A 49552-nucleotide genomic window follows, 5' to 3' on the forward strand; every position below is an offset into this window, starting at 1 on the left:
ACTGTTGCAACAAAAGCGCTACCGTGTCTTTCAGGGCGAACAAGATAACTTATATGCCCGTAAAGGTATTGCCGGACGAATCGGTCCAATTATCGTTCACATTGGTATTGTCATCATTTTAGCTGGGGCAATTTGGGGAGCCATGACAGGTTTTGTCGCTCAAGAAATGGTTCCTAGTGGTGAAAGCTTTCAAATACGTAACATCATTGATGCTGGTCCACTAGCAGCACCTCAAATTCCCAAAGATTTATCTTTAAAAGTCAACCGCTTTTGGATCGATTACACTCCTACTGGTAGTATCGACCAATTTTATTCCGATATATCTGCACTCGATCGCCAGGGACAAGAAGTCAAACGCAAGACTATATTTGTCAACGAACCTTTTCGCTACCGAGGCGTAACTTTTTATCAAACTGATTGGGGGATTGCGGCAATTCGAATTCGATTTAATAATAGTCCAACCTTGCAGTTACCAATGGCAGCTTTAAATACCAACGGTAACGGTCGTTTGTGGGGAACTTGGATTCCCACGAAAACAGACTTGAGTGAGGGAGTTTCTCTGCTAGCAAAAGATTTACAGGGAACGCTATTGATTTATGATGCCAAAGGTCAGTTAGTTGATACTCTGCGGGCGGGAATGGCTACCACTGTCAACGGTGTGACGCTGAGAATTGTCGATGTGGTTGGCAGTACGGGCTTGCAGATTAAAGCTGACCCTGGAATCCCCATTGTCTATGCAGGTTTTGGCTTGCTGATGCTGGGAGTTGTGATGAGTTATGTTTCCCACTCACAAATCTGGGCTTTAGAAAAGGACGGTCACTTTTACGTTGGCGGCAGAACCAATCGAGCGCAGGTGGCTTTTGAACGAGAAATGCTAGAGATTCTAGACCAACTAAACACTCCAGCTCACAAAACATCTGCTATTTGATAGATTGTGGTTATGTAAATTAAACTTTAGTTTAATGATGAATTCTAATGAATACTCATGAGTGATGAAGAACAGAAGAGAATCAAGCAGATAGAACTGAAATATAAAAAAATGGATGCGATCTCGCGAGTCCTCGCCGCGATCGCTACCAGTGCTTCTGCTGTAGCTGCCTTCTTAGCCTTACAAAACTACACGGCGCGTCCGCCTCAATCTGTCGTCCCTTCAGCACCAACAGCATCACCTCAATCTCCCTTAGCACCAACTCGATCGGCAGCACCGCAAGCGCGCCCAGCTACAGCGCCAGTTCAAACATCGAAACCGCAAGCGCGTCCAGCTACAGCGCCAGCCCAATCTTCTCAACCGCAAGCGCCTAACCCAGCTGCTAATTCTGCGCCTTCTCAAGTACGAGTAGTTACTCCGCAAGTGCCAAAGATTCCTGATGTCGTCTCTTCACCAGTAAAAATAGTTGTTCCACAAATGCCGAAAATTCCTGATGCTATTTCTCCACCGATACAAATAGTTACTCCACAATCGCCCGCAAAACCTACTACGCCTGCAAATCCGCCTCAAAGCAATGATGACGATGGAGACGACTAGCAGGCTATGGTTGTAGATATAGAGACGCAAAATAGCGCGTCTCTACAGATTTATGTCTTTACAGGCTAGATTAGGAACACTCTAGAGACTCGCGGGTGTCAACTCCAGTGACGGGATTAACTCCACTAGCGTACTCGCACAACTGCACGACTTGTTCTCGATCTAGCACGGCTTCGCTGAAATCTGCACCCGTCACTTTTGCTCCCTTAAAATTCGATCGCAACATCATGGCTGATGTCAAAATCGCATCGCTCAGGTCTGCTGCTGATAAATCGCTGAGATAGGCAATACCATAGCTGAAGTCAACGCCGTGCAAGTTAGCTTTGCGCAAAATCGCACTATTAAAAACCGCCCCTCGCAAATCAGCGCTACTAAAATTAGCCTCTGCAAGCTTAGTATTATTAAACTCTGCTCTTACTAAATTTTGACCGGAATAATCTTTAGTCTGAACTTGCACGTCATCGTAGGCTCGGATGGCTGCGGAACTAGCAGCTTGAGCAGGTAAAGGCAAGGTGACAAAGACAAATAAGGCGATCGCTATTCCCAGAAAATACCGAAATCCACGCATGGCAAGCTGAATGAATCAGTTACAGAACTGCATCAAAAGTAACATTATTTAACTTTATTTTCTCGATTCTGCGGAAAGATTTTTAGTAAGAAGCGTATTAGAAAGCTTTGCTACACTCAAAATGCTTCTGGAGTTTGGCGGTGGTGTACCTCAATAACTGTGTGTACGTTACCACGGGGGGCAAAATCACCTTTAATATGCGCTTCTAAAGGATCGCAAGCTGCCACAAAGTCATCGAGAATCTGATTGACGCTCTCTTCGTGAGAAATGTAGCGATCGCGATAGCTATTAATATAAAGTTTAATGGCTTTTAGCTCCACTACCCGCTCGTCAGGGACGTATGTAATGTGAATCGTGGCAAAATCAGGATAGCCAGAAAAAGGACACTTACAGGTAAATTCCGGTAGAGTGATGTGAATCTCGTACCGTCGTCCAATGCGCGGGTTGGGAAATGTAATTAGCTTACCTTCAGTAATCTGGCGTTCGCCGTACTTGATTTCCTCTACTGACATTTCTTCTGCTGACTGTGATGTGAGATCGGGGGAAGGGTTCAAGATTGATTCAAATTTTGGGTTCTTTGTAATATAATATTACACTTAAAACTCAAACTCTTCTGCTTCCCAATCCGGGCAATTGCTATCGTCCCAACCGTAGGGATGCATGGCACAGACCATGAGATTGCCACCATAAACTTGCCCGTGGTAATGCTGGCAACCCATACAAGCGGGATGTTGTTGTGGAGTAGGTTCGACTGAATAAGGAAAAGAGATTTCCGAATCGTCCATCAAGTCATCCAGATGCCAATATGAATCGAGATCCACATCATCATTTAAATCGGCTAGATATTGCTCGACCTCGGTAACGATCGTATTGTGTAGATGCTCGGAAAATTCTCCAGATAGCTCAAACAGAGTTTCCACAGTTGTCGTCACTTCCAGAAACAACCGTTCTACTTCGTCCACTGCCGTTTCGATTAATTCCAAGAAATCTTTTTGCCACTTTTCCATAGTCTTATGGGGGCGATCCACTCTAGTTGCAGTCTCAATCTTGATGTTTGAATAAAATTGGATAGCACTTACTGTCCAATCTATTTCGCAATCTATTTACTTATAGATCTAAAAATTCTATTTTGAACGGTTATTCAAGGCGATCGCAGTCGAATCGAAACAAATATTAATCAATCAATGACTGACAAACTCACGGGTAATATATTCCAATTTGACTACTCCCGTTGCAGCCGCTTGAGTTCGTCTTGCAGTTTTTGTACTTGCTCCCGTAACTGGTCTACATTACCTTCGCTAGTAGTTTGAGTCGTTGAGGTTGTGGGTTTTTCTTCATCATCGGACAGAATTTCAATCCGACGCGGTTCGCTAGAAGCTTTGCTACCATCTACTTCAGTTGGTGGCTGTTGAGCTTGCCTCATCAAGTCATCCACATACCGCTTTGCTTCATCAGCGGTCATCTCACCCTTCGCTACTAGCTCATCTGCCAGTTTTTGAGCTTGCGATCGCAGTTCTGCTAGCTTACCTGTCGCCCTCTCGCTGGCATAAGAAGCTAATCCAACGCCGAGATAAAACGCTTTTTGCACGATATCCCCTAAACCAGGCATGGCTGCAATTGCTCCCATAAACTAGGCGACTCGGAGACCACGCCTATCACAAGCATCCCGTATTGCTGCTACCTTCCGGTTCTGACAAGGTTTGGGCGTTGAGATCGCGTAGATCCGAGTCTTTTTCATCATAGCAGTTTTTTTCAGTTGTCAGTTATCAGTTAATAGGGAGTAGGGAGTAGGGAGCAGGGAGCAGTGACCGATGACCGATGACCGATGACCCTTCATCATTCAATGACAATTCGCCATTCATATAGTTCGTATTTGACGCAACCAGATTTTACGAGTGGGTCTTGTGCCACAATTGCTTCAGCCTCAGTCATGGAGTTTGCCTGAAACAGCATCATTCCGCCACCCAAACACCCCCAATAACCAGTTTTGGCTTGGTGTCCTCGGTCGATTAAATCGCGAACGTAAGCTTTATGGGCGGCTACGTGTTGGTCAAAAATAGTTTTGTCAACTATGCCTTTTTCAATCTTGACAAACCAAGGCATTCACGCTCATCCTCTAAACTTCTAAACTTAAATATGAATATGTAACATTTAGTATTTTCAACTGCGATCGCCAAAATTTTTACTTTACATAACTTTAAAGTGCATTTTAAACGACCTTGAATACCGAAACTAGTTTATTCTTTGTTGCCCTGCTGCCACCACTAGATATTCAAGACTATGCCACTCAGATTAAACAATATTTTGCCACGCAGTATCACAGCCGCGCCGCGCTGAAATCTCCACCCCACATAACTTTGCAACCGCCATTTAGGTGGTTAAATACTGACGTACCTTCTTTAGAAGAGTGCTTGCGGGACTATGGCAGCGATCGCGCCTCAATTCCAATTACGCTCAATGGTTTTGCAGCGTTCCCTCCGCGCGTAATATATATAGACGTGGTGCGATCGGCTGAATTACTGACCTTACAAGCCGATTTGATGGCACAATTAGCAGCAAAATTAGGAATTGTCGATCGCGTATCCAAAACTCGTCCCTTTGCACCCCACATGACGGTGGGGTTTAAAGACTTAACCAGACAAAACTTTCGCTTAGCATGGCAAGAATTTCAGCCGCGACAACTCTACTTTGAGTTTACGGCTAGCTGTTTAACGCTACTGCGACACGACGGCAAAAAGTGGCAGATTCAATCGGAATTTAGGTTTGGTGGTAATGAGTAATTGATAGTTGTCAGTTATCAGTTGACAGTTAACTACTCACTACTCACTACTCCCTGCTCCCTGCTCCCTGCTCCCTCAAAAAATGAGACAATAACAAGGGCAGCGCTCAATGTCAAACATGGCAACCAAACCGAAAATTATTGTCCTCGATGACGATCCTACAGGCTCTCAAACCGTCCACAGTTGCTTGTTGCTAACGCGGTGGGATGTCGATACTTTGCGGCTGGGGTTGCAAGATGACGCACCAATTTTCTTCGTGCTGACAAATACGCGATCGCTACCTCCTGATAAAGCTGCAACTGTGACTAAGGAAGTCTGCCACAATTTAAAACTAGCTTTGGCAGCGGAGGAAATTGCAGATTTTCTCATCGTCAGTCGTTCTGATTCTACATTACGGGGACATTACCCGATTGAAACCGATGCGATCGCTGAAGAACTGGGACCTTTTGACGCGCATTTTCTAGTTCCAGCTTTCTTTGAAGGCGGACGAGTCACCCGCGATAGCGTGCATTACTTAATTGTGGATGGCGTTCCCACTCCAGTTCATGAAACCGAATTTGCTCGCGATTCTGTCTTTGGTTATACATACAGTTATTTACCCGACTATGTGGAAGAGAAAACCAAAGGACGCATTCCCGCACTTTCAGTAGAAAGGTTTTTACTCTCAGAGATTCGCAGTGGTACAGATATTACGAATAATTTCTCCACTTTAGAAAGGTTAATGCAGCTCCAGGGAAATCGATGCGTTGTCGTTGATGCAGAGACGCAAGACGATCTCAATCGCTTTGCTACCAACGTCCTCAACGCCGCCAGCCAGGGAAAGCGCTTTTTGTTTCGCAGTGCAGCTAGCTTATTGACGGCTTTAGCAGCTCTACCAACTCAACCGGTTCCTGCTGAAGCGATGTCTCGATATGTACGGGGTGGAAAGCCAGGTGCAGTCATCGTTGGTTCTCATGTCAAGAAGACAACTCAACAGTTAGAAAGGTTGCTGCAAGAACCGGATATTGTCGGTATTGAAGTCGATGTAGCTCATTTGTTAGAAGATTCAACACCCCAAAAACACCAATTACGCGATCGCACTTTAGAAAAGATTAATTCCGTTCACAACTCTGGAAAAACTCCAGTTGTTTATACTAGCCGTAAAGAATTAGTCTTTCCAGACATGCAAACTCGCCTGCAATTTGGCGCAGATGTTTCAGCTCTGTTGATGGATATCGTCAAGGGTTTACCGTCAGATATTGGGTTTTTAATTAGCAAGGGTGGAATCACTTCCAACGATGTTTTAAGTGACGGACTCGCCCTGACTTCTGCCCGATTATTGGGGCAAATTTTAGCTGGTTGCTCAATGGTACGCACACCAGTCGATCATCCACAATTTCCTAATCTACCTGTAGTTTTATTTCCTGGGAATGTTGGCAATACCGATGCGTTAGCCACAATTTATCGCCGTCTGGTAACGGTAACTTAAAAGAACGAGGCATTACATCTCAGCGCCAGATTTAGCGACAGTGAAGCGAATTATTCTTTCTCTAGCAGCATTAACTTTTATCGCAGCTGCAATAGCCCTATTGAACGGCTCGATTTTACCAAGAAAGCCTGACGAGGTATCGCGATGTCCGCGCGAAGCCTTGACGAGATCTGATACCAAGAGCGATCGCATACATCCCGAAAAAGTTGTCGTCAGACCCTGGAAAGGTCGGCATCAAGTCTATGCTATTTTTGTACTCCCTGATGACTATGAGATAGACAATGCTGTTGTCGTAAGTATTGACGGAGAGATGACTTACTGTGCTAGCAAACCTGCCAGAGTGAAAGGAGATGAATTTCAAGGAGTCTATGCTAAGCCCGGAGAAGATATATTTGTGGCACGCTTTAGAACTCGAACCGCTAGTTGGCTGATTGCCCAAGGCAAAGTAGAATCACTAAAACAACCGCGCAACTGGAGCTTGAGGAAATAGAAATCACCTGTTCCCTGCTCCCTACTCCCCGATCTACAAATAAAAAGCACCCCTCAACTCTGAAAGGCGCTCTTTACATTTATGGAGAGACACGAGCGATCGCATCTCGGCTATTAGCTATTGAATTAACCGTTGATAACAGGAGCGGTTAAAGCAACTGGAGTAGCTTCACCACTAGCCAAATCGAGTGGGAAGTTGTGAGCGTTCCGCTCGTGCATAACTTCCATACCCAGGTTAGCGCGGTTGAGTACGTCAGCCCAGGTGTTGACTACGCGACCTTGGGAATCAAGAACAGATTGGTTGAAGTTGAAGCCGTTGAGGTTGAACGCCATGGTGCTGATCCCTAATGCGGTGAACCAGATACCGACGACGGGCCAAGCACCTAAGAAGAAGTGCAAGGAACGGCTGTTATTGAAGGAAGCGTATTGGAAGATCAGACGACCGAAGTAGCCGTGTGCGGCAACGATGTTGTAGGTTTCTCCTTCTTGACCGAATTTGTAACCGTAGTTTTGAGATTCGGTTTCGGTAGTTTCGCGTACCAGAGAAGAGGTAACGAGAGAACCGTGCATTGCACAGAATAGAGAACCACCAAATACCGCGGCTACACCTAACTGGTGGAAGGGGTGCATCAGGATGTTGTGTTCGGCTTGGAACACCAACATAAAGTTGAAGGTTCCAGAGATCCCTAAAGGCATACCATCAGAGAAGGAGCCTTGTCCGATTGGGTAAATTAGGAACACGGAGGTAGCAGCAGCCAAAGGAGCGCTGTAAGCTACGCAGATCCAAGGACGCATACCCAAGCGGTAGGACAACTCCCACTGACGACCCATGTAAGCAAAAATGCCGATGAGGAAGTGGAAGACTACCAATTGGTAAGGACCACCGTTGTAGAGCCACTCATCTAAAGAAGCAGCTTCCCAAATCGGGTAGAAGTGCAAACCGATCGCGTTAGAAGAAGGCACAACAGCACCGGAGATGATGTTGTTGCCATAGATCAATGAACCTGCAACGGGTTCGCGGATACCATCGATGTCTACCGGAGGAGCAGCCACGAAAGCGATGATGAAACAGATGGTAGCGGATAGCAACGTAGGAATCATCAATACACCGAACCAACCTACGTAAAGGCGGTTTTCAGTGCTAGTGACCCAGTTGCAGAACCGATCCCACGGGCTGGAGCTGCGCTCGCGCTGTAATGTGGTTGTCATGGTTCTATAATTGCTGGTTTGAACTGTTAATGAACTGATAATTAAATTCTAGGCAGTATGTTTACCACCTGTATTGAAGATTAACGTTAGGAATTGATTTTTGTAAAGGGTTTTTTAGTTTAATTTTTGTTTTTTCGGCAACGAAAGAGCGAGAACGGCAAATTACAGTAATAACTACAATTTTTGTAAATTTTTATTTAATCGACGGAAGAATTTTTAACTCTTCTTTATATCAAGTTCTACGGAATGATTGTATCTAAATGTAAAAATGAGTATAAACAATTTAATTAAGAAATGTTAAACAACAAATTGGTGGTTGGTTGTTAGTTGTTGGCTAACTGATAACTGATAACTGACAACTTTGTAGAGACGCTACATGTAACGTCTCTACACTGACAACTGACAACTGACAACTGATAACTGATTATGACTGGTATTATCACTTATAGCCCTGCTTATACCTTAGTTCCGACTTACGAATGCTTTAATCGCTGTAGTTACTGCAACTTTCGTACCGATCCCGGTCAAAGTCCTTGGATGACATTAGAATCAGCAGCAAAGATTCTGAAGGGACTGCAAAAGCAAGGCGTATGCGAGATCTTGATTTTAAGCGGTGAAGTCCATCCGCGATCGCCCCATCGAAATGCTTGGTTTGAAAGAATTTACCAATTGTGCCAACTTGCTTTAGAACTGGGTTTTTTACCCCATACCAATGCTGGACCTCTCAGTTTTGCGGAAATGGAACGCCTTAAAACCGTCAATGTTTCAATGGGGTTGATGTTGGAACAATTGACACCAGAGTTATTACAAACAGTACATCGACATGCACCGAGTAAAATTCCCCAATTGAGATTGCAACAATTAGAATGGGCGGGAAAATTACAGATTCCGTTTACGACTGGGTTATTACTAGGAATAGGAGAAACCGAAACAGATTGGTGGGATACATTAGAGGCGATCGCCACACTACAGCGACGCTGGGGACATATACAAGAAGTCATATTGCAGCCTCACAGTCCTGGTAGTCAGCAAAGCTTCGATGCACCAGCTTTTAACCCGCATCAAATGCCAGCAGTTATTAGCAAAGCTAGGAAAATTTTACCTTTAGATATTACAATTCAAATTCCCCCTAATTTAGTACTAGATCCGCAATGGCTGTTAGCCTGTATAGAAGCTGGTGCTAGAGATTTAGGCGGAATTAGTCCTAAAGATGAAGTTAACCCCGATTATCCTCATCTTTCTGCACCACAATTAATCAAAATTCTGGAACCCGCAGGATGGCAACTCGTACCCCGATTACCTATATATTCTCAATATGACCGTTGGCTGACATCGCAGTTGCAAACATCTGTGAGACAATGGCGACGTATTAGGAAAGGGTAAGTCGTAAGTCGTAAGTCGGGAATGAGTGGTGCGTGGTGCGAGAGAGCAGAGGAAGCTCCAGGAGCAGAGGGAGCAGAGGAGAAATTACTGGTAACTGGTAACTGGTAACTGGTCACTGCTCCCTTTTTTGTAGAATAGGTAATGAAGCATTCAGAGGATAAAAAAGCCTATCGAGACTATCTACGGAAACTTACAGGGTCTAAAGTCTAGCCAATTAAAGCAACTTGCTAGACTGTACCATCAACGCTTACCAGGCGATCGCCTCACTACGTCTGAATTTGCCCAAAGGTTAGCGGCAATTAGTAGCGACATTAACCAGCCAGTCTGTGTTTATATTAACCGTCGCGGACAAGCGATCCGAGTCGGAGTAGGGACACCCAGACAAACTCAAATCCCACCTTTAGAATTGCCCCGATACGGTGCAGAACGACTCAGCGGTATTCGCTGCATTGCTACACAGCTCAAACCAGAGCCGCCAAATGAAGCTGCACTGACATCAATGGCACTACAAAGGCTAGATGCATTGGTAACGCTCAACATTACCAGCACTGGCTTTGAAAAGCGGGGTGGCGGAGTCACGGGATACGTGAAAGAAGCATACCTGTCCCATCTCGTACCCAGCACCAGTATAGAATCTCCACTCCCAACTCCCGACTCCCAACTCCCGACTCCCCAAACCGCATGGAGTGTATCCCCACCTCTGAGCCTAGACAGCCTCACCAAACAAGACTTTCTTGACTTGGTAGAAGGATTAGAAGCGGAGTTCGGACGAGAATTTATCGGTCAACAAGTCGATACAGACCGCGATCGCGTTTTACTAGTTGGAGTAGTAACGGATAACGTAGCGGCGCGAGAATTTCAAGACCGTTTGGCAGAATTGGGACGCTTGGTAGAAACGGCTGGCGGAGAGGTGTTGCAGGTGGTACAACAAAAACGCCCTCATATTCATCCTCAAACAGTGGTGGGCACGGGAAAAGTGCAAGAAATTGCGCTCACAGCTCAAACTTTGGGAGCAAACTTGATTGTCTTCGATCGCGATCTTTCTCCCGCCCAAGTGCGTAACTTGGAAATCCAAATTGGGATCGGAGTCGTCGATCGCACGGAAGTGATCTTAGATATCTTTGCCCAACGCGCCCAGTCACGAGCGGGTAAATTACAAGTTGAGCTAGCCCAATTAGAATACATGCTGCCCCGTCTGACGGGTAGAGGTCAAGCCATGTCTCGATTGGGTGGTGGAATTGGAACTCGCGGTCCTGGGGAAACAAAATTAGAAACTGAACGACGGGCAATTAGTCGTCGCATATCACGACTGCAACAAGAAGTCAACCAGCTCCAAGCTCATCGATCGCGACTGCGTCAACAGCGCCAACACCAAGAAGTCCCCTCAATCGCCTTAGTTGGCTATACCAATGCTGGGAAATCGACATTGTTAAATGCTTTAACAAATGCTGAAGTCTATACTGCCGACCAGCTATTTGCTACCCTCGACCCGACGACGCGCCGTCTAGTCATTACAGATACAGATACAGGCAAACCGCAAGAAATCGTCCTGACAGATACAGTAGGGTTCATTCACGAACTACCTGCATCGCTGATGGATGCTTTTCGGGCAACATTAGAAGAAGTGACGGAAGCCGATGCTTTACTGCACGTAGTAGATTTATCCCATCCGGCTTGGCAAAGTCAAATTCGTGCTGTGATGGGCATCTTATCAGAAATGCCCGTTACCCCGGGTCCAATTCTGTTGGCACTCAACAAAATCGATCGAGCTGATAGCGACACTCTCGCACTGGCGCAATCTGAGTTTCCCCAAGCAGTATTTATTGCTGCCGAGAAGCGACTGGGTTTGGAAACCCTGCGACAGCGGTTGCTTCAGTTAGCTAAATACGCGGTGACAACTGTGTAATTATTGACAGTTGACGGTCAACTGTCAACTGTCAACCACTAACTTTTCCACGATACCAAGCGGCAATTTTTTTAGGTGAAACGCCTAATAGATAAGAAATAACTGCGATTTGATTTTTGATTGTAGTTTGGCAAACGCCTTGTTCGAGCCAACGGCGTGGGGAGGTAAGCACGGATGTAGGCAGTATAACGATGCGCCCTCTGCGTCTCAATTGGCACATCAGTTCAAAATCTTCCATCATTGGTAAATCGGGAAAGTTGCCCAACTGATGAAATACAGACGATCTTAAAAAAATGGCTTGGTCGCCGTAAGGCATTTGCAGAAGTCGCGATCGCCAATTGACTCCCCATTCAATTAATCGCAAGCTACTTAAAGGCGAATCAATTTGTAAGCGAAAAGCTCCCGCGATCGCGTTAGGTTTAACCATTGTAGCCCGTACCATTGCATCAAATCCAAGCGGTAGACGAGTATCGGCATGGAGAAAAAGTAAAATTTCCCCTGTTGCTGTGGCTGCACCAAAATTCATTTGTTTGGCGCGTCCTTTAGGAATAGACAACACTTTTGCTCCCCAACCAGAGGCGATCGCCACAGTATCATCTTGGCTACCACCATCCACAACAATAACTTCTACATTTGTCCCTGTTTGCGTGCTAGCTAAAGTTTTTTCAATGACTCGTGCTTCATTTACCGCCGGAATAATAATCGAAATCTTTTCTTCCTTGTCCACGCCAGTCCGCTTAACGGAGGACACCTCCGCACGCGGCTGGCTCCCCTTGTCTCCCTTGTCCTGCTTCACGGCGATCTCTGCTCCCAAATATACAGATCTTCAGGGCGATCGACATCTGGTAGTTGGGGTAAGTAAGCAACAGATAAATTTAACCGTTTGGCGATCGCAACTGTTTGGGGTAAGACTTCAGGAGATCCCCAATTCACCCCGACAAATAACTCTGGAATAAAGCGGCGTAGACCGAGTAGATAGTAACCGCCATCGACAGCCGGTCCAAGAACGAGATCGTCGTCAGCTGCCCAGTGTAACTGGTCAAAAGCTTCTGCTAGTAGCTCTGCATGCAAACCAGGGCAATCAGTGCCGACGATCGCAGCACAGTCAGCACCATCATGAAATGTAGTGGCAAGCGATCGCGCCATGCGAGTCCCGAGATCTCCCTCTCCTTGGACTGTATAAATAAAGTCATTTCCCAGCCACTGCATCATCAAATTTGAGTTTCCACCAGCAAAACAAACTTCTACCCTGACAGAACGTTGTGCTTGCAGTCGCTTCACCTGCATCAGGGTATGCTCGGTCATCTGGCGATGCAATAAAGCTGCTTTTTCTGCACCTAAAGCTGGGATCAGTCTTGTTTTTGTCTTCCCTGGTTCAGGGTAGCGGGTGAAAATAATTAAACTTTCTCGGATAATTCTAGTAGCGTTCACAAAACAAAACTTTACACTTATCAGTTATCAGTGGTAATTGATAGTTGGTAGTTGGTAGTTGGTTGACGGTTGACAGTTGTTCTCTCTTTTCTCCCTCAGCTCCCCCAACTTCCCCAGCTCCCGATTGCTCCCTCAGCTCTCTTTCTCCAGCCCCTAGCCCCTAGCCCCTAGCCCCTTGTAAAATGTAACAGCTTCGGTACATTTTAACTGAGAGTATAAATTGCACTGCTATAACACTGCTATAACAATGCACAAAAAAGTTGAAGTTCTACCAGATCTAGCGGCGCTAGTCCAGCGATCGCTCGAACTCACCCTCGCCCAAATGCACAACGCCATTCAAGCACGGGGACTGTGTACCATCGCCTTATCGGGTGGTAGCACGCCTAAACCTCTCTATGAAGCGATCGCTGCCCAAGCATTACCTTGGGAGAAAGTTCACGTTTTTTGGGGTGACGAACGATACGTTCCTCCCGATAGCCCAGATAGCAATCAGCGGATGGCACGACAAGCTTGGTTAGATAAAGTCGAGATTCCTGCCGAGAATATCCACCCCATGCCCACCAATGCAGCCGATCCTACTGACGCTGCCCTTCAATACGAAACCCATCTTAAAGAGTTTTTTCAACTAAAATCGGGTGAATTTCCCGCTTTGGATGTAAATTTATTGGGGATGGGAGATGACGGACATACAGCGTCCTTGTTTCCTCATACTGCGGCTTTACAAATATGCGATCGCATAGTTACAGTTGGGAACAAAGATGGACAGCCTCGGATCACATTTACTCTCCCTACTATCAACCAAGCTCGTTGCACCATATTTTTAGTCTCTGGTGCGAACAAGCAAGCGGCATTAGCACAGGTATTTGCATCCGTAGCGGACGATTATACCTATCCTGCACGGTTCGTTCAACCCCAAGGAGAACTTTGGTGGTTGTTGGATCGAGCAGCCGGACAAGGCTTGCAATTACCCGAAGAGTAGCGCTTAAAATCAAAAACTGTTCACAGGGATTGACTTCATGATCGTTTGCCCTAATTGCAATCACCTCAACCCAGAAGGGGCGCAAGCCTGCGAAGCTTGCTACACACCTCTACCAGCTACTACTAGTTGTCCTAACTGTGGCGCACCCGTACAAACTGATGCAAGGTTCTGCGGACAATGTGGCTACGATCTCAGTGCTGACTTAGCAACTGTCGCCGAAGGAACGCCGCTAGATCTTGGTGACCTACCACCGACTCAACCAAACTTGGCTGTTCCAGAACCCAGAGTCGAGGAACCCAGAGTCGAGGAACCCAGAGTCGAGGAACCCAGAGTCGAGGAACCCAGAATAGAGCCAGCTATAGAGCTAGAATCACCTGCACCTATAGTGGAAATCATTCATCGCGACCTATCACTGACTCCAGAGCCAGAACCGATAATACCACCAGCGCCGACTCCAGAGCCAGAACCAATCGCAGAATCTCGTAAGAGTAGCAATATTAACCCTCCTCCCCCACCAGCACCATTCACACCGCCAACACCACCACCACCACCAGCAGCAGTATCCCAACCCACTCCCATGCCAGCAATGCCCGTGGTTTCGAGTTCCAAAACCCAATTGCAGCAGCAGATTGCCAAGCTCTTTCACGTCCAGACCAATACTCTCATCGAGCTACCACCAACTCTTTCTGTGGTGCATATTGGTAAGCCTAACGATCGCATTCCTCCAGATGTTGATGTGGCTGGGTTTCCTAATTCCGAAATCGTCTCGCGCATTCATGCCGACATTCGCATTGAAGGAGATGCTTACTACATAGAAGATGTGGGCAGTTCCAACGGAACTTACATCAACAATATGCCCCTTTTACCAGGTAATCGTCACCGTTTGCGGATGGGCGATCGCATTGCTTTAGGTAAGGGAGACTTAGTAACTTTTCTGTTCCAACTTTCATAGCTACTTGTAGCTTATTCTCGACCTGGCTCAAGTGATTACAATTACTCTGCTACATCCTCAAAATGGTACTCCCGTCCAAAATTGGACGTTTGAAACTGAATCTGTTGTCCGCGTCGGACGGGCAACAGACAATCAGGTAATTCTATACAGTGCTGTTGTTTCTCGCTACCATGCCGAATTACATGCGACAAGGGGACAATGGCAGTTAGTGAATTTAGGTGCAAATGGCACTTATATAGATGGTCAACCAATTACAGAATCGATTTCAGTCATAAATGGTACGGTGATTCGACTGGCTAAATCCGGTCCCCAGTTACAGATTAAGTTATTGCCATAGCAAGCTGAAGGTGAGCTAGTGTAAAAAGTTAGGCAGACGGCAGAAGTTAAGAAGAGGCACTCCGGCGGGATGTCTGTTTGGCTACCTAGTTGAATACGATGCCACAGAAGATATTTTCAACAGCCTCAAGCAAGACCTTACCAAAGAATATGTGAGCGGTTGCTTTGGTTAAGTGACTTACAATGGGAGTTATCTTCAACGACCAATTGCCATGCTGAAGCGTTCTAAGTTCGAGACAACCCAATCTCAAATTATGCACCGTGCGGAGGAGCTGATCGACGCAGCATCGAACCGCTATCGAATTACCGTCCAAGTCGCCAACCGTGCTAAGCGTCGCCGTTATGAAGATTTTGATAATGTAGACGATCCGATGATGAAACCAGTCATCCGCGCCATCATTGAGATGTCTGACGAGTTGACTCAACCAGAAATTATCGGTGAATAGCCAATAAAGTAAGTCATGAGTGGTTAGTGGCTGGTGGCTAGATTCTTAGTTTTGGTCTAGTCACCAGTCACTCTTCACTGATAACTGACAACTGACAACTGATAACGGGTGAGTTGCGATCGCCCGTTTTTTGCTATTTATTGCGGTCGCTGAATAAAATGCTTGAGTTAATCCAATTAAACTCATTGGCTCTGCGATCGCACGTTTAAACAATAAATCTCACCTCAGTTCTGGGTTCTTTAAAAATAAACCCGCCCATACGAAACTTTTGACTTGCTGACATCAGCTATAAAATAAATTGCTTAAATTGCTCGAACGGAAAGCTTTTACCTGAAAGAATAAATTTCCCCCCAATTCCCGTTGTAGTGATTAACATGAATGAGGTACTAGAGAATTTGTGACTTGCCTCAAGCGTACATTTTATCCTCTAGGGAGTTAGCAACATGTTTTTGGTTACGGGAGCAACAGGAGGAATTGGCAGGAGGGTGGTGCGATCGCTCCGAGAACGGGGAATGCCCGTGCGTGCTTTTGTGCGTCTGCTATCTCGCTATAGTGAGTTAGAACATCGAGGCGCAGAAATCTTTATCGGCGATCTGCAAGTCGATCGAGATATTCAAAAAGCTTGTCAGGGAGTACAGTACATTGTTAGCGCTCACGGTTCCGATGGCAATGCCTTCGCTCTAGACTACCATGCCAATATTGAGTTGATCGACCGAGCTAAAGAACAGAAAGTACAGCACTTTGTTTTTATCTCTGTCTTAGGAGCAGATCGCGGTTATGAAGATGCACCAGTATTCAAAGCAAAGCGTGCTGTAGAAAAGTATTTGCAAGCAAGCGGAATTAATTATACAATTTTGCGACCAGCCGGACTTGCTTCTAACCTCCTACCATTGGCAGAAAGATTTCGGCAAACAGGAATTTATTTACTAGTTGGTGATGGCAAAAACCGCACTTCTATTGTTAGTACTGACGATTTAGCACAAATAATTGTTAACTCATTCATGCTTCCAGAGGCGCGTAATCGAACTTTCTCCGTTGGAGGAGCGGAAATATTACAACGGCAAGATGTACCGCACATTCTCGGTAAGATTTTCAATATCGAGCCAATTATTATTAATCCTCCCTTACTTGCGGTAGACGGATTTAGAACTGTAACAGGTTTGTTTAATCCTTCCTTGCAAAAAGCTTTAGGCACTTTCCGCACTTTACTAGATAACGAATTTTTCTGCACTCGCGAAGAAATTGCTCAGTTAGAGGAAATCTATCATCTAAAAATGGAAAACCTAGAGAGTTTTTTACGGCGCTATTTAGCAATATGAGTGAAAGTCAAAAGTTAAAAGTCAAAAGTCAAAAGGTAAATTGCCGACTCCCGACTTCCGACTCCCGACTCCCGATTTCCCTTTCTAGCATCGTCCTAGCGGGAGGTAAGAGTTCGCGGATGGGACGGGATAAAGCTCTACTTCCAGTTGATGGCGTACCGTTGTTGCAAAAAGTATGCGAAGTAGCACTTGCATTATGCGATCGCGTCTACGTCGTAACTCCTTGGCAAGAGCGCTATCAGCATTTACTTCCTATTGGGTGTGAGTTTATTAGGGAGCAGGGAGCAGTTATCAGTGACCAGTTATCAGTGACCAGTGACCAGTTTACCAACAATCAACAACCATCAACCTTCACGCAGTATAGTGCTAGCGCCTACAACCAACAACTAACAACCAATAGCCCTTTAATAGGCTTTGCCCAAGGACTAATTCATGTAGAAACAGAATGGGTATTGTTACTGGCGTGCGATCTACCTTGCTTGCAGTTGGAAGTGTTGCAAGATTGGGCGAACGAACTTGTAGGGATACCAGAAGAAGCGATCGCTCTGCTTCCGCGCCATCCTAAAGGCTGGGAGCCTTTGTGCGGTTTCTATCGTCACAGTTGTTTGAACGTCCTTGAATCATATATCGAGCAAGGTGGGCGCTCTTTTCAGCGGTGGTTGGCGCAACATCCGGTTCAGCCCTTATCCGATTTTGAGCCTTCAATGCTATTTAACTGCAATACCCCAACTGACTATGCAGCCGTGTCACAGGGCGATTGAGCGTAAGCGCTTTCGGTTGAGAAATGCCATAACCTTGAGCGTAATCAACTCCTAATTGGCGCAGCTTGTCTAAAATAAACTCATCTTCAACAAATTCAGCGATGGTCTGAATACCCATAACGCTAGCAATTTTAGCGATCGCTGCTACCATTTCAGCAGCGATCGGGTCAGAGACAATTTCCCGTACAAATACCCCATCGATCTTTAAATAATCTACAGGTAAATTTTTCAGATAGGCAAAGCTAGACATGCCGCTACCAAAGTCGTCTAGGGCAAAACTACAGCCTAGCGCTTTGAGTTGGCGCATTACAGCTGCGGCTTTCGCTAAATTCGTAATGGCTACAGTCTCCGTGACTTCAAAACAAATTAACTGGGGACAAATCTCCGTGAGAGCAAATTGCTCTTGAACAAAAGAAATAAACTGTTCGTCATTTAGCGTTGCGCCAGATAAATTGACTGCATAGACATGTGGTAGACGAGCAGTTGAGGACAGCATTAAGTGACGAAACAAAGTTTGAATCACCCAGCGATCGATCCGGTGCATCAGATGGTAGCGTTCGGCAGCAGGAATAAATGCCATCGGCGAGACTAATTTTCCCGTCTCATCCTCCAGCCGCAGCAACACTTCACAGTGATGTGGCAAACCAGCGCTAGTCGGAGCGATCGCGGCAATGGGCTGATAGAATAAGCGAAAGCGGTTGTCTTCCAATGCTTGAGGTAGGCGCGTCACCCATTGCATTTCTCCTTGTTGAATGGCAAGTTCGGTGTCGTCGAGTTGGTAGACGTGGACGCGGTTACGCCCTTTGTTTTTGGCAACATAGCAAGCAGCATCGGCAGCACTTAAGACGCTAGCAACACTAGGAGTAGTAATGTTAATTTCTACTAGACCAATGCTGACACCAACGGTAAAGGTTTTGTCTTGCCAAACGAAGCGATAGTCGTTGATTTGCTGCCGCAGCACGTTAGCAATCTGAGTCGCTTGTTCTAAAGGACACGAGTAGAGCAGGATGCCAAATTCATCCCCGCCTAAGCGGGCTAGAGTATCAGTTTTACGTAATTGAGTCGGTAGCAAACTGCTAATATGACGCAGCAGCATATCTCCAGCTGCATGTCCGCAAGTATCGTTAATAATTTTGAATTGATCGAGATCGAGGTAGCAGAGAACGTGCTGGATGCTGCCATTTTGGGCGCTGTGGACGGCAGTAGCCAAGCGTTTCTCAAATTCTCGTCGGTTGTAGAGTTCGGTTAAGGGGTCGTGGCTGGCTTGCCATGCCAGTTGTCTCGCCATCGTGTTGGCTTGAGTGATGTCGCGAAACACTAAAATGCTACCGATCAGTTGGCGATCGCTAGCATAAATCGGTGCAGCTGAGTGATCGATCGCAAATTCCGTCCCATCCCGTCCGATTAACAAGGTGTTGTATGAGGATTTGACAATCCGACTTTCATCTAAGACTCGCTCTACGGGATTGTCTAATGTCTCCCGCGTAATTTCATTGACGATCTTGAAGACACAATCGAGGGGTAGTCCTCTAGCTTGTTCGCCATCCCAACGGGTGAGTTTTTCTGCTACGGGATTGAGCGATTGAACGTAACCCTCTGCATCTGTGGTAATGACGGCATCGCCAATTGAGTGTAACGTCACTTGTGCTAGTTCTTTTTCACGCGAGAGAGCAAGTTCGATCCGCTTGCGCTCGTTAATTTCTCGCGTTAGTTCCAAGTTGGCAGCTTCAGCGATTTTTGCCCTGACGAGGGCTTCTTCTGCTTGCTTGCGGGCGGTGATGTCGTGTTGTACGCCCCAAACTCGCACTAGGTAGCCATTTTCGACAATACCGATGAGATTGTTGAGAAAGTAGCGGAGATTACCGTGGCGATCGAACTCGCACAATTCAGCATCTACCAGGCGATAGCCAGAGCTGATGAAGGCGCGAAAAAACTCTATGTTAGAGGGAATGGACTTGGGTAAAAATTCACCGATCCTCGCTCCTAACATCTCACCTACACTGGCGTAACCGAACATACCTGCCAAGACTTCGTTGCATTCTGCGAGATAGCCGTGCTGGTAAAAGTCATTGACTTGTATCTCTAGAGCAGCTTGAATTGCTACTGGTCGCTCTAATTCACAACGCCAAATACCTTCGGAGCTTTGGGCGAGAAATACGCGATAGCGTTCTTCACTTTTAAGTAGTGCCGCTTGAGATTGGTTCAGCTGAGTTAGCATCCAATTAATCGTACTGGCTAGACAGGCTAATTCGTCGTTACCAGGTATTTCAACGCGGGAACGCAGGTCGCTACTAGCACCGATTCGGCTGACATCGCTGCTTAAACGCGCTATGCGCGACAGGACTAATTTTTCTAATAGTAGTAAAGTTGTGACGCTAAAGACCAAACCAACCAACAACAACAACCACACGAGATAACGAACGCTGAGTTGTCCGCGTTGGTAGATCTGCCTTGGTAAATTTACGCGCAAGATTGCGGCTGGATTCCCTTCCATATTTCGCAGCATCGCGTAGCCAGCAATCGTACTTTCATTTAGCGATCGCACGAAGACTTGCTGGTCTTTAATTAAAGTGTGTTCTGCTCTTTGAAAGTCTAAGGGTAGGGGCGGTTGGTCTAATCGCTCTAAGGCAATATCGAAGTGCGTCTTTGCTGCTAGCTGTCTAACATCCAGATAGCGTCCCATGACGAGAATGCCGCGATTGGGACCTTTGCCTTCACTGGTTAAAATTTGCCGCACGGCAATCAACATCAGTCCTTCAGGTAGCTGCAACAGCCCCATTTGCTGTCGCTCGTCATTATCTGGTTGTAGTAGAAATTCTGGTTGTTGGAAGTATTTTTGTAGGCTTTTCGGTACTGGTAAAGCCTGTTTTGTATAGGGCGTGATGAAGCCGTTATAAATTATCCGCCGATCGCGGCGGCGGATATACATAACGAGATCGAGATTCGATCTCACTAGTGAAGCATAGTTAAATGCGTTTTGAAAATACTCTAGATTGCCAGTCTCAATATCGGTATAAGTACCATCCCACTCTGCCTCATCGCCATTCATGATGTTTAATTTGTTCAGCTCATCATTGTATGCTTGCACGATGCGACGGACATTTCGATCGGCATCCTGTTCTTCCACTTGGGTAAACCCATCTAATAAAATTGTTTTGGAAGTGCTATACAGCGCTACAAATAGACTGAATAGCGTCATGCCAGTAATAATTAATGTCTTTTTACGCAGCGTCATAAGATGGCATAAGCAGCAATGGTTGACTGGGACTTGGCAAGCAATTTAACGATCTCACCTCGATTCTGCATGACTAGTTGGCAGTGGTTTTGAGTTTGCCGCTGATGAGATGACCGAGACTGAACAGCTAAATTGGTGCTACTGACTGCAATAGCGATATTTTTCTAGTACTCATTTCTCTTCCTAGTCAATTGCAGCACAACCCTAGCCTCTAACATCAACTGAAAAAAATTATCAAAAAGTACATAGTTTTTAATTTTTGTTTTTGACTTGTAGATTTTAACTTCAGTAGCTACCGTATGCCTCCTCATTAAATTCGATTAGAAATCAAGTCGTCAAGCTCGGTTCAATTAATGCTCTTTCATCTATAGCCGATCGCACTACTAATAATTGCAATTTGTAAAGGAAATGTTTGATTATGCAGTCAAACTTGAGATTTTTTAAAATAAATCCTCGTTTGAATCGAAAATCAAAAAGCCTGAAGCAAAAAAATAATTGAGAATTGGTGCTGGGTAGCTGCTGTTGGAGTTTAAATAGTTATTATGCATCGACGATCGCACTAAGTGCCATAGAGAAAAGCTTAATTTTACCCTTCTTTGCACAAACAATTGCTTAAATTTTAGTTTGACAAAATAATTACTGCAAATCTCTGCACAGATTGCCAATTGAGTATAAAAAATATCTCAGTTAGTCCTGGGAAAACGGAGTAGCGATCGTTACAAGTACTCCTGCATTTATGCATATTTTTATCTACGATTCCGATCGAATTCTGACTAACATAAAGTGTTAGCTAACGATTTATTTCTACTCAAAAACTAGAGGTTTACCATCCTCAAGAATATTTCCTGGCTGTGCTAATTTAAGCCGTAAATCTTTTGGTAAGCCAAACATACCTGTATGACTCACAGCATCGTATGCTTTCAGTTTATCTGCTAAATTGCGATCGCCTATCCTCTGCTCGATCTCACTATTACTCAAATTAGCAGGGTCAATATTATTAGTTGCAATAATAAATCCCCACGTACAAGCAAAAGAAGGAATAAATATAGAATAACTGCGGACAACGGGAAAGACACTATGAATAGTCCGCCGGATTGTAGCGTGTTCCATCCATTTCAAAGGCGAAAGAGAAAAACCTTGGACTACCATTACCCCCGACTCTGAGAGTCGCTGCTGACAAAGAAAATAAAACTGTTTGGTATAAAGCGCGATCGCGGGTCCCTCTTCTAAAGCATCAGTAATATCCAGGATAATTACATCAAACTTAGCCTCTTGCTGTGCCAAATATGCGCGACCATCAGTATGTAACAATTCCAATCGCGAATCGCTAAAAGCACCTTGATGCCAAGAAGGAAGTTTTTGCTGGCAGAATTCCACCAATTCTCGATCTAAATCCACCATCACCAAAGATTTGACGTTGGGATGCTTCAAAACTTCTCGCGGTGTTGCACCTTCCCCGCCACCAATAATTAATACCCGTTGCGGATCGGGATGAATCACCATTGCTGGCTGTACCAACGCCTCATGATATAGATACTCATCGACCTCAGCCGATTGAATCGTATCATCCAACACCAGTACGTCACCGTAAGCTGCTGTTTTGGCAAATTCCATCGTTTGAAATTGAGTCGATTTAGCTTCCATACCTCCAACTCGCCGCAACAGGCGAATTTCATCTGAGGTTGTCTGATCGCTCAGCCAGCTACTAAATTCTAGGCTCATGTTTGATGGATTCCTGATGTATGTTTTGGTAGTGGCGCACAGCCGTGCGCCACTACCATTTCCACCTTACTTTCTTAACATTAATGGCAACTGCGAGGCTTGAACGATCGCCGGATCGAATCTTTCGTGCAATTGCTTGGAAACCCATTTCGGTCGCCAGAGTGTTTCTAATACCTCACCAAAGGGTACGACATCTAAATCGCCACAGGTAAATATGTCTAAGAAACAAGCTCGGTATTCTGGATATGTGTGAATGCTGGCGTGAGACTCGGAAAGCATTAACACAACCGAAACACCGCAAGGTTCAAATTTGTGCTTGAGATGCGCCACAATGGTAGCTCCTACTGCACTAACTGCTCTGACCATATCGCGTTCGATCTGTTCTAGATCGTCCATGTCAGCTTCACAACCAGAAAAATTCAGCAGCAAATGCCGACCGTAAAAATCGAATCGCTTTTCCATAGGGCTAATCTCTTTCTTTACAAAAAATTGTTCTTCCCGAAAACGGTAGTATCACCGCCTGTTAGAGTGTTTGTTGGTTTATGCAAAATTTAGCTAGCAAAGTTTAGCTATGTAGATTTTCAGCATCGCAAAATGGTCAGCTTGAGATGTTGCAAAATGTCGCTAGCGGCTTTAATCCCAGATAGGGCTGCTCCTTCCATGTAGCCTTGCCATTCATAGAAAGAATTTGTGTGTTCCCCTGCAAAAAACAGGTTGTCAACTGGCTTGCCTTCGTTACCGCAGATCGTGGTAAATTGCCCTGGCTTGTAACAGGAGTAGCTACCTTGGGCGAGGGGGTTAGCAGTCCAGTTTTCTAGATGTACGAGTAAATCGCCAGTACGATCGCGTGTTGCTTGGGCGATCGCCCCAGGATAAACTTTTTCCAAATCTTTCAAAAATAGGTGCGCTTCTGTTTGCACGCGATTGGGATCGAGCGTCGCTCCCCTTCTACCACTGGAAAAATCTACTAATATGGCGCGATCGCGACTTGCTCCAGTCGGGTTTGTTTCCCAAGTGGTTTGATGGTGGGACAAATTAGAGTACGATGCACCGCTACTGCCACGATCTACCCAAGGACGACCGTTAAAACCCAGCATCATTTTGGCGTGAGTTGCTTGATCGAGTTTATTAATTGCTTCCCGCTTCCACTCTGGTAATTCTAGGTTTGCGTCTAGTTCGACTTGACGCAGTAGTGAAAAAGGAATTGCTAACACTACGGCATCGTATGCGACATCAATCGTGCGATCGCCGTTGTCGAAAGTGACTTCTATGCGGTTTGTTGAATTCTTGCGTACCCTCACCAGTCTCATCCCCAACTCAATCTGTCCTTGGAGTTCTTGGCTTAATCCTCGGACGATTTGCTCGTTACCCTCAACGATGTGATAACGCTCGTCACTAAAAATTTGAAAGGGAGAAGCTTGTGATGTTTCAATGTCTCGTACCACCAACAAAAAATTCAGACAGCTTTGTTCTTCCAACTCCAGCCCATATTCTGCCATATAGGCTGCATTCATCGCAGCCTTAATTGTATCTCCTGCTTGGCGTTTTTCTAGATATTCCAATAAATTGATTTTGTCAAACCGTGCATCCGCCGACGTAAAGCAATCTACAGTTGGCATGGCGGATATTTCTTGTAAATCTCGTGTTATTTCGGCTAGAAACGCTTGATATTCCTCTAAAATAGCTGACTGAGTGTAATGCTGCCCGTTGAAATAGCAAGCGAATTCTCCTGGCTGCTGAGTCACGTCTTCCAGCGTGAGTTGCAATTGTCGCGCCCAGCGCAGGATAGTTTTGTTTTGGCTGTCAATCAGTTCTCCACCCCGTTCGATGACTTGATGAGGGAATTTCGCGGCTCCAGGGAATGCTTTACCGAGCGAATAGCACCGTCCGCCGACGCGATCGCTCGCTTCGTAAATTGTGGCAGAGATGCCTTGCTGTTTTAGTTCGTAGCCACAAGCTAAACCTGCCAATCCCGCGCCTACAATGCCAATTTTTAGATCTCGCTCCCACTGGGGCGAGACGTAAGAGCGCTCTAGCTGCATCGCTACGTTTTCCAAAGCCGTTCCCGTTAGTTGGGTTTCTCTTTCCCGTACCGTGGATTGAGCAGCGCTGGCTTGCATCTGAGCTATCTGTTCGATACCCTGACTGATTGAGAGATGATTTTTTTTGGCGTAAAATCCGATTTTTATAGCACGTTTAAGGTCTTGAAACAACAATGAACGACCCATAGATTTCTTTTAAAAGTTTGATTGAAGTTGTTTAGGTACGATCGCGCTTTGACAAGTGGCTGTAGTGGCGATCGGGAAAACACGTTTAATTTTACTGCCCTGTCAAAATTTTTTATGGTACTTAATTTAGATGAAGCGATCGCTGAAGCATCTGCTTAGCATTCTCCTGCACTCAAAAGAATAATTCCGGCAACAATCAAAGATACACCAAATAGGTTGCCATGAGAATAGCTTTCGCGAAAAAGCAAAGCTCCAACTAAAAATGCCAAAATAAATTCTAACCCAACCACGAAAAGATAGGTGACTCCTAAACTAGAGTCGTTCATGGCTATGGCTTCAATACTAGCCCCAGCAATTAAAAAGAAATAAACTAGCAAACTAGGTACGAGTTCAGATAGTCCCTTGGAAAGTTTCATATACATTCCACCCAAGGTATAAGCAAATGCGGCAACTAACACCATTATTAAATACATAAACTCGATCCTTTAAACTTGAAATTTTACAATTAGACATTTTTTTGTTGTTTTATAGCTTAGTAAATTCAGCTATATCTGTAATTTTTACTATCAAATAAATTGGCTTGTTTGCATAAAATCTTTGTACTCTTATATCGCGTCAATCCTCAACAACTGCCAAAAATTTTTCAGATTTTTTTTAAGTTTTTCAAAATCCTTAAAAAATATATATTAGATTCATTATTGGAACCACAGTATTTTTACGGGCAATAGTTAAAAACAAGCTGAACTTTAAGAAAAACTTACGAGTCGATTCAGTGAAAATGCCGATTTAACGAAATACTGAACTTCCCCAGACTGCAAAAACGATTGTTCGACTGGAAATCAGCTACTAATTACGGAAAAGTAAGATGCTAAATCCGATTATCTTCATAGAGACTTAATACTGAAACCCTTTAGTAGCGGTAGATTCAGCAGAACGGTTTTTAAGGTAGTTTTACAAGAAGAGAGTTGTTTATTCCTAGTTGCTGACAATTATGAATTTATAATTTCTTTATGTTTGAGAAGGTTTAAATCTGGTACTCATTAACTTCGATTGGCAACTTATTAGTTGTTCTTATTAGAGTTAAAAAATAATTTTATCGATTAGTACAGTTAATTACCTAAAATTTGCTGTACGACTTATTTCTGTTGACTTGCACTGACACCCAAATCTTTCTCAAGACTCACAGAGATCGGTCTTAAGATAGGCGATCGCTACTTAATAAATCTGACTGACGAGCGATGTTAGATCTCTCGTTCATCCTACAAGCTATACGTATAAATACTTTACATCCTGCTTATAGCAGAAATTACGAGTAGTTTTAGTAGGAGATTGATATGAGCATCGAAAAAAGAGTTGAAGCAGTTGCTAAGAACGTTGAAGGCAAAGTTCAAGAAGCGATGAGCGAGCTGACAGGCGATCCCAAAGATAAGTTGGAAGGACAAGCAAAACAAGAGGATGCAGCCACAATGCACGCTCAAGAAGATGTTAAAGATAAAGCTAAAGATTTCATCGACAAAACTTTTTAAGTGTCAAACTCTCAAGAGTTAGGCTCGATCCGAATTGGCAAGGGGTCAAATTGTCTCTTGCCTTGATTTACTAGGAGTCGGGAGACAGTTCAACTCACAAGTCATAAGTCGCAAGTTGCAATTAATCCCTGCTCCCTGCTCTCTGCTCCCTGCTCCCTATTTGGACGATCGAGTTGTTCGATCGCGCGATCGAGTAGTTCTAACCCCTCAGTCACAGACTCGATAACGCTGAGTTGACCGCGTAATTCAGCTGCACCGTTAAAACCTTTAGCGTACCATGTCATATGTTTGCGGGCTTGACGCACACCGCGATCGCCCTTGTACTCCCACAATGCTTGAAGATGTTCTCTAGCGCATTGCAACAGTTCGACTGGTGTAGGAGACGGTAATTCTCGTCCTGTCTTGAGAAAGTAATCTACTTCTCCAACTAAAAACGGATAGCCTAGCGTCCCTCGCGAACACATCACCCCATCTGCACCTGTCTGTTCCAAACACTTCACTGCTGCTGCTACAGAAAAAATATCGCCATTGGCGATCGTGGGAATCGACAGCACTTCCTTTACCCGTGCAATCCATTCCCACTTCGCCGCACCATTGTAGCCTTGGGCGCGGGTACGTCCGTGAACGGTAATCATTTGCGCCCCCGCATCTTCCATACGCTTGGCAAAGTCTAGGATGGTTATTTCTTTATCCGTCCAACCAATGCGAGTTTTTACCGTCACTGGTACATCGACGGCTTGCACCACAGAACGGACAATCGCTTCCGCAACTTCTGGTTGTCGCAACAGCGAAGAACCACCACCATTTTTGGTAATTTTATTGACCGGACAACCCATATTAATATCAACTGTATCTGCCCCCTCTTCAACGGCTTTGATGGCTGCTTCTGCCAAAAAGTCAGGGCGACAGTCAAATAATTGAATGCTAATCGGTTTTTCCTGCGGTTCTACCTCCATAATTTTAGGCAGCTCTTTGACATAGTGCAGCCCTGTAGCATTCACCATTTCGGTGTACATCATTGACTCTGGAGCATAGCGGCGCACTAAACGGCGAAACACTAAGTCAGTTACACCCGATAGCGGTGACTGTAAGACTCGACTGTTGACTTCCAACGAGCCGATTTTTAGAGGTGTTGAGAGTCTAGCTTGCAAGCTAGGAGATAGAGCAACCATAGGAACGAAAGGAGTTAGAGTTTCTACTTTAACGATAAGGAGTATTAATTTCGCGCGATCGCTACTAAATTTTAGCAGGAGCAAATTAAAGGATATATACAAATATTACGAAATAATTCTTGTGATTGCGAATAGTTTGCAAGTTCAGAAATAATGAAGATGAGAATAATGAAAATTTCCATTCACCGCGATCGCATCTATGTAAGACTGTTAACGCATGACTTGGCAGGCTCATTGTAACAGTTTCCTCAGTTGAAGCGATCGCAATTGGTAAAGAGGGAATACCCATCTTTGCAGCGCTGTTTCATGTCCGAATTTGGCTTGGGAGTCAGGATCGTTCTTTCATTTTTGAGCGCTTAATTTGAAGTTTTGTAACAGAAGCTTTTTCACAAGCTATCTCGACTTTCAGTAGACCGATTTGAAAGTGAGGATAATAAATAATGATCGAAACTGCAAGCGATCGCAAAGCCCAATATCCTTGGTGGGCTGGTAATGCGCGCCTAACTAAATTATCAGGCACATTTTTGACTGCTCATATTGCCCATGCTGCGATCGTAGCCTTTAGTATTGGTGCGCTGATACTGTTAGAAATTAGTCGATATTCTCCCGACCGTCTGATGTCAGAACAAGGGTTATTTCTCTTACCTCGACTGGCTACACAAGGATGGAGTCAGGTTTCTGACGGTCAAGTCACCGACACTTATCCCTTTTTTGCTTTTGGAGTTGTACTGCTTGTTTCCGCCGCAGTTTTTACAGCAGGCACTTTATTTCACCGCTGGCAAGTCCCGGCAAGCTTAGAAGAGTCCAAAAATCCTCTAGCGCGGCAATATCATTTTAGTTGGGACGACCCCAAAAAATTGAGTTTTATTTTAGGAAATCACTTGATTTTCTTAGGAATAGGGGCTTTGTTGTTAGTAGCAAAAGCCATGTTTTTTGGCGGACTTTACGATGCTAATATCGGACAAGTACGCGTCGTTACCGACCCCACTTTAAATCCTGGGATAATTGTAGATCGCATTGGTCATCTATTTGATGTCAACAATCTCGAAGATGTTGTTGGCGGTCATATTTATGTTGGTGCGCTGTTAATTGCGGCAGGAATGTGGCATGTCATTACAGAACCGTGGGATTGGGTCAAACGACGTTTTCTGTTCTCTGGTAACGCCATTCTTTCTTACTCTCTATTTAGTCTTGCTTTGACAGGATTTGCTGGCTCTTACTTTTGCGGATTTAATACCCTCGCCTACCCAGTTGAGTTTTATGGTGCGCCCTTAAGCCTCAAATCGTCCTTATTACCCCACTACTTCGACCCAAACCAATTAGAACCAACGACTCGTGTTTGGTTGGCAAATACCTACTTTTACCTATCGTTCTTTACTCTTCAGGGTTCTCTCTGGCATTTTGGATTGGCATCTGGTTACTTTGAACCCGTTCTACAATCTTGGAAAGCAGCTTTCTCGGAAATTAGAACTGCAAATTTAGCCTATCAGCGAGCTTTCAACCACCAGCCTCAACCCAATTGGAATACATTCTATGAATCTCCTCAAGTTGAGCTTCAGCCAGCTTTTGCTTACCAAGAATCTGCTCAAAAATCTTTGAACTATCTTTACGAACCCTCTTCAAACTCAGTTGCATCCACAAGGACAAAATTACAGCCTAATCATCGACAAGTGCTTTACCAATTCAACTATCCCAACGACGAAGAAAAGACTTTTTACGAAAGTTCTAGCCGTGAGGGGAAATCGAAATTAGAATACCCCTCCCCCATGCCTCAGAATCTTTACGAGGCTACTTACCAAAAACAAAAATCTAGCAAGTTGTATGGGGGTTAACAGTTAACAGTTATCAGTGACCAGTGACCAGTTATCGATAGCTGGCGACTGGTGGCTAGAAATCAAAAGCCCCCCCCTTTTGAAGGGGGGTTGGGGGGATCTAAAAGCCCCCCTTTTGAAGGGGGGTTGGGGGGATCTAAACGACCTGGTAACTAGCTACCGGTCACTGACTTAAACCACTACAAATGTGGTCTAAATGCGTCCCAACTTCTTGCCCAGCTTCCGCACCAACTAAACGAGTCGTGACTTCCTTTAATGCTTGAATTGCTTGCACGGTTGGCTGAATCGGAACACCCAGAGTACTGAAGGTTTCCTTCAAACCAAAAAGAACCCGCTCTTCAATAATGGAAGGATCGTCAGCTAACATAGCGTAGGTAGCATAACGCAAGAATAGGGTTAAATCGCGAATGCAGGCTGCATAGCGACGAGTGGGATACATATTACCCCCAGGACAGGTGATATCTCCATATAGGAGCGAATTTGCTACCGCTTGACTGACAATACCAGAGGCATTTTCACTGATAGTAGCAGCTGCTTTTACGCGCAACTCTCCTGTTTGGAAATATTTTCTCAACTTTTCCAACTCAGGTGTATCGAGATATTTACCTTGTCGATCCGCTGGATTGATAACAGAAGTAATCGTGTCTTGCATAATTTTTTTCTCCAACTGATTGCTTCGTTTTTAATTGCAGAATTTATGTGCTGAAAGTTTGATGTTTTGAGTTATCTAACCCTTAACAAAGGAAAACTCCAATTACCTCACCAAAACTTAATACATGGCTCGGATTAAATAATCGAAATAAGGTTTGGCAAGATCGGCTTCTTCGCGACTCATTAAACCTGTAGCAACTTCTTTTAAAGAGCGCATACAACTGCCAATGTTACTGACAGGAACACCCAGGGATACATACATTTCCCGCATTCCATTTATGCCGATATCATCTAAGGGTTTCATGTTTCCAGCTAATACGGCATATGTAATAAGTCGGAGATACCAGGCTTGATCTCTTTGGCATAAGGCAGTTTTTTTCGGATCGCCGCTGTTGCTGGGAGTATTTGGTATCACCTTCCAAAATCTTTGGCTACCCTCTTGGACAATTTTTTGTTCGTTTTGCGATAGGATTTGCGCTACTTTAAGTCGTGTCTCTCCTGTTTTAAAAAAATCTTGCAGTTTATCTAATTCTGTGCGGCTAAGAAAGCGATCGGCTTCATCAGATTGAGCTATAACTTGGGCAACAAGGCTCATTTTTTTATCCTCCGGTAAGATAGGACGAAACCAGTTTCCTCTAAAACAATTGTTGACTTTATTGTTGCAAAAGTCATTAGCATTTTTCACAACTTAATAAACAATTTCATAACTTAACAAATAGGATATTTCTTGCTTGAATATAGATTAATTTCTATAGTTAAAATTCTAGGCTTGGATTTCAATATTGATTGACTTAACTCTCATATAACAGTAGAGTTGGGGTTATGAAACCCTGACAAGTTCTATTACTAAGTCATTAGTAAAAATGAGCGATCGCAATCCTACGATTTTATATCGATACAGTACGGTTTGTAGATAGCGATCGCCCAAATATTACAGCAACATAGTGCATCAACGTATAGGGTGTATAGCTATGCATCCTGAATTTTTGCGTAGTTAAAATTACTGAATTGACTTCAATTCAAACTTTTGTCTAATGCCATCAAATTTTCAAGCGCATTATTACTGAAATATTGCACTATTGCATCAATACTGGTTTTCCACTTTTCTAAAAAAAATCGGCAAACCTTCTGAAGCTTACCTCATCTTCATCAGGCTAGCTTGGACATGAAAAATTCATAAATTGAATTATGTCTAGGCTATTAATTAGTCAATATCATGCTGAAGTAGAAAAAGTAATTCAATACGGTGGTTCGCGCAAAGAGACTTCAATTCGCTTTGCTTTTCAAAACTTACTAAATGAATACTGTAAGCCAAGAGAATTTCAACTGATTCCCGAATTAGATTATAAAACTAGAACGGGTAAAGCCATACGTCCAGATGGTACGGTAAAAGATGCTTTACGTTTGGATTGGGGTTACTGGGAAAGTAAAGATCAATTTGACAATCTAAACGAAGAAATTGATAAAAAGCTTAAAAAAGGATATCCAGATAGCAATATTTTGTTTGAAGATTCCCAAACAGCAGTTTTAATTCAGAGTGGTAATGAAATCTTGCGCGTTCCCATGCAAGATGGAGAAGCATTAGACAAGATTATTACAGCATTTATTAACTACGTTCGTCCCGAAGTCAAAGATTTTCGGACTGCAATTGGAGCTTTTAAGCAAGATTTACCAAAGATTCTAGATGCACTACGCGATACAATTGAGCGGCAAAATGAAAGTAATGCAGCATTTAGAGAGTGTAGAAATAACTTTTGGGAGATTTGCAAAAAATCAATCAATCCTGAAGTCACGTTGTTAGATGTGCGAGAAATGATGATTCAGCATATTTTGACTGAAGATATTTTTATTAATATATTTAATGAATCGCAGTTTCATAGAGAAAACAATATTGCACGGGAATTACAGCGAGTTATCGATACCTTTTTTACAGGTGGTACGAAGAAAAACTTGCTCGGTACAATTGAGCGTTATTATGGCGTAATTAGAAGAACTGCGGCAAATATTTACAACCATCATGAAAAGCAGAAGTTTTTAAAAGCTGTTTACGAGAATTTCTACAAAGCATATAATCTTAAAGCTGCTGACAGATTGGGAATTGTCTACACGCCGAATGAAATCGTTCGATTCATGATTGAAAGTGTAGACTATTTAACTCATAAACATTTTGGCAAGATTCTAGCTGATAAAGATGTTGAGATACTCGATCCTGCTACTGGTACGGGTACTTTCATTACTGAGTTGATTGAATATTTACCTAAGAATAAACTTGAATACAAATATAAAAATGAAATTCACTGCAATGAGTTGGCGATTCTGCCATATTACATTGCTAATTTGAACATTGAGTTTACCTATAAGCAAAAAATGGGTGAATATCAGGAGTTCGATAATATCTGTTTTGTCGATACGCTTGAGCATACCAGTTTTCATGAGAAGCAGTTAGACATGTTTTCGCTTTCTGTTGAAAATACAGCAAGGATTAAGCGTCAAAATGATAAAACTATTTCTGTAATTATTGGCAATCCTCCTTACAATGCTAAACAAGAAAATTTTAATCAGAATAATGCTAATCGCACATACACGGCGATAGATAAACGGATTAAAGATACTTATATTAAAGAAAGCAAAGCTCAGAATCGGATTGTTGTATATGATATGTATACTCGGTTTTTACGTTGGGCAACAGATAGAATCAAAGATGGAATTGTATGTTTTATTACGAATTCTTCCTTTTTAGATGCTCGTGCCTTCGATGGTTTAAGAAAATGTATTCAAAATGAGTTTTCTTTTGCTTACTTTGTTGACTTAGGGGGTAATGTTAGAGCAATTTCAGGAAAAAACGGAATATTTATTTCTGAAAAACACACTATCTTTGGTACAAGTGCTATGACAGGTATCACTATAGGTTTTCTTGTCAGAGATGCTAAAGTCAAGGAAAGCAAAATATTTTATTTTAATCCCTTTCACGAGCATGAATTAAGAGAAAATAAAATCAACTATCTTACTACTAATAATTTTCAAGATTTTGACTTTGAACATATTATTCCAGACAAAAATTATACCTGGATTAACCAGGTTGAGAATGATTTTGATGATTTAATACCTTTAATGGACAAAGATGTAAAAACCGGAAAAGCACAGCAAGCAGTATTTCAAGTCTTTTCAAGAGGAATTGCAACTCAGCGAGATGAATGGGTATATGACTTTTCATCTCAGTTGCTAACCGAAAAAATGACTTATTTCGTGGAAGTCTATAGAAATAAGCTTATTGGTTTAACCGAAAAGAAATTAGATATTAAGTGGGATAGAGAACTTACAAAATATTTAGAGCGGCGTATAAATAAAAAGTTTGATACTCAATATATACAGCAAAGTACGTATAGACCTTTTATTAAAACAAATCTATATTTTGATAGGCATTTTAACGGAATGATTTATCAATGGCTTGATATTTTTAATAAAAACGATAAAAATAATAAATATATAGCTTTTTCAGCAATTGGAAGTATTAAGCCATTTCACTGCTTAGCCAGCAACACAATTATCGATTTGCATCTTACAGGTGATTCTCAATGTCTTCCTCTCTACCGCTACGATAAAGAAGGAAATCGCATTGACAACATTACTGACTGGGGATTAGAACAATTCCAAACTCATTACAACGACTTGGTAATTACCAAACTCGATATTTTTCACTATACCTACGCTGTATTACACAATCCTGACTATCGGAAAAAATACGAACTCAACCTCAAACGAGAATTTCCGCGCTTACCTTTCTACGAAGACTTTCATAGATGGGTGAGTTGGGGTAAACATCTGATGGATTTACATATCAATTATGAAACCGTCGAACTTTATCCTTTAAAACAAATCGATATCCCCTGCGGAGACAATACACGTACACCCAAGCCAAAATTGAAAGCAGACAAAACCAAAGGAAGTCTCATTCTAGATGAAAATACTACCCTAGAAGGCGTACCTAAAATTGCTTGGGAATATCTTTTAGGCAACCGTTCCGCCATAGAATGGATTTTGGATCAATATAAAGAAAAGAAGCCTAAAGATCCAACTATTGCTGAGAAATTCAATACCTACCGCTTTGCAGATTATAAACCGCAAGTCATCGACTTACTGCAAAGAGTCTGTACGGTAAGCGTCGAGACAATGAAGATTCTTCAGCAGATGAATGGTTAATGCAGATCTTGTAGCATTATCAATTGGTATCCAGACTCACCTTGAACTTAAGTTCAAGGCTAATAGCAAAAGTCTACTAAAGTAGACTAAAAGCGATCGATCTTGCAGCCGGATTTATCCGACTTAGGCTATGAGACTGTGAATTGATTCACAGGCGGACGTTGCAATCGGTGCAAGATCTCAGTTAAGTTACCGCAAGCGATCGCTCCCTCTGAAAAAAAATTCACTGCAGTGCTTGACAAGCTAGAATAGACGTGGCATGATGATAAATCGTCCGACTAAGGGACTGTAGTTCAATTGGTTAGAGCACCGCCCTGTCACGGCGGAAGTTGCGGGTTCGAGCCCCGTCAGTCCCGTTAAAATGTATTGATATAGAGACGTTCAATGTAACGCCTCTGTATTGGTTTAACCTAAATCACCTGGATCTATGATTCGCGTTCGTATTGCTCCCAGTCCCACTGGTAACTTACACATCGGTACAGCAAGAACCGCAGTATTTAATTGGCTGTTTGCCCGCCATCATGGGGGACAGTTTATTTTACGGGTTGAGGACACGGATACGGAGCGATCGCGCCCTGAATATACTCAAAATATTCTCGACGGTTTAAACTGGCTCGGTATGCACTGGGATGAAGGTCCCATATTTCAGTCAGATCGTCTAGATATCTACAAACAACGAGTACAAGACTTACTCGATAAAGGCTTGGCATATCGCTGTTATACCACCGAGGCAGAATTGGAAGAAATGCGGGCGGCGCAGAAAGCCAGAAACGGAGCACCCCGCTACGATAACCGCCACCGAAATTTAACCCCAGAACAAGAAGCAGCTTTTACGGGTGAAGGTCGTCATCCTGTAATTCGATTTAAGATTGATGACGATCGCGAAATTGTTTGGCACGATCTGGTACGGGGAGAGATGCGCTGGCGAGGAAGTGACTTGGGCGGCGATATGGTGATTGCTCGTCGTTCGGAAGATAGTAGCATCGGTCAACCCCTGTACAACTTTGCTGTTGTCGTGGATGACATGGATATGAACATTACCCATGTGATTCGCGGTGAAGACCACATCGCCAATACAGCCAAACAAATTCTGCTCTATGAGGCTTTCGGCACAGCCATACCAGAATTTGCCCATACGCCCTTAATTTTGAATATGACAGGGCAGAAACTTTCTAAGCGAGATGGGGTAACATCCATTTCTGACTTTAAAAAAATGGGTTTTGTGGCAGAGGCGATCGTCAATTACATGACATTATTAGGCTGGTCGCCACCAGATTCTACCCAAGAAATCTTTACTCTAGAAGAAGCGGCAAAGCTATTTAGTTTTGAGCGAGTGAATAAGGCTGGGGCAAAATTTGATTGGGCAAAACTAGATTGGATTAACAGCCAATACTTGCATCATATGCCTGTGGATAAGTTAACCGATCTGCTGATACCCTACTGGCAAGAGGCAGGATACGAATTCAATCCGGTGGGAGAACGCCCTTGGTTGGAAAAAATTACAGCCCTTGTGGGTGCGAGTCTGACGCGGTTACCGGATGCTGTGGATATGTGTCGGTTGTTCTTCGTTAAGTCGGTGGAGTTCAGTCAGGAAGCAACCGAACAACTGAATCAAGCCGGGGCTGATGCTGTCGTTCAAGGCATTATCGCTGCCCTGGATGGTACGGCTGAATTAACCGCAGAGCGCACCCAGGAGATCGTTAAACAGGTGATGAAGGAGCAAAACGTCAAAAAAGGCTTGGTGATGCGATCGCTCCGTGCTGCCCTCACTGGCGACTTGCACGGTCCCGATCTCGTTGAATCGTGGTTAATTTTGCACCAGAAAGAATTGGATAAAAAACGGTTGCAAGAAGCGATCGCGAAATAAGAAGATCCCCATAAATCCCCCTTAAAAAGGGGGACTTTGCAAGATATTTATGCCTCCCTTTCTACGGAGAGACTTTGAAATATATTTATGCCCCCCTTTCTAAGGGGGGTTGGGGGGATCTAAAATCTCAAACTAGGATAGAAAAGTATGCAAACTACCAGCCAACTTTGCCTTCCAGAAATGGGCTGCGGTACGTGGGCATGGGGTAATCGCTTGCTCTGGGGCTACGATGAAAGCATGGACGACCAGTTGCAAGCGGTTTTCGATCTCTGTGTTAGCAACGGCGTAACTTTATTCGATACGGGTGATTCATACGGTACTGGGCGCTTAAACGGACGCAGCGAGAAGTTGTTGGGACAATTTACTAGAGAATATCAGGGAATTGAGAAAGAAAATATTTGTATTGCCACTAAACTAGCCGCTTATCCCTGGAGATTGACCCGTCAATCGATGGTCAAGGCTGGCAAAGCTTCAGCGCGACGTTTGGGTAGAAATGTCGATTTGGTGCAAATGCATTGGTCTACAGCTAATTATGCTCCTTGGCAAGAGTGGGTGCTGTTGGATGGTCTTGCCGACTTATACGAACAAGGGTTAGTTAAGGGAGTCGGTTTATCAAATTATGGTTCTCAACGGCTGAAACAAGTCTATAAAAAGTTGCGCGATCGCGGCGTTCCGATCGCTACGCTACAAGTTCAGTATTCATTGCTATCTACCTATCCTGTTACCCAATTAGGTATTAAAGATGTATGCGACGAATTGGGAATCAAATTAATTGCTTATAGTCCCTTGGCTTTGGGAATCTTGACTGGAAAGTATACTGAGAAAAGTTCATTTCCCAAAGGAATTCGCGGTTTATTATTTCGGCAGCTATTACCAGGAATTCGCCCGTTGTTAGGGTGCTTGCAAGAGATCGCAAGTTTGAGAAGTAAAACTATGTCTCAAGTTGCAATTAATTGGTGTATGTGTAAAGGAACTATTCCAATTCCTGGAGCGAAAACTGTAGCACAAGCAAAGGAGAATATTGGTATTTTGGGTTGGCGATTGGATGCTAGTGAAGTTATCGCACTCGATCGCGCTGCGGCAAGTACGGATAAGAAAATGGTACAAAACATTTTTCAGACAAAATAAAAATTGTATGTCATGCAAAGACGCATACGCGCAGCATACTCATAGAGTAGGCGCAAATAAAATTGCTAAGTAGATATATAGCAGGGAGCAGGGAGCAGGGAGTAGGGAGTAGGGAGCAGAGGAAAAAGACTTGGCTAATCTTGCTTGTAGACAGTTGAAATGTCCTAATCTATCCGCTCTCTGCTATATCTGCTAAAAGTCAATTTTTCTTATCCGCGTTTCCATTTGCGATTCAACTCATAACTAAAATATATTTGTTTTAATTTTAAATAAAATTTAATAGGAGTTTTGCAACAATGTAAAACCTGCTCAAACTCCAATTGATAGAGAGTAAATTAGTTTGCTTATCTCCGACTCATTTCCGATTGGATTCCTTCTACCAGCTTCACCATCATAGTCGTCAAGCTATCGTATTTCGGTTGCTCTGCAACTGAAGATTTATGGCGACAAAAGATAGGAGCAACTTTTTGCTTGACTTGAGAACCAACGGTAAAACAAATATCTCCATCTTCGTATTCAAATAGAGGAAAATCACCATTCCCCCACTCTCTCGCAAGAGACACAGCCCTCCCTAAAGAGATAAATTTGTCAATTTTAGCGTATTCGCTGCGATCGCTTCGATTTGGATATGGTAAGTTGCCTAAAAAGCCGCCATCACTCCATTGATATAATTCGTAAACTTCTGTGGGTAAGTCAAAGGGTAAATCTTTCAGCTTTTGCTTAATTTCTGCGTAACTCAGACCGTCTTCCAATATTGGATAAGCAACACGACCATCGGGAGATTTCGGTGGCACGTAATTTGCGATAAATTCTAGGGCTTCATTTAAAGTAGATACCATCCTCTTCTGCCTCAAAGACTACTGCATTGCATAATACTATCTATGCTGCACCGAACCGGTACATCAAACATCCGCTCTACTGAAGAATTAGCAATATTTTTGGTTTCTTAACGTTTAATTCCTTTAAATCGTTCTTGTGCTGATTGAAACGCCGATCGCATCACGGCTTGAATTTGCTGCGGATCGGGCTTTTTGCCTCCCATCAAGTCACCAAAGTAAACACAAGCCCCCTCTCCTAGCGCCCATGTATATGCAGCAGCCCAAGAAGCAGCGATGACGCTACCAAACCCAGGAATGAATTTAATCAATTCTCGCCCGATTGCCTGTGCCAAGAAACCCCCTGCGATCGCGCTGACTACGCCCCCTGCTTGCGACGGGGTTAGTGTTTGTCCGTATAATTTCCCTAAGAGGCTAACCATCGATACCTGTACGGCTGTGAGTACGGGCATGGTAGCAAAGGGTAAAGGTACGGCTGCTAAAGTAGCGGCGGCGATCGCAAAGGCAAGCATGTAGCGCCGTCCCACGTCCCGATAGAGGTTGCCAATTTGCTGACCTGCTTTTTCGTCCAATAACTGATAAATTGCCCTGGCTTCGGCTTCTGGGAGCAAATCGGCTAACGTATCTCTCAAGGCTTCTAAGCCGTAGAATACTGGGTTATAGCCATCTTCTTCTAAGGTAAAGTCGATAAGAACGGCGCGATCGTACAAGCCGCTAAAGTTCTGTTGAATGGCACTAAAGGCGCGAGTTACGATATCAAATTGAGGTGGATAGTCTGGGTGATCGGCTGTCCCTGTAGGATAAACTTCATGCAAGCAACTGACAGCTAGCAAGCAGGGTATATCTGGATATTTCTGGCGCAACGTTTGCGCAATTTGTTTTAAGCTATCGGTAGCAAAATCGTTAATTTTTACCGTGAGAATCAGGACTCTAGCGCAATGGCTAGCTTGTTGCAGATCGCCAATCAGTTCTTGGGCGATCGCTTGCGTCTCTCGATTTACATCTCCCAATCCCACTGTATCGGTAAAGATTAGTAGCGGCAGGTCGTTAGTCGGATAGGCATAGCGTTGGGTATGTTGCGTATGAGGGCGAAATCCTTGCCCGACGATTTCGGCTGAAACTCCGGTTAAGCCGCGCACGATCGAACTTTTTCCCGCCTGGGGTTTGCCAATGAGTAAAGCTTCTGTTGTAGGTAATTCAGCGCGTACCGTTGCTAAAATCTCCGCGACTCGTTCATCGCTGACGCTGAACCAGTTGACTATCGTTTGTGCTGCTCGATCTACAGGCAGAAGTTGCATTATCTTTGCTGTTGTTTGGTTCCAGACAGCACCAATTCCCTCACCCTGAGACTCTTTAACTGTCTCATGTGTGATTCGGTCGGACGAGGGCAATTCGCGATCGCGTTGCTCGGTCATTGACATCAAAACAGGCAATAGGTTCCAATAACATCCTATCGAGCCATGAGGTGCGATCGCTACTCGGTTTGCTTGAGTTTCTCCATGCTTTTTGATTATCAGCTCGTTACCTCGACGACTTCCCCTACAGCTACGCTCTTTGGCAAATGCGATTGCGTGTTTTGGTTACTTCGAGAGTGAGGAGAGGCGATTGGATATACTGCTAGCATTTCCGTTAAATCGACGATAATGCAAACTCCATCAGCATACCTACTCTAACCTTGCGAAAAATCAAAAGATGTAGTTTTGTTTCGCGCAAAGACGCAAAGACGCGAAGAAGAATGCAAAAAGTAGTTTCCTACTCGATCGGCAAATTCATCTATTTTTCGTTCTTAAAGTATTGTTTTAAGTATCTCAGCAAAGTAGGAACATCAAGTTCTAGAGTTTTCCATAATTCTAATTTTTTGACTGACAAAACCTTTCCTAAAAGTGGCTCTTTATCTTCTTTTTTTTCACTTTTTTGAATAGATTGAATCAAAACTTCTCCCGATTTTATGATAGTTTTTTGTTGCTGAATGAGTAGATCTTTTTGTTGTATTATTGCGCTAGCAAGTGCTAGTTGACCTTGCAAGTGATGAATATTAGCAACTAGTCGTTGTACTTCTATATCAGCTCCCAAATATCCAGAAGAGCTTACAGTCGGATTGGAGGGGAGACGCAAATATATCTCTAGTGCTATTTTAATATGTTCTAAAGCTTCTTCTTGATTCCTTGGTGTCACTGAAAACAAAACGCTATCTGCTTGTTCTTTAAGTTCATCAGTAGCGTCTATCCCAACGTCACGAAGAAATTGAGTAAAGTACATCAAATATTGTTTGCAGGCGCTCTTAACTTCTTCGGGAAAATTAAATTATACCGTTACAGCGTTAGAATATGCCATTGACGAGAGATTATATATAGCTTGCTTATGAACTTCATTTAGAATTGATAAAGCTCGTTCAATTTCTATTTCAATAGGAGCAAACGGCTCTTTGATATCAAAAGAGATTGAATAACCATCTCTAACGTGTATAGTGTCTCCATCCTTTTCTAGCCAACAACATTTAGCATTTGTAAAATCTTGACGATCGAATACTAGTTTAAATTCCTCCATATACTCATACATGCTCCAAGGTTGTTTCCAATTATTGACATCAAAGGTAAACCAAATTGCTAACTGAAAATTGCTATCGCCATTATGAGATACTGAAATCCAATCTATAGAAAAACTCTCAAAATCATTTTTCCAAAAAAAGGACTGGTGAAATCTAACATAATCAAAGCTATCGTTGAGAATTTCTTCAGCCGATAGTAAGATAATATGTTCGCATAGCTCCGGAGTCCATAAATCTACAGACAAATCTCTAAAATAAGAAGTAGCAACCTCTGCCGCTTGAGAAGCTATAACTACTCCGTCAATAGTTAATAGATATTTATCATCGTCTGTACGAATGTATCCAAGCATTTCGCTTTCCTTGATGTACCGATCGCGCTGGGTGAAGTATAGCTCAGAGAAAAGATTGATTTCACGAACAGCACACCAGATTGCTAGACTGTCCGCGAGTATTAAAATAGCGATCGCCCATCCTTAAAAAGACAGGCGATCGCATTGAAAATTTAGCTCAATTTTAGAAAGCTATAGCCTACACGGGAACCCCGATTCCTACTAACTTCTCGCTCAAATCCCACATTTTTCTTGCTTTTTCATCATCGCGGGCTTGGGGCGAAACTTTTTGCACGAAGGACTGACCATCTTTCTTCTGACGATTTCCCCAACTCCAATAAGCACCAGATTGCTTGTACTCAGGATCGATAACTACAGCAGCTACCCGTTCGCCAGCCAACTCCTGAGATACATATCCTCCAGTAATATGCTTCTGGAACAATGGGAAGAGTTTTTGAAACAGCGGATAGTGGTTGCGGAACAGTGGTGTATCGGCAACGCAACCAGGATAAAGAGATGTAAAAGTAATTCCTGTCGAGTCATGATAGCGACGGTGCAGTTCCCGCATTGTCAACACGTTACACACTTTACTATCTTTGTAAGCTTTGACAGGTTCAAATTTCTTGCCGTCAATCATCGAAATTGGTGCTTTAAATCCAGCTGCAAAACCATCTAAATTCCCTAAATCTGGACGCGGTGGAATCTTCCCACCCAGTTCGTCTGGATTGTGGGTTACGGTTCCCAAAATAACGAGCCTTTTATCCGCAGCTGGCGAATTCTTCAAATCCTCTAACATGAGGTTGCATAGGAGAAAATGACCGAGGTGATTGGTAGCAACGTTTAACTCATATCCTTCTGGGCTGCGTAATGGTTCCTTGAGTAAGGGCATATAGATTGCTGCATTGCACACCAGAGCATCTAGGTGTCTGCCTGTTGCCCGCAAGTCTTTGACAAACTGTCGCACGCTCTCTAAGCTAGCTAAGTCCAGATGGATGACCGTGTAGCTATCTTCCGGTATGCTGACACTCTGAGCCGCAGCTTTTGTTTTGGGAATGTCTCGACATCCCATAACGACATACCAACCTCGTTTAGCGAAGGCTTTTGCTGCATACAAACCAACACCCGAAGAAGTTCCTGTAATAACAACGGTCGATTGCTGTTGTGCCATTTTCTTAAATCATTATTAATCGCGTTTTCTATTTTTTAGGATCTCATATCAGTGGATCGCTAGTGCTAATGTTTCTAAGTATTGCAATGCGATCGCCACAAATATGAAAGCGAACGCCATACTTGTGAAAAATTGCTATCCTCTATTCATCCTGCGTAGTTGTCTTGGTTGAGCAGCACGACTGTGTAGCTACCAAAATTCTTTAAGATTTCCGTATGTGCGACTAATTCTGTTAAAGCTGACTCCACGGCACTGTTATGAGAGTCGCCTTCTAAGTCAATAAAATAGAGATATTCGCCTAGCGATCGCTTAGTCGGACGAGACTCAATCCGGCTGAGATTGATATTTCTTTGGGCAAATACCTGAAGCGGTTTTACCAATGCACCAGGAACGTTGGCAGGTAAACTAAAAGCTATAGACGTGTGACTGCCTACGGTCGAGGACTGACGACTGAGTACCCAAAACCGCGTGCAATTATCGGGATAGTCAGAGATACCACTAGCTAAAACGGGTAAGTTATAAAGTTTTGCTGCCCGTAGAGAAGATATTGCCCCCGCAGTTTTCTCCCGTTCTAAGTGCTGTAATGCCTCAGTTGTAGAATTTGTCGGAATCAATTTGACATGTGGCAAAAATTGTGTGAACCACAACTGACACTGTGCCAGTGCTTGAGGATGAGAATAGACGACTTGCAGCGTATCCAGAGTTTGAGCGTGAGAAAGCAAAACATGGGCAATTGGCAAGACTAAAGCTAGTTGAATTTGTAGAGTATCCAACAGCCACATCATATCTAGAGTGACGGCAACACTGCCCTCAATCGAATTCTCGACTGGTACGACAGCAATCTGTGCTTCTCCTTGCGCCACAGCCTTGAGAGTTTGAGGAATGCTGGGGTAGGGATGCAAGGCTGCCTCTTGTCCTTCCTGTTGCAATCGATCGCGATAGGCGATCGCAGCTTGTTCGGAATAAGTGCCACTAGGTCCCAAATGGGCAATCGATACGGTCATGTTCGCCTGCTAGCGCCGCTAAAAGTCATAACTCAATATAGCAAGGAGCAGGGGGGAGCAGTTATCAGTGACCAGTGACCAGTGACCAGTGACCAGTGACCAGTGACCACTGAATTTGAGCAAAGAGCTTCATAGTACTTTATAATCATTAACAAGTGTAAAGATTACCTTCATGATTCGTTCATCTTTTGGACTGAATTCCAGTAGGATGAACTCATGGGCTTAAAGAAACTATAAATTCTCTCTATAAGCAACATTGCAACCCATGTATACTCGGTTCACCGCCTCTCAGTCTGTTGAAATTGTTGTCCCAGAACAACCTGTACCGATCCAACACTACCTGCGTCAACCTCAACGTTTGGTAAAAGCTCTGGTAGACCCCAGCCGGATCGAGCAGTTAGATTGTGAAAGCTTTCGGTTGAAGATCCGTCCGCTCTCATTTATGACCCTGAACATTCAACCAACCGCAGACTTGAAAGTGTGGACAGAACCGAACGGTACGGTGAATTTGCGATCGGTTGCTTGTGAAATTTTAGGATTAGATTACATTAACCAACGATTTGAGTTAAATCTGTGCGGTCATTTATCTCCTTATCAACACCAGAATATTACTCTGCTTAAAGGTAAAGCCGATCTAGAGGTAAAGGTTGAACTGCCTTTTCCTTTAAATATGACACCCCAATCAATTGTTGAGACTACTGGCAATGGCTTACTCAAAAGCGTGTTGGTGACGATTAAGCAACGCTTGCTACATCAACTTTTGACCGACTACCGCAGTTGGGTGAACGACAATCAAAATCAGTTACCAGTTACCAGTTACCAGTTACCAGTGAGTGAGGCTTGAGGTAGTTAACTAGCCACTGGCTGCCGAAACCTCTTCACTACTCCCTGCTCGTGTGCTCCCTATTCCCTCACTTGACAGGGACGAAAAGACAGCCGATGCAAGCGACAGGGACCGTGTTGATGCAATCCCTCGATGTGTCGCTGAGTTCCGTATCCTTTATTTGTGACTAAATCGTACTGGGGATATTTGACTGCAAGGCGAGTAATTAGGGCATCGCGCCACACTTTAGCGACGATACTAGCAGAAGCGATCGCCAAAGATTGCTCGTCTCCTTTCACGATCGCCTGTTGCGGTATAAATAAATCTTTAATGGGTTGTCTGCCATCGACTAAGCATAGTTCGGGCTGAATTTTCAGTTTCAGGACTGCCCGTTTCATGGCTAGTAACGATGCTTGCAAGATATTAATGCGATCGATTTCGGCAGAGGTTGCAAAACCAATCCGCCAATCAAGTGCTACCTGACAAATATGGGCTGCTAATTTCAAACGGCGATCGCGCGATAGTTTTTTGCTATCTCTAATCTGAGCTGCTACTAATTCCTCCAAGGCTGATGGAGGTAAAACTACTGCCGCTGCTACCACTGGACCAAATAAAGCACCTCTGCCTACTTCATCCACTCCAGCTATGAGGATAGAGTATCGATCGCTTAAACCTGAGTCAAAGTCCTGGGTAATGCCATTTTGAATTTTAGATTTTTGAACTTTAGATTTCAGTTTTTGAATGGACGATGACTTAGGCATAATAGTCAATCGAAAAAAGTAGGTGGGCATCGCCCACCCTACACTATTCACAAGCCCCCCTTTTGAAGAGGGGTTGGAGAGATCTTTACACAGAATCTACTCGTCACCATCTGCCGAAGAACGACGGCGACGGCGACGGACTGGAGTTTTGCGATCGGATTCGCTGTCTTCTATCGCTGGTAGTTCCAATTCAGTGTTTTCAGGAATTGCAGCTATAACCGGAGTATCGGCAGCAGCCACGCTGTCAATGTTAATGGTAGATACTTCTGAATCGGACGTTGTGCCATTTTCACTTTGAGGCAAAGGAGGTGCTTGCCCAGGCAAAACGACTTGCACGATCGCAGATTTGGGATTTTTCACTTCCCTGTCTAAGCGTACTATGGGCGATACGCCCATGACGGCGTAAATTTCCTGTTCCTCGGGTGTCATTTCCACCACAATTGTTTCTGGTGGATCGATCGCGACTTTGACGGGTTCCGGCTTTATGGGTTTAGACCGCTCTGGTTTTTCTACCCAGCCGCGATGGTCGCGACTTAGCGTTCCGCCTGCGGCATCGCGGCGATCGCCATAGGAAACTTCAGCGGCAATTGCTCCTTCCGATTCTACTTCTGGATCTGTATCTCGGTCGTTGAGCAGGGTCAGTGAATTAGCCGCTGCCCGTGGATTTTCTTCTTTATAGCCTCCCTCGCCGATGCGCCGCCGCCGCCGCCGCCGATTATTCCCCGCGTCGCCAATTTCTTGATAATTGGGATGGTTGATCGGCATTAAGTCTTGGCGATCGCTATCGAAGTCATTACTAACACTTTCTGCTTCCAATCCCCAACTACTACTACTACTACTACTACTATCGCGGGGTTCTACTGACCGAGGGTTGGGCATGACGCGGTATGAGTCCCGTGCTGGCTGTGGGGCTGACCATTCGGGTTCTCGTGCTGCTGGTGGCATTGATACTTCGCGTTCTTCCGATTCTCCTGGCAGGTGTACGACATGTCCTAAGCCGCCGCATGTAGGACAGGTGCGCCCAAAGAGTTCGTAAATATTTTGACCTTGGCGTTTGCGGGTCAGTTCGACTAAACCCAATTCTGATAGTTGGGCAATTTGCGGTCTGGCTTTGTCCGCTCTTAAGGCTTTATTAAAATGCTCTAAGACTTGTAACTGGTCGCGGCGCGATTCCATATCAATGAAATCTACCACGATCACCCCTGCCAGGTTACGCAAGCGCAACTGTCGGGCAATTTCTGTTGCCGCTTCGCAGTTCGTCCACAGTACGGTTTCTCTTGCCGTAGCGGAACGAGTGAAGGAACCAGAGTTTACGTCAATGACTGTTAATGCCTCCGTCGGTTGAATGATGATATAACCGCCAGAAGGCAACTCAACTCGCGGTTTGAGGGCTTCGCGAATTGCGGCATTGATGCGGAAATATTCCAAAATGGGAATGCGATCGCGATGGTGGTCGATCAACAACCCTTGAGGCGGCTGTCCGCCACCCCAGTTCATCAAGTATTGCTTGACCCGCTTGAGTCCGGTAGCAGAGTCTACCACGATGCGATTTACGTCCGAACCATACATATCTCGCAAGACGCGCTGAATAAAATCGTCATCGCGGTTAAGTAAAGAGGGAGCGCGGGTAGATTGCGCTTTCAGTAACACCTCTTCCCACTGTTTTTGGATCGCCTCTAGGTCTTCAATAATTGCTTCTTCTGGCTTGCCTTCGGCTTCGGTACGAATTAACAAGCCCATGCCAGCAGGTTTAATTAAAATTGCTAAAGCCCGCAAGCGGTTGCGTTCGTTTTCATTTCTGATCCGTTGCGATAAGTTAACTCCCCGTCCAAACGGCATCAAAACTACGTAGCGACTGGGTAAAGTGATATTACCCGTGAGCCTGGGTCCTTTATTGCCCGTCGGCTCTTTCATAACCTGGACTAAGACTTTTTGCTGCGGTGCGAGTAGTTCTGTAATCGCTGCCGCAGTCCGTTTCAGTTTTAATGGTCCGAGATCGGTAACGTGGATAAAACCGTTTCGTTCTGAATCGCCAATGTTTACGAAAGCTGCATCTATACCTGGTAAAACGTTTTCTACGACACCGAGGTAAATATCACCAACTTGATGTCGTCCGGTAGCAACGACGAGTTCTTGAATTTGATCTTCTGAAAAAACAGCAGCAATGTGATGCTGCTCTGCTATGATAATTTGTTTTGGCATTCAATTCCCTCAAAAATTCGCAGCATCAGAAGCTTTGAGGTCTCCTCTCTCGCTTCGATTGACTGAAGGTAGGCGCTGCTGGAAATAATAGTGGCGCTCACCACGCTCGATCGCAACTAAATCTAAAGATGCTGGCAGTTTAAAAGCATAACAAAATGTTTTCAAAACTGCTGCATACATAAGTCTGCTCTGAGAACCGAGCATTTTTGTAGTTTTAATCTTGACTCCCATCCTTGATTTGCGGACAGGAGCACAATATTAGTTCGCAGACACCTAATTCACAGACACCTAAAAAGCCTGTTTTGCCTGTCACTGGCTTCAAGAAACGCTCTTAGCGACTAATGAGACGACCGCTCCGTTTCAAGTGCTATGCAAAAGAATCGTGGATGCTTCTCAATAATTTTCGCTACTGTCCCATTTGGGAGAGCGAATCGGAAATCCAATGCAGCGCTAGAAAACTTCTGTTAGCTCAATTTTAACTCATGCTTGAGAAAAAGCAATCTTTTAGGGAGCAGGGAGTAGGGAGCAGGGAGCAGGGGAGCAGGGGAGCAACTACAATTACCACTGCTTATCTAGTATGAGTTGTTGGCGATGGATGTGGAGCAGTTGGATTTCTTGGCGGGCAACTTGCTCTAGCATGAACGTGACATGTTCTGGTTTCAAGTGATTGCCGTCTTGAGAGCAACTACCCGTATAGCGCAAGTTAAAGCTATTGTCTGGTTCTCCTGTATCTGGGTTGTGTGGTGAAACTAATTCTAATTCAAATAGGCGATCGCGCAAGTTCACCTGATAAGTTTTCTTGGATTTTGTCGTCTGCTCCCACCAAATTTCGGTTGAATTCTTAATATTTTCTATCCATTCCTGCCGTTGTGTCGGTGTTGTCGTTTGAGTTGTCGCTATTGTCAGGATGTACTCTGCTCCCGTTAGAGTCTTCATTGCTGCAGGTGCTTTTAAATCGAGCGCGATCGCATCGTATATAGGTATGTCTGTTGGTAACTGACTGCTCAGTTGTTGCCGAAAAACTGCTGGCTCGACGATTTGAGTTAGTTCAAAATCGACAATCTCTCCACTACTCGTTACTCCCAAAGGAAGAGCCAGCGCTACAGAAATCCTCGGGCTGGGGCTAAATCCGGCTGTAAAGGATACGGGCAATGCGGCTCGTCGGACGGCGCGATCGAACAGGCGCATCAAGTCGAGATGGCTCACTAGCGCCATATCTCCCAGCTTGCCAAACCGGAGTCGCAGTCTTTGAACTTTAGTATTGTTAGGAACGTACTGTCCGGCAAATTGGGGAATTGGTAGTGGTTCGATGACAATGTTGTGACCGAAATCGATTCCACAAACGCCGCAGTGAGAACAACCATCAAAAGAGCAATCGGGGACGGTTGCAGCCTCCATAGCGCGTTGCAGATCTTCCTTGAGCCACTTTTTCTCGATCCCAGTGTCGATGCGATCCCAAGGCAAAGGGCGATCTAGGGAGTCGGGAGTGGGGTGTAGGGTGTGGGGTGCGATCGATGAGTTGTGAATTGCGAATGGTGAATGGTGAATTGAATTGTCTCCCTCATACCCCTCTGCTCCCCTGCTCCCCGCTCCCTGCTCCCTGCTCCCTTGCATCAAATTCCACTCACCTTGCTCGACTTGACGATACTTCCAGGTTAAGCCGGATTCGGCGATCGCTTGTCCCCAAGCGTTATACGCTCTCTCTACGCTGTCGTACCACGAGTCCATTCCCGCACCCAGTTCCCAAGCACGACGCAATACGACGGATAAACGGCGATCGCCTCGTCCGATGAAGTCTTCCATTGCCGAGATCCGCACGTCGGTAAAATTAACTTTGACCCCTCTCATGTGCCGAAACTCTTGGCGTAATAATTCTTGCTTGCGCTGGAATTCCCCTGTAGAAACAGAATGCCATTGAAACGGGGTGTGGGGTTTGGGTGTAAAGTTGGAAATTGTTAAATTGAATGCCAAAGGTTTTCGACTGCGATCGCGACATTCCCGTTGTAGCCATGCGACAGTTTCCGCGATCCCCAACACATCGACATCTGTTTCCCCAGGCAATCCAATCATGAAGTAGAGCTTGATCTTGTTCCAGCCTTGTTCCCAAGCTGTTTTTACGCCTCGCAATAATTCTTCATTCGTCAAGCCCTTATTTACAATATCTCGCATCCGTTGGGTTCCAGCTTCTGGGGCAAAGGTCAACCCGCTTTGGCGATAACCGCCCAAAATATTTGCGATATTTTCATCAAAACGGTCTACTCGCTGACTGGGAAGCGAAAGGGAAATATTTTCGTTTTGTAGGCGATTTTTAATCTCCATTCCTACGGCAGGAAGGGATAAATAGTCGGAACAACTGAGGGAAAGTAGAGAAAATTCATTGTATCCCGTTGCCCTCATTCCCGTTTCGATCGCCTCGACAACCTGCTCCGGTTCTACGTCCCGTGCGGGACGAGTGAGCATTCCTGGTTGGCAAAAGCGACAGCCGCGAGTACAACCGCGCCGAATTTCGATCGTGAGGCGGTCGTGGACAGTCTCGACGTAGGGAACTAAGCCTGTAGAATACGCTGGTATGGGCGTAGCAACGCGCCGAATGATTTTCTCTGGAACGTCTGGACAATTGGGGTGAATGGAACCATCCATTGCCAGATCGTAAAATCGCGGCACGTAGACCCCTGGAATCTGCGCTAGATCCAGCAAAAGTTCTTCTCGATTTAACCCTGCTGCCTTGCCTTCTGCAACGACTAAACCAATTTCTGGTAACAGTTCTT

The 49552-nt window shown here is 44.3% G+C and carries 47 protein-coding genes, 1 tRNA gene and 1 other RNA gene; 21 read left to right on the plus strand and 28 right to left on the minus strand.

Translation table 11 applies throughout. The features are described 5' to 3' along the window. The coding region (locus ACRC32_RS00795; RefSeq protein ID WP_438552202.1) for a cytochrome c biogenesis protein at positions 1 to 928 on the plus strand (928 nt) is incomplete at its 5' end. 57 nt (positions 929 to 985) lie between these two features. Further along, entirely contained in the window at positions 986 to 1525 is a 540-nt protein-coding gene (locus ACRC32_RS00800) for a hypothetical protein (protein WP_438552203.1), read from the plus strand. A 70-nt stretch (positions 1526 to 1595) separates the two neighbouring features. Here the strand turns inward: ACRC32_RS00800 and ACRC32_RS00805 are convergent, their stop codons facing one another. The 6 genes from ACRC32_RS00805 to ACRC32_RS00830 all read right to left on the minus strand — a co-directional run bounded on the left by ACRC32_RS00805 (position 1596) and on the right by ACRC32_RS00830 (position 4196). Beyond that, the gene (locus ACRC32_RS00805) at positions 1596 to 2093 is read right to left on the minus strand and encodes a pentapeptide repeat-containing protein (protein ID WP_438552204.1); all 498 of its coding nucleotides are present in this window, start codon (positions 2091 to 2093) and stop codon (positions 1596 to 1598) included. Positions 2094 to 2209: 116 nt separating this feature from the next. After that, entirely contained in the window at positions 2210 to 2605 is a 396-nt protein-coding gene (gene queF / locus ACRC32_RS00810; RefSeq protein WP_438552236.1) for a preQ(1) synthase, read from the minus strand. 84 nt (positions 2606 to 2689) lie between these two features. Then, the gene (locus ACRC32_RS00815; RefSeq protein ID WP_015156265.1) at positions 2690 to 3100 is read right to left on the minus strand and encodes a hypothetical protein; all 411 of its coding nucleotides are present in this window, start codon (positions 3098 to 3100) and stop codon (positions 2690 to 2692) included. Between the two features lie 215 nt (positions 3101 to 3315). Beyond that, positions 3316 to 3702 carry a phasin family protein gene (locus ACRC32_RS00820; RefSeq protein ID WP_438552237.1) on the minus strand — a complete coding sequence of 129 codons (387 nt, stop codon included), beginning with the start codon at positions 3700 to 3702 and terminating at the stop codon, positions 3316 to 3318. Positions 3703 to 3726: 24 nt separating this feature from the next. After that, positions 3727 to 3823: signal recognition particle sRNA small type (ffs, locus tag ACRC32_RS00825), an RNA gene on the minus strand. Positions 3824 to 3929: 106 nt separating this feature from the next. Beyond that, complete coding sequence (locus ACRC32_RS00830) at positions 3930 to 4196, minus strand: YciI family protein (RefSeq protein WP_438552205.1); 267 nt, start codon at positions 4194 to 4196, stop codon at positions 3930 to 3932. A 116-nt stretch (positions 4197 to 4312) separates the two neighbouring features. Between ACRC32_RS00830 and ACRC32_RS00835 the strand changes: the two genes are divergently transcribed. From ACRC32_RS00835 to ACRC32_RS00845, 3 genes are all read left to right on the plus strand, one after another. Beyond that, on the plus strand, positions 4313 to 4873 hold the full coding sequence (locus ACRC32_RS00835; protein WP_438552206.1) for a 2'-5' RNA ligase family protein: 561 nt from the start codon (positions 4313 to 4315) through the stop codon (positions 4871 to 4873). A 118-nt stretch (positions 4874 to 4991) separates the two neighbouring features. After that, positions 4992 to 6341 carry a four-carbon acid sugar kinase family protein gene (locus ACRC32_RS00840; RefSeq protein ID WP_438552238.1) on the plus strand — a complete coding sequence of 450 codons (1350 nt, stop codon included), beginning with the start codon at positions 4992 to 4994 and terminating at the stop codon, positions 6339 to 6341. Positions 6342 to 6381: 40 nt separating this feature from the next. Further along, a complete protein-coding gene (locus ACRC32_RS00845; RefSeq protein ID WP_438552207.1) occupies positions 6382 to 6831 on the plus strand; it encodes a hypothetical protein in 450 nt (149 codons plus the stop codon). Positions 6832 to 6956: 125 nt separating this feature from the next. Here the strand turns inward: ACRC32_RS00845 and psbA are convergent, their stop codons facing one another. Continuing rightward, positions 6957 to 8039 (minus strand): photosystem II q(b) protein, encoded by a 1083-nt coding sequence (gene psbA, locus ACRC32_RS00850; protein WP_438552208.1) that lies wholly within the window; start codon positions 8037 to 8039, stop codon positions 6957 to 6959. Positions 8040 to 8465: 426 nt separating this feature from the next. Here psbA and cofG point away from each other — a divergent pair, with 426 nt between their 5' ends. Both cofG and hflX read left to right on the plus strand, forming a co-directional pair. Then, positions 8466 to 9422 (plus strand): 7,8-didemethyl-8-hydroxy-5-deazariboflavin synthase subunit CofG, encoded by a 957-nt coding sequence (gene cofG / locus ACRC32_RS00855; RefSeq protein WP_438552209.1) that lies wholly within the window; start codon positions 8466 to 8468, stop codon positions 9420 to 9422. Positions 9423 to 9591: 169 nt separating this feature from the next. After that, positions 9592 to 11328, plus strand: coding sequence for a GTPase HflX (gene hflX, locus ACRC32_RS00860; RefSeq protein WP_438552239.1), 1737 nt, complete (start codon positions 9592 to 9594; stop codon positions 11326 to 11328). 31 nt (positions 11329 to 11359) lie between these two features. Here the strand turns inward: hflX and ACRC32_RS00865 are convergent, their stop codons facing one another. Together ACRC32_RS00865 and ACRC32_RS00870 are read right to left on the minus strand one after the other, a co-directional pair. Further along, complete coding sequence (locus ACRC32_RS00865; protein WP_438552240.1) at positions 11360 to 12055, minus strand: TIGR04283 family arsenosugar biosynthesis glycosyltransferase; 696 nt, start codon at positions 12053 to 12055, stop codon at positions 11360 to 11362. A gap of 65 nt (positions 12056 to 12120) precedes the next feature. Continuing rightward, entirely contained in the window at positions 12121 to 12759 is a 639-nt protein-coding gene (locus ACRC32_RS00870; RefSeq protein WP_438552210.1) for a TIGR04282 family arsenosugar biosynthesis glycosyltransferase, read from the minus strand. A 247-nt stretch (positions 12760 to 13006) separates the two neighbouring features. Between ACRC32_RS00870 and pgl the strand changes: the two genes are divergently transcribed. The 4 genes from pgl to ACRC32_RS00890 all read left to right on the plus strand — a co-directional run bounded on the left by pgl (position 13007) and on the right by ACRC32_RS00890 (position 15472). Beyond that, entirely contained in the window at positions 13007 to 13738 is a 732-nt protein-coding gene (pgl, locus tag ACRC32_RS00875; protein ID WP_438552211.1) for a 6-phosphogluconolactonase, read from the plus strand. Positions 13739 to 13775: 37 nt separating this feature from the next. After that, positions 13776 to 14690, plus strand: a complete 915-nt coding sequence (locus tag ACRC32_RS00880) for an FHA domain-containing protein (protein ID WP_438552212.1) — start codon at positions 13776 to 13778, stop codon at positions 14688 to 14690. A gap of 31 nt (positions 14691 to 14721) precedes the next feature. Then, a complete protein-coding gene (locus ACRC32_RS00885; protein WP_015156279.1) occupies positions 14722 to 15027 on the plus strand; it encodes an FHA domain-containing protein in 306 nt (101 codons plus the stop codon). 211 nt (positions 15028 to 15238) lie between these two features. Beyond that, positions 15239 to 15472, plus strand: coding sequence for a DNA-directed RNA polymerase subunit omega (locus ACRC32_RS00890; RefSeq protein ID WP_015156280.1), 234 nt, complete (start codon positions 15239 to 15241; stop codon positions 15470 to 15472). 60 nt (positions 15473 to 15532) lie between these two features. Here the strand turns inward: ACRC32_RS00890 and ACRC32_RS00895 are convergent, their stop codons facing one another. After that, positions 15533 to 15658: a hypothetical protein gene (locus ACRC32_RS00895; RefSeq protein WP_438552213.1), complete on the minus strand. Its 126-nt coding sequence runs from the start codon at positions 15656 to 15658 to the stop codon at positions 15533 to 15535. Positions 15659 to 15915: 257 nt separating this feature from the next. Between ACRC32_RS00895 and ACRC32_RS00900 the strand changes: the two genes are divergently transcribed. Continuing rightward, entirely contained in the window at positions 15916 to 16791 is an 876-nt protein-coding gene (locus tag ACRC32_RS00900; protein ID WP_438552214.1) for an SDR family oxidoreductase, read from the plus strand. A gap of 119 nt (positions 16792 to 16910) precedes the next feature. Continuing rightward, positions 16911 to 17552 (plus strand): molybdenum cofactor guanylyltransferase, encoded by a 642-nt coding sequence (locus ACRC32_RS00905; protein WP_438552241.1) that lies wholly within the window; start codon positions 16911 to 16913, stop codon positions 17550 to 17552. Here ACRC32_RS00905 and ACRC32_RS00910 read toward each other — a convergent pair. The 4 genes from ACRC32_RS00910 to ACRC32_RS00925 all read right to left on the minus strand — a co-directional run bounded on the left by ACRC32_RS00910 (position 17503) and on the right by ACRC32_RS00925 (position 24737). Next, positions 17503 to 20787 (minus strand): EAL domain-containing protein, encoded by a 3285-nt coding sequence (locus ACRC32_RS00910; RefSeq protein WP_438552215.1) that lies wholly within the window; start codon positions 20785 to 20787, stop codon positions 17503 to 17505. The genes ACRC32_RS00905 and ACRC32_RS00910 overlap by 50 nt on opposite strands. 804 nt (positions 20788 to 21591) lie before the next feature. Beyond that, on the minus strand, positions 21592 to 22509 hold the full coding sequence (locus ACRC32_RS00915; RefSeq protein WP_438552216.1) for a fused MFS/spermidine synthase: 918 nt from the start codon (positions 22507 to 22509) through the stop codon (positions 21592 to 21594). A gap of 66 nt (positions 22510 to 22575) precedes the next feature. After that, positions 22576 to 22971 carry an adenosylmethionine decarboxylase gene (speD, locus tag ACRC32_RS00920; RefSeq protein WP_015156286.1) on the minus strand — a complete coding sequence of 132 codons (396 nt, stop codon included), beginning with the start codon at positions 22969 to 22971 and terminating at the stop codon, positions 22576 to 22578. Positions 22972 to 23090: 119 nt separating this feature from the next. Next, the gene (locus ACRC32_RS00925) at positions 23091 to 24737 is read right to left on the minus strand and encodes a flavin monoamine oxidase family protein (protein WP_438552217.1); all 1647 of its coding nucleotides are present in this window, start codon (positions 24735 to 24737) and stop codon (positions 23091 to 23093) included. Between the two features lie 21 nt (positions 24738 to 24758). Between ACRC32_RS00925 and ACRC32_RS00930 the strand changes: the two genes are divergently transcribed. Next, a complete protein-coding gene (locus ACRC32_RS00930) occupies positions 24759 to 24896 on the plus strand; it encodes a hypothetical protein (RefSeq protein WP_438552218.1) in 138 nt (45 codons plus the stop codon). On the opposite strand, the gene ACRC32_RS00935 is transcribed toward ACRC32_RS00930, so the two are convergent. Beyond that, the gene (locus ACRC32_RS00935) at positions 24893 to 25210 is read right to left on the minus strand and encodes a DMT family transporter (protein ID WP_438552219.1); all 318 of its coding nucleotides are present in this window, start codon (positions 25208 to 25210) and stop codon (positions 24893 to 24895) included. The genes ACRC32_RS00930 and ACRC32_RS00935 overlap by 4 nt on opposite strands. 861 nt (positions 25211 to 26071) lie before the next feature. On the opposite strand from ACRC32_RS00935, the gene ACRC32_RS00940 reads away from it, so the two are divergent. Further along, positions 26072 to 26263: a CsbD family protein gene (locus ACRC32_RS00940; protein WP_015156289.1), complete on the plus strand. Its 192-nt coding sequence runs from the start codon at positions 26072 to 26074 to the stop codon at positions 26261 to 26263. A 101-nt stretch (positions 26264 to 26364) separates the two neighbouring features. On the opposite strand, the gene dusB is transcribed toward ACRC32_RS00940, so the two are convergent. After that, on the minus strand, positions 26365 to 27435 hold the full coding sequence (gene dusB, locus ACRC32_RS00945; protein ID WP_438552220.1) for a tRNA dihydrouridine synthase DusB: 1071 nt from the start codon (positions 27433 to 27435) through the stop codon (positions 26365 to 26367). A 440-nt stretch (positions 27436 to 27875) separates the two neighbouring features. Here dusB and ACRC32_RS00950 point away from each other — a divergent pair, with 440 nt between their 5' ends. Next, positions 27876 to 29267: a chlorophyll a/b binding light-harvesting protein gene (locus ACRC32_RS00950; RefSeq protein ID WP_438552221.1), complete on the plus strand. Its 1392-nt coding sequence runs from the start codon at positions 27876 to 27878 to the stop codon at positions 29265 to 29267. A gap of 163 nt (positions 29268 to 29430) precedes the next feature. Here ACRC32_RS00950 and ACRC32_RS00955 read toward each other — a convergent pair whose 3' ends face one another. Together ACRC32_RS00955 and apcD are read right to left on the minus strand one after the other, a co-directional pair. After that, a complete protein-coding gene (locus ACRC32_RS00955) occupies positions 29431 to 29919 on the minus strand; it encodes an allophycocyanin subunit beta (protein WP_192159076.1) in 489 nt (162 codons plus the stop codon). Positions 29920 to 30036: 117 nt separating this feature from the next. Next, on the minus strand, positions 30037 to 30513 hold the full coding sequence (gene apcD, locus ACRC32_RS00960; RefSeq protein ID WP_438552222.1) for an allophycocyanin subunit alpha-B: 477 nt from the start codon (positions 30511 to 30513) through the stop codon (positions 30037 to 30039). 593 nt (positions 30514 to 31106) lie between these two features. On the opposite strand from apcD, the gene ACRC32_RS00965 reads away from it, so the two are divergent. From ACRC32_RS00965 to ACRC32_RS00980, 4 genes are all read left to right on the plus strand, one after another. Further along, positions 31107 to 34118 carry a type ISP restriction/modification enzyme gene (locus tag ACRC32_RS00965; RefSeq protein ID WP_438552223.1) on the plus strand — a complete coding sequence of 1004 codons (3012 nt, stop codon included), beginning with the start codon at positions 31107 to 31109 and terminating at the stop codon, positions 34116 to 34118. 282 nt (positions 34119 to 34400) lie between these two features. After that, a tRNA-Asp gene (locus ACRC32_RS00970) sits at positions 34401 to 34474 on the plus strand. A gap of 71 nt (positions 34475 to 34545) precedes the next feature. Continuing rightward, positions 34546 to 35985: a glutamate--tRNA ligase gene (gene gltX / locus ACRC32_RS00975; protein ID WP_438552224.1), complete on the plus strand. Its 1440-nt coding sequence runs from the start codon at positions 34546 to 34548 to the stop codon at positions 35983 to 35985. A gap of 147 nt (positions 35986 to 36132) precedes the next feature. Then, positions 36133 to 37113 carry an aldo/keto reductase gene (locus ACRC32_RS00980; RefSeq protein ID WP_438552225.1) on the plus strand — a complete coding sequence of 327 codons (981 nt, stop codon included), beginning with the start codon at positions 36133 to 36135 and terminating at the stop codon, positions 37111 to 37113. A 344-nt stretch (positions 37114 to 37457) separates the two neighbouring features. On the opposite strand, the gene ACRC32_RS00985 is transcribed toward ACRC32_RS00980, so the two are convergent. From ACRC32_RS00985 to pheA, 6 genes are all read right to left on the minus strand, one after another. Next, positions 37458 to 37952: a hypothetical protein gene (locus tag ACRC32_RS00985; RefSeq protein ID WP_438552226.1), complete on the minus strand. Its 495-nt coding sequence runs from the start codon at positions 37950 to 37952 to the stop codon at positions 37458 to 37460. Positions 37953 to 38059: 107 nt separating this feature from the next. Next, positions 38060 to 39364 (minus strand): GTPase family protein, encoded by a 1305-nt coding sequence (locus tag ACRC32_RS00990; protein ID WP_438552227.1) that lies wholly within the window; start codon positions 39362 to 39364, stop codon positions 38060 to 38062. Between the two features lie 358 nt (positions 39365 to 39722). Beyond that, complete coding sequence (locus ACRC32_RS00995) at positions 39723 to 40208, minus strand: hypothetical protein (RefSeq protein ID WP_438552228.1); 486 nt, start codon at positions 40206 to 40208, stop codon at positions 39723 to 39725. Between the two features lie 45 nt (positions 40209 to 40253). After that, positions 40254 to 40847 carry a hypothetical protein gene (locus ACRC32_RS01000; protein WP_438552229.1) on the minus strand — a complete coding sequence of 198 codons (594 nt, stop codon included), beginning with the start codon at positions 40845 to 40847 and terminating at the stop codon, positions 40254 to 40256. 178 nt (positions 40848 to 41025) lie between these two features. Further along, on the minus strand, positions 41026 to 41994 hold the full coding sequence (locus ACRC32_RS01005; protein WP_438552230.1) for a protochlorophyllide reductase: 969 nt from the start codon (positions 41992 to 41994) through the stop codon (positions 41026 to 41028). A 146-nt stretch (positions 41995 to 42140) separates the two neighbouring features. Continuing rightward, entirely contained in the window at positions 42141 to 42998 is an 858-nt protein-coding gene (pheA, locus tag ACRC32_RS01010; protein ID WP_438552231.1) for a prephenate dehydratase, read from the minus strand. A gap of 265 nt (positions 42999 to 43263) precedes the next feature. Between pheA and ACRC32_RS01015 the strand changes: the two genes are divergently transcribed. Then, positions 43264 to 43842 (plus strand): DUF1997 domain-containing protein, encoded by a 579-nt coding sequence (locus tag ACRC32_RS01015; RefSeq protein ID WP_438552232.1) that lies wholly within the window; start codon positions 43264 to 43266, stop codon positions 43840 to 43842. A gap of 59 nt (positions 43843 to 43901) precedes the next feature. Here the strand turns inward: ACRC32_RS01015 and ACRC32_RS01020 are convergent, their stop codons facing one another. From ACRC32_RS01020 to ACRC32_RS01035, 4 genes are all read right to left on the minus strand, one after another. Next, on the minus strand, positions 43902 to 44582 hold the full coding sequence (locus ACRC32_RS01020; protein WP_438552233.1) for a ribonuclease HII: 681 nt from the start codon (positions 44580 to 44582) through the stop codon (positions 43902 to 43904). Between the two features lie 96 nt (positions 44583 to 44678). After that, a complete protein-coding gene (locus tag ACRC32_RS01025) occupies positions 44679 to 46784 on the minus strand; it encodes an Rne/Rng family ribonuclease (protein WP_438552234.1) in 2106 nt (701 codons plus the stop codon). A gap of 9 nt (positions 46785 to 46793) precedes the next feature. Next, positions 46794 to 46964 carry a hypothetical protein gene (locus tag ACRC32_RS01030; protein ID WP_015156311.1) on the minus strand — a complete coding sequence of 57 codons (171 nt, stop codon included), beginning with the start codon at positions 46962 to 46964 and terminating at the stop codon, positions 46794 to 46796. A gap of 378 nt (positions 46965 to 47342) precedes the next feature. After that, on the minus strand, positions 47343 to 49552 hold a 2210-nt coding region (locus ACRC32_RS01035), incomplete at its 5' end, for a TIGR03936 family radical SAM-associated protein (RefSeq protein WP_438552235.1).

Origin of the sequence: Chroococcidiopsis sp., assembly GCF_051657925.1 — a bacterium.
Lineage (GTDB): Bacteria > Cyanobacteriota > Cyanobacteriia > Cyanobacteriales > Chroococcidiopsidaceae > Chroococcidiopsis.

Coding starts and splice junctions, on each gene's coding strand:
- ACRC32_RS00800 (WP_438552203.1), top strand. CDS start 986: ATGAGTGATGAAGAACAGAAGAGAATCAAGCAGATAGAACTGAAATAT.
- ACRC32_RS00805 (WP_438552204.1), bottom strand. CDS start 2,093: ATGCGTGGATTTCGGTATTTTCTGGGAATAGCGATCGCCTTATTTGTC.
- queF (WP_438552236.1), bottom strand. CDS start 2,605: ATGTCAGTAGAGGAAATCAAGTACGGCGAACGCCAGATTACTGAAGGT.
- ACRC32_RS00815 (WP_015156265.1), bottom strand. CDS start 3,100: ATGGAAAAGTGGCAAAAAGATTTCTTGGAATTAATCGAAACGGCAGTG.
- ACRC32_RS00820 (WP_438552237.1), bottom strand. CDS start 3,702: ATGCCTGGTTTAGGGGATATCGTGCAAAAAGCGTTTTATCTCGGCGTT.
- ACRC32_RS00830 (WP_438552205.1), bottom strand. CDS start 4,196: ATGCCTTGGTTTGTCAAGATTGAAAAAGGCATAGTTGACAAAACTATT.
- ACRC32_RS00840 (WP_438552238.1), top strand. CDS start 4,992: ATGGCAACCAAACCGAAAATTATTGTCCTCGATGACGATCCTACAGGC.
- psbA (WP_438552208.1), bottom strand. CDS start 8,039: ATGACAACCACATTACAGCGCGAGCGCAGCTCCAGCCCGTGGGATCGG.
- cofG (WP_438552209.1), top strand. CDS start 8,466: ATGACTGGTATTATCACTTATAGCCCTGCTTATACCTTAGTTCCGACT.
- pgl (WP_438552211.1), top strand. CDS start 13,007: ATGCACAAAAAAGTTGAAGTTCTACCAGATCTAGCGGCGCTAGTCCAG.
- ACRC32_RS00880 (WP_438552212.1), top strand. CDS start 13,776: ATGATCGTTTGCCCTAATTGCAATCACCTCAACCCAGAAGGGGCGCAA.
- ACRC32_RS00890 (WP_015156280.1), top strand. CDS start 15,239: ATGCTGAAGCGTTCTAAGTTCGAGACAACCCAATCTCAAATTATGCAC.
- ACRC32_RS00895 (WP_438552213.1), bottom strand. CDS start 15,658: ATGAGTTTAATTGGATTAACTCAAGCATTTTATTCAGCGACCGCAATA.
- ACRC32_RS00900 (WP_438552214.1), top strand. CDS start 15,916: ATGTTTTTGGTTACGGGAGCAACAGGAGGAATTGGCAGGAGGGTGGTG.
- ACRC32_RS00905 (WP_438552241.1), top strand. CDS start 16,911: ATGGGACGGGATAAAGCTCTACTTCCAGTTGATGGCGTACCGTTGTTG.
- ACRC32_RS00910 (WP_438552215.1), bottom strand. CDS start 20,787: ATGACGCTGCGTAAAAAGACATTAATTATTACTGGCATGACGCTATTC.
- ACRC32_RS00915 (WP_438552216.1), bottom strand. CDS start 22,509: ATGAGCCTAGAATTTAGTAGCTGGCTGAGCGATCAGACAACCTCAGAT.
- speD (WP_015156286.1), bottom strand. CDS start 22,971: ATGGAAAAGCGATTCGATTTTTACGGTCGGCATTTGCTGCTGAATTTT.
- ACRC32_RS00925 (WP_438552217.1), bottom strand. CDS start 24,737: ATGGGTCGTTCATTGTTGTTTCAAGACCTTAAACGTGCTATAAAAATC.
- ACRC32_RS00935 (WP_438552219.1), bottom strand. CDS start 25,210: ATGTATTTAATAATGGTGTTAGTTGCCGCATTTGCTTATACCTTGGGT.
- ACRC32_RS00940 (WP_015156289.1), top strand. CDS start 26,072: ATGAGCATCGAAAAAAGAGTTGAAGCAGTTGCTAAGAACGTTGAAGGC.
- dusB (WP_438552220.1), bottom strand. CDS start 27,435: ATGGTTGCTCTATCTCCTAGCTTGCAAGCTAGACTCTCAACACCTCTA.
- ACRC32_RS00950 (WP_438552221.1), top strand. CDS start 27,876: ATGATCGAAACTGCAAGCGATCGCAAAGCCCAATATCCTTGGTGGGCT.
- ACRC32_RS00955 (WP_192159076.1), bottom strand. CDS start 29,919: ATGCAAGACACGATTACTTCTGTTATCAATCCAGCGGATCGACAAGGT.
- apcD (WP_438552222.1), bottom strand. CDS start 30,513: ATGAGCCTTGTTGCCCAAGTTATAGCTCAATCTGATGAAGCCGATCGC.
- ACRC32_RS00965 (WP_438552223.1), top strand. CDS start 31,107: ATGTCTAGGCTATTAATTAGTCAATATCATGCTGAAGTAGAAAAAGTA.
- gltX (WP_438552224.1), top strand. CDS start 34,546: ATGATTCGCGTTCGTATTGCTCCCAGTCCCACTGGTAACTTACACATC.
- ACRC32_RS00980 (WP_438552225.1), top strand. CDS start 36,133: ATGCAAACTACCAGCCAACTTTGCCTTCCAGAAATGGGCTGCGGTACG.
- ACRC32_RS00985 (WP_438552226.1), bottom strand. CDS start 37,952: ATGGTATCTACTTTAAATGAAGCCCTAGAATTTATCGCAAATTACGTG.
- ACRC32_RS00990 (WP_438552227.1), bottom strand. CDS start 39,364: ATGACCGAGCAACGCGATCGCGAATTGCCCTCGTCCGACCGAATCACA.
- ACRC32_RS00995 (WP_438552228.1), bottom strand. CDS start 40,208: ATGTACTTTACTCAATTTCTTCGTGACGTTGGGATAGACGCTACTGAT.
- ACRC32_RS01000 (WP_438552229.1), bottom strand. CDS start 40,847: ATGCTTGGATACATTCGTACAGACGATGATAAATATCTATTAACTATT.
- ACRC32_RS01005 (WP_438552230.1), bottom strand. CDS start 41,994: ATGGCACAACAGCAATCGACCGTTGTTATTACAGGAACTTCTTCGGGT.
- pheA (WP_438552231.1), bottom strand. CDS start 42,998: ATGACCGTATCGATTGCCCATTTGGGACCTAGTGGCACTTATTCCGAA.
- ACRC32_RS01015 (WP_438552232.1), top strand. CDS start 43,264: ATGTATACTCGGTTCACCGCCTCTCAGTCTGTTGAAATTGTTGTCCCA.
- ACRC32_RS01020 (WP_438552233.1), bottom strand. CDS start 44,582: ATGCCTAAGTCATCGTCCATTCAAAAACTGAAATCTAAAGTTCAAAAA.
- ACRC32_RS01025 (WP_438552234.1), bottom strand. CDS start 46,784: ATGCCAAAACAAATTATCATAGCAGAGCAGCATCACATTGCTGCTGTT.
- ACRC32_RS01030 (WP_015156311.1), bottom strand. CDS start 46,964: ATGTATGCAGCAGTTTTGAAAACATTTTGTTATGCTTTTAAACTGCCA.